This window comes from Pseudomonas sp. GW101-3H06, from assembly GCF_059424605.1.
The window spans coordinates 2,409,658-2,467,328 of the sequence record NZ_JBWKZO010000001.1 but is presented as its reverse complement, the minus strand read 5'-3'; the positions used below and the strand labels follow the sequence as shown (position 1 = coordinate 2,467,328).

Genomic DNA, 57,671 nt, shown 5'->3' with positions numbered 1-57,671 from the left:
GTACAGCCCGAAATAAATCAGGCCGCCGCCCAGGGCCGTGGCCAGCCAGATCAGCACCAGCCCGCGCTCCATGCGACTGATCAGGTCCTTGGGTTCCTTGTAGATCTCGACCATTGCCGTGACGTTCTTGCCATCGGCATCAAACAGGGGAATGTAGTTCTCGATGAAGATGTATTCCGGCGGCGTGATGAACTTCTGTTCCATGCGCGTCTTGTCTACGTCATGGTAACTGGCCGACACCGGGGTCTTTGAAGCGAAGGCCTCATCGAGGTCCTCGTCGGCATGGATCGTGGTGCCCATCAACGCCGGGTTGGTCGACCAGATCACCATGCGGTCGGGAGCATAAATGTTGGCAAGGATCACGTCCGGCAGGTGTTCGATGTGGTCGAGAAATTCGCCACGGGCATTGGCGCGGGCCATCGGGTCGACGTCGGGAAATTCACGATCCTTGCGTGGGTCGAGCAGTTCGCCCATGGTCCGCACATTGGGAATCGCCACATGGCGCACCTCGGCCGAGGCAATCGCCTGAATGAACTGCGAGGTCAGCAATGCATCGCGCTGCACGCTTTCGGTAATCACGAACCTGGTCGACACCGCACCCAGCGCCACTGCCACCGTGCCGATCACCGCCAAACTGATGAGCGAAAACCAGCGCAGCAGATTGAACGGCTGTTTGCGCGTGCTCAGACGAACGTCGCCTTTGTCGGACTCGAGTGTTTTTGCCAGCGTGGTCATGGACGTTATTCTCGGACACCCCCCTATAGGGTTATAGCCCACTGCTGGCAGTTTGCCCGACTCAGGACTGCCTCCTTCCCGCCTTGTCCCGTTATCCCCATCTACCCCCAATCCTGGGGAAATAAGCCCGATGCCATCATTGTGATAACCGCGCCTGGCCGTCTGTAAAACGCCCGTTTAGCGGGCCTCTCAGCGCTGTTTTCACCAATTGGCATGGGAGTTGCCGAAGCCCTCCCAACTGACCCATATCCAAGGGGCAGGTACTCTGATAGAGGGAATACACATGCACCCTTTACTGTCCAAAACCGTGATCGCAGTGGCTGTGACCGCACTGGCTCAAGGCGTTGCCCAGGCCGCGTTGTTTGCCGTAGACCCCGGTCCTTATCAGCCGGCTACAGGTGGTTTCGCTGCCTGGTATCAGGATACCCACGGTCGGACCCTCGACTTGTGCTTATCAAAGGCTGTCAGTTCCAGGGTTCCCGGTGCTCCCGGCGCGCCTTCCTACATGTGCGTTTTGAATCCGGCTCCCGGGGTTTTCGACGACACCCTACCCATCGCTTTCCCGAGCAACTTTCCCGATGAAACGTTCTGGTTCACCGGCGAAGGTTCCATCGTCGATGCGGCCCGGGGCATCGACCTGACATTTGTCAGCGCCATCGAAGCTGCCTTCGCCGCGGAAGAGGTCAAAGAAGGCGATCAGGTCAGTTTTGGCCGTATCCGTATTCGGGTCGACGTGCCCACCGCCGGGGTCTACACCATCACCCACCCCTACGGCGTCGACATCTTTGATGTTCCGGCCGGTGGAAACCGCGCGATCAACATGACGCGCGACATCGGTATCGGTTCGCCGAAAACCTACGACGGCGCACTCAGAAGCGACATTGGCCCGTTTCTGCGCAGCGTCAACGGCCCCTACACCGAGACCAACCCGGACACAGGTCAAGCCGATCAATTCATCGGCGATCCGAACCTGGCCGAGGCCTTCACCGGCAGCCCTTTCAATACCAACTACATCCGCATCGAAGGGCCTAACGGACTGGATTTGCGCACGACGGTGATGACCATTTCCGGCAAGTTGTCGACGGTGGTCCGCCCCACTCCCATGATCACCGAGCGCAGCACTTATTCGCGTAAAGCCGGGGAAAGCGCTGCGGTGGCGCAGCAGGATGTGTTCGTGATGGCGCCACCGCCACCGGCCACCGTGACCCTGGACAGCAATAGCCCGGTGCTGAACCTGACCGAGGCCGACTCCACCGGCCACTGGTACGCCCAATCCGCCACCAACCCGACGTTGCCGAGCAATCTGGTGGTGACGGCCGACAACCACCTGGCCATTCCCACCAGCACGCCCACGACCCTGTCCATGCCATTGACCGATCTGGTGGTGATCTCGCAGGCCCAATACAGCCTCAACAGCGGCCAGATCACCATCGTGGCGTCGACCAGCGATGAAACATCGCCACCGGTCCTCACCGCCACCACCGGTACCGGTGTCGCCATCGGCTCGCTCAGTGGCGATGGCGCGGTGAAGTCCCTGTCGACCGGCATCTCGCCGATTCCACCGGCCAAGGTTCGGGTGACGTCATCCAATGGCGGCAGCGATACCGAAGAAGTGGTCATCGTGCAATGAACGCACATAGGTCCAGATCCTCATCAGGAGGCATCATGAACAAATTGCCACGCCTGGCGCTCAACGCCCTGGGACTGACTCTATCGCTGTCCGGCAGTGCATTCGCGCAACTGGCTGCCGTCGACCCCGGCCCTTACACCTACGCCACGGGGAAATTCCCCATGTGGTATCAGGACAACAATCTGTTGAAGCTGGAGCTGTGCCAGTCGCGGGCGACCAGCTCGCGGTCGCCGGGTGCGCCCGGCGCACCCGCCTACATGTGTATCCTGAACCCGGAACCCGGGGTTTACGATGACACCCAGCCGATGGTGTTCCCGGATAACTGGCCACCGGAAACGTTCTGGTACCTCGCCGAGACCACCATCAACGATGTCGGCGGCTATGGCGTGGATGCCTACGTGGCCGGGATCGAAGCGGCATTCGCCTCCGAAAACCCGATCGACGGAGACCAGGCCAGCTTTGCGCGGATTCGTCTGCGGATAAACATCCCTATCGCCGGGGTTTACACCATCACCCACCCCTACGGCGTGGAAACGGTCAACGTCACCACCCCGGGTCGTCGGGCGATCAACATCACCCGCGACATCGGCATCGGCGCACCGGGTAACTTCTCCGGCGCCCTGAATGGGGAAGTCGGGCCATTCCTGCGCAGCGTCAACGGTCCCTACACCGAAGTGAACCCGGACACCGGCGCCATCGATACTTTCATCGGTGACCCGAACCTTAGCGAAGCGGTCACCGGCAGTCCGTTCAATACCAACTTCCTGCGGGTCCAGGGTCCGGCCGGGACCATCCAGACCAACCTCTTTACCGTGTCTGGCAAAGTCCTCGACAACCGTGCGCAAACCCCGGTGGAAATCGGCCGCGCCACTTACCGTCGTACCTCTTCAGATACCCGGGTGGAGGTCTTCGGCAAATCGGCCAACAGTTCCAGCCTGTGCTTCCGCGAAACCGTGGCCCTGGTCCCCGGACCACCGTTGACGCCGTGCCTGACCAACATGCTCGGCAGCAACGGCCAGTTCTTCGGCCATCGCCTGACGGGCACCACCGTTCCTCCACTGGTGGTGGTCACCGCGACCGACCCGAGTGGTACGACCCGGCCGACGGCGGTGTCGAGCAAAGTCACCGACGTGGTGAAAGTCCAGACCGCGCGCTACAGCTGGGACAATCGCAGCCTGCTGATCGAAGCCACCTCGTCTGACGAAGTGGTGGTACCGGACATGGTTGCCCAGGGATTCGGACGCCTGACGAAATCCGGCACCTTGCAGCGCCTGACCGTCGCCGATCTGCAACAGCCACCGGCCACCGTCACGATCAAATCCGCCTCTGGCGGCAGTGACACCGAGCCAGTCGTTGTCGTCGGCTCGGCACCGGATACCGGTGAAAACCAGGCACCGATCGCCCTCGCGGACAGCGGCAGCACCAGCTTCGGCGTGCCGATCACACTCAACCTGCTGACCAACGACAGCGACCCAGACAACGACACACCGCTGAGCATCACCGCGCTGACCCAACCGGCCACCGGCCAGGGCACCGTGGCGCTCAACGGATCGACCGCCGTCGTCTACACACCGCCAGCGGTGGTCAACGCTCCGCTGACCACGACCTTCACCTACAAGGCGCAAGACGTCAAAGGGCTGGCTTCGACCACTGCGGCGACCGTAACCATCACCGTGGCGCCTAACCAGCCTCCAGTGGTCGTCGCCGACAGCATCGCGACTTTGGGTGTGTCGGTACCGATCAACGTGCTGGGCAACGACAGCGATCCGGAAGGCAACGTGCCGCTCGCCATCGACAGTTTCACTCAACCGCAAGCAGGTCGTGGCAGCGTCACCAGCAACGGCACGGTCCTGACCTACAACCCGCCGGCCACGGTCACCTCGGCTTTCACCACGACCTTTAACTACTTCGCCCGGGACAGCTTCGGTGCTGTGTCGACGTCGCCGGCCACGGTCACGGTGCAAGTCTCGCCACGGCCTGCCGCGGAAACCTTCGCGGTGACCGCAGCCACGGTGACGGCCCGTTCCAACAACCGCTTCAACTGGGACTTCACCGGCACCTCATCGGTGACTACCGGCAACACCATCACCGTCCAGGTGACCACCCCGACCGGACTGGTAACCCTGGGTAGCACTGCGGTGCCGTTGACCGGACGCTGGAGGCTGACAGTGAGCAACAGCACCACGGTGGTTCCGTCGGCGAACCCGACCGCCACCATCACCTCGTCCCAAGGCACCGTGCGCACGGTGCAGGTGATCTCGAACTGAGTCCGGGCCCCATTCACTCGGTGAGTGGATGGGGCCGTTCTCTTCTCAAAAGGACAACACCATGAAAACGCCGACCGCCGCCCTGCTCTGCCTGCTTCTGCTTTGCAGCAGTGCTGGCGTGCACGCCGACGATTTGATGGAGAACGACGACCTGGCGCCCGCCGCCGATCTCGGCGAGCTGCCCCCTCCAGTGGGCCAGCACGCACTGATCGACCAGAACGGCCAGGCCAACATCGCCCTGTTGCAACAGAACGGTCAGTCGCTGCTCGGCCAGATCGTGCAGTCGGGCAGCAATCAGGAAGCTTACATCCTGCAGCAAGGCAGCGACCTGATGGCCTTGATCAACCAGCAAGGTTCCGGCAACGCCGCGTCGATCACCCAGACGGGCAGCCACAACCGCGCGCAGATTTCCCAGAACGGCAACAACAACGACGCCAACATCGTCCAGGCCGGCACGGGGCAGCAAAGCGCTGTGACCCAGGCAGGCAATGGAATGAGCGTATCGGTCACTCAATATCGCTAAAGCACTGCACCACTTGGAGGTTCCATCATGTTCAAACTGACGCCCCTTACCGCCGCCATTCTGGTCATTGTCAGTGCCCAGGCGTTGGCCGACGACAGCGTGTCCACCCAAAACCAGCTCGGCGACGCCAACATTGCTGATGTGAAGCAAAGCAGCGCGCCGTTCAGTACGGCCACCCAACAGCAACTGGGTGCGGGCAACGATGCGGCCGCCGTGCAGGATACGGCCACCAGCACCATTACCCAGACCCAGGTCGGCGACTACAACGCCGGCTACGCCGAGCAACTGTACGAAGACAACAGCACCATCACCCAGGACCAGACCGGCACCTTCAACATCGCCCACGCCAGCCAGTCCATCGGTCTGGGTGCCAGCGAGGCCGTGCAACAGCAAACCGGCAACGGCAACTTCTCCTTCGTGTACCAGGACAGTCAGGACGGCACTTCCGGCCAGACCTACCAGTTCGGTGACGGCAACGAAGCCAACATCGAGCAGATCCAGCCGGGCATGGCCAACAACGCGGTGATCATCCAGTACGGCACCACCAACTACGCCACCGCCGAACAAATCGGCCACATGGCCGGCCAGATCGACATCAACCAGGCCGGCAGCACCAACTATGCCTATGGCGACCAGCGTTATGGCGAGGGTGGCACCCTGACCATCAACCAGTACGGCGACGGCAACGGCACCGAAGTCTGGCAAGACACCCAGCTCAACAGTCAGGCCACCATCAACCAGTACGGCCAGACCAACGAAACCATCGTCGACCAGAGCTTCGGCGAAAACAACGTGGCCAACGTGCTGCAAGTCGGCGACCTGAATGCCGTTTACGCCGACCAGTTCGAGTCCGTCGGCTCCACACTCGGGATTTATCAAGAAGGCACCGGCAACGTGCACTTCACCTACCAGAGCGGCGACAGTCACGTGCTCAACACCAACTCGGTGGGTAACGACAACAAGGTCTACGCCAGCAACTGGAAAGGCCCGCAACTGGGCGGCCAGTTCGGCAGCAGCCAGCGCGCCACCGTCAACCAGACCGGCAACGGCAACATCGCCAGCTTCCAACAGGACGGCATCGGCCACATCATGACAACCAACCAGACCGGCACCGGCAACAAAACCACAGTCAGCCAGGCCAGTGCCTACAACGAGCTGTACTTCGACCAGAACGGCACCGACAACATCCTGATTTCCGACCAGCGCGGCACCACCAACCTGGCCCAGGGCATCACCAACGGCACCGGCAACAGCACCGAGTTCAACCAGGAAGGCACCGGCAACCAGGCGTTCACCACCCAGCTGTACGGCGACGACAACATGATCACCGTCAAACAGGCCGACATCATGAACGTGGCGTATGTGACCCAGGGCGGCACCGGCAACATCGCCAGTGTCGACCAGAGCGGCATGACCCAGACCGCGACCATTCAACAGATGGGTTCGGCCAACCAGGCGACTGTGTTGCAGCAGTAATCGCGGGGCATGAAAAAACCGCGGCCCTTGGGGAGAGGGTCGCGGTTTTTTTTGCAGGTTCGAAATGACATGGCTGCTTGTCCCGCCGCCTTCGCGAGCAGGCTCGCTCCCACAGTTGAATTGGGTGCATCCGCGAAAGCCAGGTCGGCTCGCAGGCCGCCTCGCTGGCAAGCCAGCTCCCACATGGGACCGTGGGCAACTGCCAAAATCAGGTCGGCCCGAAGGCCGCCTCGCTTTGGCTTTTCGCGGTGTCCGCCCCCTCGAGAGGCTTCGTTCCGGTTCTGCGCAGTGGGCAACCCGGCATGGATGCCGGGTTAGCCGCGCACGGCCATGGATGGCCGATCGCGGCGGGCCCACGGAGCAGGACCGGAGCGAGGGCACCCTGAGCCTAGGCGAAGGGCCGAACGACAGGGGCAAGAGCGCTTGGTTACTTGGCGCTTCTCCAAGTGACCCGCCGTAAGGGCGGAACCCATAGTGGCCGTTACCGCAGGAATGGATACGTACTCGGTCAACAGCATTCAGGCCGGTTGTCAGGCCGCCTTCGCGGGCAAGCCTCGCTCCAGGGGAATGAGCACATCTGCCAAAGCCAGGTCGGCTGTCAGGCCGTCTTCGCGAGCAGGCTCGCTCCCACAGTTGAACCGGGTACAACCGTGAAAGTCAGGTCGGCTCGCAGGCCGCCTCGCTTTGGCTTTTCGCGGTGTCCGCCCCCTCGAGAGGCTTCGTTCCGGTTCTGCGCAGTGGGCACCTCGGCATGGATGCCGAGGTAGCCGCGCACGGCCAAGGATGGCCGATCGCGGCGGGCCCCACGGAGCAGGACCGGAGCGAGGGCATGCCGAGCCACAGCGAGGCACCGAACGACAGGGGCAAGAGCGCTTGGTTACTTGGCGCTTCTCCAAGTGACCCGCTGTAAGAGCGGAACCCTAAGTGGCCGTTATCGCAGGAATGGATATGTACTGAGTCAATATCATTTAGGTCGGCTGTCAGGCCGCCTTCGCGAGCAAGCTCAGCTCCTACAGAAAGCACGCGTACCACCCCGATCAGGTCGGCCCGAAGGCCGCCTCGTTCACTGTTCTTCACCCTCCGGCATCACCTTGTTCTGCGTCAGGTACCGATCCAGGGTCGCCGAGCTGTCAGGCGTGTTATCCCCGGCCACCTGCCACAACCGCCGCTCAATCCCCTGAGCCAGAAGATGCCCCACCGCCGCTTCGATCGCCGACAGCACACACAACTGCGCCGGTTCGTTGGTGGTGTAGCCGACCTCGGCCTCAAGCAGTTTCTTGAACTCGATGAACTTGAACACCCCGGCGCTACGGGCCACGGAGTAGATGGTCTTGCTGGTCATCACGTTGGCCAGCACCTGCCCGCTGCGGACATCCACGGCCCGCAGGTTGATCGTGACCTGGTCTACGCGATACTCCCGGGCGATATCGATGCCCAGATAGCGTGCCCCTTCCCCGCCGCTCTTGACGTTGGTGTCGTAGGCGATGATCCCGCCTTCGAGCATCATGTTCGCCGCTTGCAGTGGTGGCAGTTCAGACTGGATGTTCACCGGCGTATTGGGTTTTTTCTGCGAGGCACGGATGATCTTGCGCTCGGTCAGCAGGTTCTGCAGCCCTTCGCGCTCCAGCACCACGAACCAGCCGCTGGCCTGCATGGCGTCCATCAGCATGCTCGCCGCGCCCTGGGTGACACTGGTGGAAAACGAGCTGGCCGGGGTCGGTTTGTACTGTCCGGTCTGGTCACGGAAGCCGTACACCACCGCCATCAACCGGCCCTTGGGTCGTGGCATGTTGAGCAGATCGTAGTAGGTCGAGGCCCTGGGGGTCAGCGTCGGGATTTTGCTGTCCTGCTCCGCCGGCAACGGCTCGCGCAAACTGCACCCTTGTAATGTCGCCAACATCAGCCCTAGCGCAATTATTTTTTTCATGTCCTTAACTCCCCGTTGACCCAATGCCCCTTCAAGGGGCCAGGCCATTCACCTGGATTTCCGAAACTTCGCCGGTCGCTCGGTCGGTCACGACAATCGTCAGTGCCCCCGAGTCATCAACGACGTTGACGATGAACGCGTCGGTGGACAGGCTCCCCGTGTTGCCGGTGGAGATGTTGTCCAGCAATTGCCCCAGCAAGCGTGATTGCAACTGACTGCTGAACCGCTCCAGGGCCGAAGTGCCGGTCAACGAGGCGCGGTCTTTCAGATCAGGGTCGTCGTAGTCGTTCTGCGCCTGGGCGTTGTTGAGCAGCCAGGTGCCGTTCAACGGGTTACCGCCAAACGAGGGATTGATGGGCGTGTAGACCAGTTCCGTCGCGTGGACCAGCCCGCAACCGCCGAGGCCGAGCAAGCAGCATCCGGTGCGCTGTAAAAACGTTTTCGTTTTCATAATTCGTCCCTCTCAAGGTCCGTGGTGTCCTGCAACAAGGCTTCCAGCTTGCGCTGGACAATCTGCCCGCGTACCCAGTCGGCGGCGTCATAGGCCTCGTCCTTGAGCTCCACGGTGTTCGGCGGCAGGAATCGCCGATAAACCAAACGTTGTTGATATTCCACGGTCACCAGGCTGCCCCAGCGAGCCGAAGGTCGTTCGCGTACCACCAGGTTGAAATCCATCGGGCTGGTGGCGCGCAGGCGTTCACTGAATGAGTAGTAAAAGTCGTGGCCGATGTGCGAGATCGTGTCGTCGATGATGAAACCCATCATTTCGTCCTCCTCGGCAGCCGAGGCCACGGAGGTGCTCAACACCAGGATCAATGCCAGGCAGAAACGGTTCATGGCTGCAACGCCTGAGGTGCGGTGGACTGACCTTTCACCGGTCCCGAGGCACCGTCGAGAAAGGCCTTCTCGGCAACAAACTGCCAGTCCTTGTAGCTGGCCATGCCGTTGAAATCCGACCACTGAGTGGGGAAATCCGCCTGCTTCAGCGGCTTGTCCGTGGACGGGCTGCTGATGCCGGTGATGCGTCCGTCGAAGCCACGCATCAGGAACCATTCGCCGCCGCCGATCGGGTCCGGGTACAGCTGGCGGATGTGATGTTTGGCGTTGGGAAAACGCTCGTCCTGCAGCAGGTCAGCGAGCTCTTTCGGGTACTGGGCCAGGCCCGGCGAGCTGCGGTAGTAGCTGCGCAATGCCTGGGCATATTGGGTGCCGACCCACAGCAACTGGCGTTCGCGGTCACGCTTGGCGGCCGTGGCCCACAACTCGCCGGCACTGGCCAGGCCCATGCCCATCACCATGATCAGAAACAGCACACCCAGGTAGGTGAAGCCGTCTTCTGCACCCGGCTTACCACTCGGAATAAAGGCTGCCATCACGCGCCCTCCCTTGGGCACCACTCTTGATATCGGCCACCCCGCCAGCCACGCCTTCGGGCGGTGCCACCAGGACCCAGGTGTCCTTGCGCTCGGCAATCGGGTCCATCGGCGGGTTACGCAGGTAACGCTGCTCGATCAGTTGTTCCAGCGAATCGGGATAGCGCCCGGTGTCGCCGTAGTAGTGATCCAGTGCTTCGCGCATCGCCGACAGGCTCTGGCGCAAGGTGGTCTCTTTGGAGGCCTCCAGGCTGTTGAAATAGCGTGGCAAGGCGATGGTCATCAGGGTGGCGATGATTGCCATGACCACCATCAGTTCCAGCAGGGTAAAACCCTTTTCCCGGCGCATAGCTCACCACTCCCGATAGGCGATGCCGTTGAGACCCTTGCCCCGGGCCTTGGAGTAAACGTCGAAGACGTCCTCGCCATCCCGTGGGTTTTCAGCCGTACTGTCATAGGAGCGCAGGCCCCAGCCGCCTTCGTCGTCACGCTTGACCGGTGCCAGCGGGTCATGGGGCAAGCGCCGCAGGAAGTAGAACTTGGCGCCCTTGGCACTGCGCACGTCACGCACACCATCAACCAGCACTTTCAGGTTCGGCGGGTAGCCGCTGCTGTTCAGCGACTTCTCGATATAGCCCGCGTCGAAAGCACGCTTGTAGGCGTCGATGGCATCGCGGATCTGGTACAGCGCGGTGCGCAGCTGCTGCTCTTTGCCCCGGCGCACCACGGTCTCGGTCAGCGGTGCGGCCATGCCGGCCAGCAGGCCGATCAGGGCCAGCGTCACCACGACTTCGATCAGGGTAAAACCGCGTTGCGAGGCGTTCATGATCAAGGCTTCCCGACGCTGACTTGCACGTGGGTGGCGACTGGCTGACCGATGGACTTGGGCTGTACCGAAGGCTTGGTTTGTACCGAAGGCTTGGTTTGTACCGAAGGCTCAGGTTGTGCCGAAGGCTCCATCCGGCGATCCGGCGCCTGGATGTGCATGCTGGTTTCGGTGCCCGTGGTGAATTCCATGTCCGACGGGCTTTGGTACGGCAGGTTGCGCACCACCCGCGGCGTGATCGACAGCACCAGCTCCGACTTGCCGACCGTGTCCTTGTTGCTGCCGAACAGGCGGCCCAGGCCCGGGATATCACCCAGACCCGGGATCTTGTTGCCGGTGGCGCCATGGTCGTTGCGCATCAGGCCGGCGAGGATCTGGGTTTCGCCATCATGCAGACGCAGGGTGGTCTGGGCGTTGCGGGTGTCGACCTGCACCGGAATCGTGCCCTGGCGGGTCGGCTCCAGCGGCGTGGCGTTGCTGACCTCCAGCGCGACCTTGATCGCCACTTCGTTGTTCAGGTGCACGGTCGGCTGCACTTCCAGTTTCAGACCGACATCCAGGTATGTCACGCTTTCGGTGATCACCGGTCCCTGGGTCGACGGCACCGAGGTGGCGCTGATGATCGGCACGCGCTGACCGATGTGAATCCGTGCCTGTTCGCGGTTGCTGACGCGGATCACCGGGCTGGCCAGGGTGTTGATGTCGTTGTCCTGGGCGTTGATCTTGGCCTGGGGCGATGGCGAGATGGTGATCCGGCTGGAGTTGATGCCCTTGAGTTGATCAAGAAGGGTCACCGCCGAACCGTCGCTGTTGACCACGCCGAAGGTGTTCGGCCATTGCAGGCCCAGGTCGAGAATGCGCTGGGTGGCAACTTCCATCACTTCCACTTCCAGCACCACTTCGGGGTTGGACTGATCTTGCGATTGCAGGAGTTTTTCCGCCATGCGGATGGCGTCACCGGTGTCGCGCATGGTCAGGGTATTGAGGCGCTCATCGACAAACACGTCGCGGGTCTTGAGCATGGTCTTGACCATGTTCAAGGCGGTGTTGGCATCGATGCTGGTCAGGTAGAACGTGCGCATCACCAGCTCTTGATAATCCTTGAGCTTCTGCGGCGAATCCGGGTAGATCAGCAAGGTGTTTTCGTTCACCACTTTCTGGTGCAGCTGATTTTGCTGGAGCAACAGCTCCACGGCGTCCTCGATGCGCACGTCGCGCACGAAGATGGTGGCTTTCATGTCCGGGCGCAGGTCCTTGTCGAAGATGAAGTTCAGACCGGCGACCTGGGACAACACTTCGAAGATGGTCTTCAGGTTGGCGTCGCGAAACTCCAGGGTCACCGGTTTGTCCAGGCGGGTACGCAGTTGCGGGTACGGGACGACATTACGGCTCTGCACCAGGCGAATGCTGCTTTGCAGTTCCAGGGCGCCTTCGTTGTTCGGGTCCAGTTCAAGGATCTGTTTGACCTGGCGGTCGGCACCGTAGATGTCGCCGCGACGCAGGTCGCCACGGGCCAATTCGAGTTTTTCATCGAGGCTGCGCATGTGATCGAGTTGGCGGATGGCGTCCTGGGCGCGACGGTTGTTCGGCTCGATGGTCAGCACCCGACCGTAGGTCAGGCGTGCCGACGCGAAATCGCGCTGGGCACGGTCCATATCGGCCTGGCTCAGCAGCGCCGTCACCGCACGGGCACGTCCGCTGGTCAGCGCCAGGTGCAGTTCGGTGTCGCGAGGGTTCTCCCGCAACCCTTCCTCGATCCGGGCCAGGCCGGCTTCGTACTGACCCGACGCCATCAGGTCAGTGCCTTCTTCCTTGGCCACCTGTGCCGAACTGCAGGCGGCCAGCCCGGCACAGAAGCCAAGGCTGATCAGCAAACGGGAATTGTTCATTGCGCGCTCCCCACAGACAAGGTCTGGGACAAATGCAGAGGCAAATAGACCAGGCTCAGTTCCATGTCGGAAATCCCCTCGATCTTCCATGTTTCGTCGATCACATCCCCTTTACGCACGACGTAGATTTTCTCGCCGTTTTGCAAAAACACTTGCAGGTCGGTGCGGTCATCCATCCTGCCGATGAACTGGAAAGGCATCGGCGGTGCAGTGGGGACCTGCACCACCGGGGCTACATTGACGGGTTGTTCGGTGACGCTGGCCAGGGTCGGCGCCGCTTTCCAGCTGCGGGCGGCAAACAGATCGCCGGCCGGGCTCAGGTCCTTGATTGCCGAGGGCGCACCGGAGGCTTTCGCCGCCGGCAGCGCGCCATGGGCCTTGCCCTTGGCGGGCGCGGCCACGGCGACCGCTTCAACGTCGCTGTCGTCGGCCGGCATGAGGTATTCGGGCAACCAGGTCAGCGCCGCGGCCACGCCGAAGAACGCCACCCAACCCACTGCTCGTTTGCTGTTCATCATGACCTCGACAGGTAAAGGGTCATGCGGATCCGGCCATTGAGGTCGGTGTCGGCGATCTTTTTGCGCTGGAACTCCACGTCTTCCACCACCACCGCCGGCAACTGGCCGAGCAAGGCGTGCAGAAAGCGCCGCAGTTGCGGGTAGCTGCCACGCACCGGCAGCAGAATCTGATAGCGGGCCAGGTGCGTCTTGGGATCGATGCCCAGCGAGTACTCACCGCGAGCCAGGGTGATGCGTTCCTGGGCGGCCAGTGCGTAGATTTTGTCGATGGCCACGGTCGCCTGGGGCTGCGATGGCAACTTGCTGCGAAAATCATCGAGCTGGCGCTGCGGAACCACCGGAGGGGCGACCGTGCCGTCTTCGACCTTGGCCAGGTACTCGTGGGCTTCGCGGGTCTGCTGGCTGATGGTTTGCAGTGACTGCCAATCCGGCAACAGGCCGGCCAGGCCCCAGGTCAGTGCTACAACCAGCAAGGCCAGTCCGGCCAGGCCAGGCACGCCGAGGCGTTGCAGGTATTCGTGGACGATCAATCTAGGGATTTGCATCGCCGATCTCCCAGGTAGCCGACAGGTTGAACCGGACCGGTTGCTCCGGCACGTTGGCGACGATTTCGTGGCTCAGCAGCGACACATCGGAGAGCTCGTCGCTGGCTTCGAGGCGCTTGTGAAAATCGAGCATGGCGTCCAGATCCTTGGCCTCGGCGCTGATCCGCACCTGGCCCTTGCGGGCGTCCGGGGTCAGGGTCAGCAAGGCAACGTTCTGCCGAGGCATGGCTTCGAGGGTGGCGAACAGCTGTTCCCAGGGGCGGCGCAATTGCTGCGAGACCTTGCGCATTTCCGCCAGGTTCTGCGCCTGCTCGCGGGTTTGCGCCGGGGTCAGGCTGACTTTGGTCCCGGTATCGCCCGTGAGCACGCGTTGGGCGGTCTGCAGGTGACCCTGCTGTTGTTCGGCCTCCCCGCTCAGGTGTTGCTGAATCGCGATGCAGCTCAGCGCCAGCACCACGCCCCCGGCCAGCAGGCTCCAGCCCAGGGGCGTCGAGCGGCGGCGTGGCTGAAAGTCGAGCATCAGGGCGCGCATGTCAGGCCACCGCCCGGGACATGACGTACAGGCAATCGTGTACGGCTGTCCGGTCCTCTTCGAGGGTGCGCAGGTGCACACCGGGTACGTCAGGGTGCGAATCGATGCGCGCCGGGGCGTGCAGGTAAATGTTCAGAGGACGTTCGCTGGTGGAGGCCTGCAAGTGGCTTTCGCGACCGATCAGCGCCGTCAGTGCGGCATCGCTGTCGCTGCTGCCCACCGAACGCACCGATGACCAGCGTCCTTCGCGGGCCACCAGCAGCACACTACGCACCGGTTCGGCGACCACGAACAGGAAGTCCCCGGCATCGAAACTTTTATCGAAATGATTGAACGCCGCCATCAGGTACGGCTGCACCGAACGCAGGCGCAGGCCACGACCGCTGACCAGGGTGCGCAGGCGCTCCAGCAGGTCTTGCGGCAACGCGGTGGCGATACGGTCGTAGCCGGCGGGTTCGGCCGAGAGCACCAGGCTCCAGGGTTGGCTCGGCGTCCCGTAGAGATCTTCGAAGCACAGCTGGGCAAAGCCGCGCAGTTCGTCGGGGGTGCTGATCTGATCGCTCCAGGGCACCAGGCAGAAACGGCTGAAGTGCCCGGAGATCACCACGGTCAACTGCGCACCGGCGCGGGCATGTTCGCCCAGCAGACGGTCAAGGGTTTCCAGGGCCACGGCCCAGGCCTGGAAACCTTCATCGATATAGCCGACGCTGCCCAGCCACAGGGTTTGATTGCCCTGCCGCTGGCCGAGGCCGACACTGTTGGCGCCGAGCACGGCGACATAACGCTCACGAGATAAAAGTGACACGATTGATCTCCTCGAGAGTGGTTCGGCCTTGTTGCACCAGTTCCAGCGCCGACTCGCGCAGCAGGCGCAAGCCCCGCTTGCAGGCGTGGGCCTTGATTTTCGAAATGGGTTGGCGCTCGACGATCATTTGCCGCAGCTCGTCGTCCAGGTGCAGCAACTCGGCGATCGCACTGCGTCCGCGGTAGCCGGTGCCACGGCAATGGCCGCAACCCTTGCCATGGACGAAGCGGTAATGGGCGACCTGTTGCGGATCGAGCCCCGAGGCTTGCAGCTCTTCTTCGCCCGGCGTGTACGAGGTGCTGCAACTGGTGCAGACCAGGCGAATCAAGCGTTGGGCCAGCACGGCGTTGAGCGCGCTGACCAGGCTGTAAGGGTCGATTTCCATCTGGGTGAAGCGGCCGATCACATCGAACACGTTGTTGGCGTGGATGGTGGTGAACACCAGGTGCCCGGTGAGCGCCGACTGCACGGCGATTTGCGCGGTATCGGGGTCGCGGATTTCGCCGACCATGATCTTGTCCGGGTCGTGGCGCAGGATCGAACGCAGGCCGCGGGCGAAGGTAAGGCCTTTCTTCTCGTTGACCGGAATTTGCAGCACGCCCGGCAGTTGGTATTCCACCGGATCTTCAATGGTGATGATCTTGTCCACGCCGTGGTTGATCTCGGTGATCATCGCGTACAGCGTGGTGGTCTTGCCGCTGCCGGTGGGGCCGGTGACCAGCACCATGCCGTAGGGTTCGGCGGCCAGCCGGCGCAGTTGGCGCAGGGTTTCCTCTTCGAAGCCCAAGGCCTGCAATTGCACGCCGCATACCTTGTCGGCCAGGTCCTGTTTGTCGAGTACCCGCAGCACCGCGTCTTCGCCAAAAATGCTTGGCATGATCGACACCCGGAAGTCGATCTGCCGGCCGCTGATGCCGATCTTGAAGCGACCGTCCTGGGGTACGCGTTTTTCACCGATGTCCAGTTCGGCCATGACCTTGACCCGGGAAATCACCTGCTCGGCGAACTCGCTACCCTGGATCTTGCTGATGTTGTTCAGTACGCCATCGATGCGGTACTTGATCACCAGGCCGCTGCCGGTGGTGCCCAGGTGAATATCGCTGGCGTGCATTTTCAGCGCGTCGTAAAGCGTCGAGTTGACCAGTTTGACCACCACGCTGGAGTCTTCGCTGATGCTGGTCAGCGACAGGCTTTGCAGGTTATCGATTTCGGCGTTGGCGTCGGCCTGGGCGTTGAGCGATTCCACGGCGTGGAAACTCTCTTCGTGGCGCGCCAGGTAGGCTTTGAGGTCGTCGGCGTGCACCAGATACAGCGGCGCGCCGTGCAGGCAATCGTCGATCCAGGCCAGGCGAGCCGTGTCGAAGGGGTCGGCAAACACGCCGATGACCTGCTCGTCGTGACGCAGCAAGGTGAATTCGCGCTTGAGGCATTGGGCCAGGGTGACCCGGTCGAACACCGGGGTGGCTTGAAACAGGCTGTCGGTGTCGAGCACCGGGTAATGCAGGGTCGCGCCCAGGCACTGGATGAAAGGCATGGGAGCCAGTTCGCACAACGCCCCAAGGGCATCCAGAATCCGCTCGCCGGATGTAGCGGCCAGAGAACGTGCCCGGGCCAATTGCTCACTGGAAAAACGTGGGGGTACACACTCCAGCGACACAGCATCGACGACAAGGGATAGACGGTCCATGACTTGCTCTCCAACGCCCGGGGCTTTGAGCCCTGTCGGCGCGGCGAGCTTTCGCGGCGGCTGCCGGAACGTCTTGTCGCGCCACTACTCCCCGGTGAGCAATTGTTCGTCGTCTGGCGCCTTGGAGGCCGTACTTCGTCGGCGATCCGCAAGCACCCAACTACCGTCGTACAACTGCAGCGGGAAACTTTCGGTCCTGCTCTGGCGTCGTTCGACAAAGCCTTCGCAACTGTTCACACCCGCTTTGGGTTCGCGCTGCATCCCCAGAAGATCAAGCACTGCACGGGCCAATTCCGCCAACGGAAACGGTTTGAACAGGATATGGCTGACTCCCAGTTGCCGGGCCCGCTCGCACACCTCTGCGGTTGGATGCCCTGTGATCAGCACAAAATGACACTTCCTGTTCTGGCGGACGGCATCGAGCACCTGAAAGCCTTCCATATCGGGCAAGCGGTAATCGAACACCATCACATCGGGTGAAAAGCGTTCGGCTTCGCCGACGGCTGATTCACCGCTGTGAGCAATCCGGACTTCCAGCCCTTGCGCCTGCAGGTAACCCTGGAGGTTTTCCGCCAGCAGCTGTTCGTCTTCAACAACCAGTACTTTGTTTAACAAGGTGGACTCCTTGAAACCGCAGGTCCGAATACCGAACCTGGCGGAGTGCGCGCCTTACAAGGTCTAACGCACACTTCATGCCAGGCTGAGCGCCGGTCGTTTTATCGCTTCATGTCCTTGAATTTAAAAACAATGCCTTTTCGTCCACGTACCCCACCCCCCAAAAACGGGGAAAGCCGAACGGGTGTGCATTGATGCTTTTCCCCACTTTTGGGGGACCGCTCAATCGTCGTCAATCCGTTCGATACGATTGCTGGAACGCAGTTGCGCCAGCACCTGTAGACGAGCCTTGACCTGTTTCTGTCGGGCGAGGTAAGCCCGAACCATGTCAAGTCCTTGCTCTTCTGTGACATTGGCTGCCTCCATTCGATTCTGCAAATAGATCAAATGCCAGCCCACCGCCGTGCGCACCGGTGCGCTGACGGCTCCTGGCGCCAGGGCAAAGGCTGCCGTCTCGAACTCGGGTAGCATGCGTCCACGAGGAAAATAGCCCAGATCGCCACCCTGGCTGGCCGATGCATCTTCGGAATCGCTGCGAGCGACGCTGGCGAAGTCTGCCCCTTCATTGATCTTCTTGCGTATTGCCTCCAAGCGTAGTCTCGCCGCTGCAACAGTGGAAGCCTCCGCGCCCTGAGGCACCTTGATCAGGATATGCCTGACCTGTATTTCCTCGGGCCGGTTCATCTGGGCGCGGTGCTCTTCGAAAAACGTCCGGACCTGTTGTTCGTCAGGCGCGTCAACCCTGGTGAGTTCGCTGAACACCTGCTGCGCCGCCAGGTCCCGACGGGTGTACTCGATATAGGCGGCCTCATCGAAACCGGCGTCCTCCAGGCGCCGGGCGAACACCTGCGCGCCCCCCATGGCCTGACGCGTCTGGTCCACCTGGCTTTGCACCGTGGCATCGCTGATCACCACCCCGCGCTTGCGCGCTTCCTGCCAAAGCAGCTCCTTGTCGATCAAGGCGTCCAATGCCGCCTGGCGCAGCTGTTTGTAGGCGCTGGGGCTGCGAATGCTGGCGACCGCCCGGCCCTGATCCTCCAGATACTCGGCGAAATAGCGTTCCAGGCGCAGTTGGGAAATTTCCTCGCCATTGACCCGGGCCGCGACCTGGCCATTGCTGCAAAACGCCACAGGTACCCACAACGTCAACAGGATCAATAGAGTGTTGAGTTTCATGTTCGGCCTCCGGTCAGGGCATGGCGGCAATGGGTTTGTAAGGAGCAACCAGATAGAAGCGCTGGTCAGGCAGATCGACGGTGACGACATGGGCGCCGTTCAGGCCCAGGCGCCGGCCCGGTCCGAAACTGATCAGCGGCGTCAGGCCAGTATCGAAGTCATGCAGGCCCTCCAGGGCACTGACCAGTTTTTCGCGGCTGGCGTCGCGCCCGGCCTGTTTCATGCCTTCGCTGAGCAGCATCATCGAACTGAACGCCCCCACCTGCAGCACCGCGTGCTCACCCCCCAGCTTCTGGCTCTCGCGCAGCTGGGTCAGGGCCAGGCGCCCGGCCATCGTCCAGTCGCTGGGCACGAAGGGATAGGCCAGAAACACTCGCCGGGAAAAGTCGCTGGGCATTTGCAACAGATCCCCCGCTACCTGATTCGACGCGGCGAACAGGTAGGGCACCTGCCCCGCCGTCTGCAAACGTTCGGCCAGGCGACTGAAACCGCTGCTGCTGCCCAGGTAGAACACCGAGCGCGAGCCCAGCGGCAATTCGTCCTGCGCCGACTGCCGGGCTTGCAGCCGCACATTCTGCCAGGCGTTGTCTTGCAGGTACCGGGCAAGCTTTTCTGCAGCCAGCCGTTGGCCGGGCTCGTCCGGGTAGGTGATCATCGTCGGTCCCTGCAGCACCCGCAAACTGGCGGCGGCGTAGTTGGCCAGGGCGATCATCTGCTCACGCAGCCCCGGCAGCGGCTCGAAAATCTGCCGGCTGACCTGGGCCGAGCCCTGCAACGACAGCGGCCCGATCAGCGGCACACCGGCCTGTTCCAGGCGTGGTGCCAGTTCCGCATCAAGGGCCGGTGCCAGCGGTGCGATCAGGGCGAACACCTGTTCCTGTTCGATCAGTTGGTTGAGCGCTTTCTCGGCGCTGGCACGATCGGGACCCGGGTCAAGAATGGTCAGGCGCAGTTGCCGGCCATGAATCCCGCCCGCCTGGTTGATGCGCGCCACGCAGCCCTTGAGCACCGCCGCCACCGTGGCGCCCTCCTCGCTCAACACCCCGGAGCCTGGCAACAAGGTGCCCAGGTGCAGACTGTTGGGGCTCAGGCCCGGATCGCGGTCCTCGGCCAGGCGCTTGAGGTACGCCGTGAGGTTGCGCTGATCGTTCATCGACAGCACGAACCGCGGCATCGCCGGGTCCAGCCGATTGTTGCCCGGATCGCGTCCTTCCTGCACGGCCCTGGCCAATGTGCGGTCGGTGTAGGCCGGGTACGTGCGTCCATTGACCTGTTGTTGGCCATAGGTGCTGCTGAGCCGTGACCAGGTCAATTCCGGCGGTCGTACCCCACCCTCGGGACGCCCCAGGCCATCGGCGCCATGGCAATTGGCGCACGGCAGGCTGGTCGCCGGCAGCAACATGCCCGCCGCCCCGACCCGCGCCATGATCGGCTCGCCACTGGCCGACACGCCCTCGCGGTACAAGCGCTTGCCGGCACTTTCGCTGGGGGTCAGCGGCAGCGCCTGGACGGTCAGACTTATACCAACCTGTATGAGCAGGCCGAGGATCAGGGCGTTTTTCATGGTGCGGACTCAACGACCGGCCACGGGCATTGTCAGCAACTGCAAGCGCTGGGCAATGGCAGCGGCCGGGGCGTCGGGACGGATTTTGCTCCAGCGCTTGTTGGCGACGTCGCCGACGATCAGCTGGGTTGAATGTTGCTCGGGCGTCGGGATGATCTGGCCGATGCGCCCCAGCACCAGATCCATTTGCGCCTTGTCGCCGGTAAGAAAAAACCAGTGGGGCCCATCGACGCCCTGCTTCAAGGTGTAAGCCTTGAGTACCGCCGGCGTGTCACGCAGCGGATCACTGGTAAGGGAAATAAAGGTGATGCCGTCCGCCTTGTCACCCAGCACTTCACGCACTTGCTTGAGCTTTTGGGTGATCAACGGGCAGGCATCGGAGCAACTGGTGAAAATCACATTGAGCAGCACCACGCGGTTCTGCAACGCGTCGCTGTAGAAGCGCAGGGTGTTACCGTTCTGGTCCTGCAACGGCGTGTCGGTGAACCAGGTTTTTGCATCATGGGTCCCGCCCGCCGGTTGCGTTGCAACCGCTTCAGGTGCCGCCGGTTCGGGCGCGGTCGCCGGTTGCCCGTGTCCCTCGTGGGAAAATGCCAGGAAGCTGATGATGCAAAAACACATGGTCAGGAAAATCAAGGCGAGCGCTTTCATGGCTGATGCTCCATGGCAATGGCGGTGTGCTTGGTGTGGGCGTTGCGCTGGCCGCTGAGTTTCTCGACTTCACGGCTGAGCACGGCCGGGTCGGTGAAGCCGTAATAGCGCGTCCAGTGACGGCTGTTGCCGTCACCCACCAGGATCAAGGGTTGATGGCTCTTGAAATCACCACTGAAGCTGCCCAGGCCCTTGAGGGTTTCGTTGACCGACTGCGGCGAACCGGTGAGCCAGCTCCAGCCCGGACCGTTCTGGAAAGTACGGGCATAGTCGTTCAGGCGTTTGGCGTCGTCGCGCTGCGGGTCGATGCTGATCGACACCAACTGCACCTCACTGCCGACCCGGCTACCCAGTTGTTTTTGCACCTTGCCCATGATCGACGACACCACCGGGCAGACCGTGGTGCAACTGGTATAGATGAAGCTCATGACCACGATCTTGTCGTTCACCAGGTCTTTTTCCAGACGCACTGTCTTGCCGTTCTGGTCCACCAGCGCCACGTCGGCGAACTTGACCTGGGCGCGCTCCGGACCGGCATTTTTGGCCGGTGCATGGCCAGCATGTTCATCCGCCGAATGCGCCATGGCCTGACCGACACCGACGGCCAACAGGCAGAGCGTCAGCAGTCCACGATGTGCAAATCGATTCATGTCGATGTCCTCTCAATGAGTGGCGCCGGGCAACACCCGAACACTGGCAAACGTCTGGTCGTCGAAGGTCGCGCCCAGGGATGCCGCACGTACGTGCAGGTACCAGGCGCCTTTCTGATCGAGGGTCACCGGGGCTTCGTAGATGCCGTTGCCGACCTCCCGCGCGGCGACCCGTTGTGGTCGTGAACTGGGCGCCAGAAAGTAGCGTACCTGCACGTCCTTGACCCCACTGCGCTGGACCTTCTGCTTGCCCTCGACGATGCGGAAACGCACCACGTAAGGGCTGCCCTGGGTGGCGGTGGATTTATCGAGCATGAACTCCACTTTTGGCACGCCCGCCTGTTGCGCAGCGTTGTTGTTCGCCTCCACCACTGTGCTGAAACAATGGATGATGTTCGGCTGGTTGAGCAGGAACGCCACGTCGAAACGCCCGGCCGGTGGCAGCTTGATCCGCGCGCTGTACAACCCCGGCTCGATTTCGCGCAGGCTGCGGTCGATGACCAGCGCCGCCCGCGCCACTTGCCCGCGATTGGGGTAACCCGACATTGGCGCGTTCATGCCTTCGGCATAGAAATAGGTGGTGTTGTCCGCCGGGTTGACCACGAACACCGAATTCTCGTCCCGCGACACCCCCAGGCTCGATGCCAGCGGCAGGTCGCCGGCCAACCGTGGCGGCTGGGTACCCGCCTCGAAACCCTGACTGATCGGCTGGCGACCTTCACCCAGCGACGACAGGTTGATCATTGTCACCTTGGGCGAGGCCAGTCCGCGAATGTAGGCATAGGCCTTGGTGAACACCACTTGATAGGGTTCGGCAGACACGTCCAGTTCATGGATCAGTGAATCGGTCGCCGCGTCGATCACCGAGGCCTGGTTTTCCAGGGTGTTGAGCACGATGCCGAACCGGCCGTCGGCGCTGAAACCCATCGGCCCCAGGCCCTGTTTCATCTTGATCACCCGCCGCACCGACTGACTCGCGGCGTCGACCACGGTGACCGTGCCGTCCTTGCCATCGGCCACATACGCGGCACCGGACAATGGCGAGTACACCACCGACAACGGGTGCGAACCGGTCCTGAGCTGTTTGATCAGGGTCAGGCTGGCGATATCGATGATGCTCAGGGTGCCATCGTCGCGATTGGTGACGAAGGCGAAGCGGCTGTCCTTGCTGAAGGCGATTTCATGGTGCCCGGCACCCGTAGCCAGGTGTTTGAGGGTCTTGAGGCTGCCGGTGTCGATCACCGTGACCCCGGAGTGCTCCGTGGATTTGGCATTGTTGCCAACCCACAGCAGGCGTTCATCCGGTTGCAGGGCTACACGCACCGGGTTACTGCCGGCGGCCACCGAGTCAATCAGCTTGAATTGTTCGCTGTCGATCACCGCGACTTCATTGGCGGTCGGCATCGAGACGAAAACACGTTTGTTGTCCTTGGGGGTGACCCAATCCATCGGCGGTTGCTTGATGTCGATCCGTGCCATGGTACTGGTGATGCCGCCCACCGACACCGACGGGTCGACCACCGAGACGCTGGCATCGCGGTTCATCACCAGCAGGAAGTAGCCGTTGAGGTCGAGCAGCGGACGTGCACCGATGCTTGATTTGAGGAAGACGCCAACCCGTGACTTGCAGCTATTTTCGCGGCCCTGGGCCTGGTCGGCGGCAGCGGCTTCCGGGTCCAGCCAGGCACCGGGAGCGACACCCGCCAGCGGTTGACCCGAGGCTTTGTCCGTGACACGAAATTGCACGTCGGCGAATTCGCCTTCACGCAGCACGCCGTCTGCGGCCAGCGGCCGTACTTCGAGCCCCACCGAGACACCATCACGCTCAAGGGTCTGGCCGCTCCAGGTGTTGGGCAACGCCACCTCGCTGAGCATGACCGGAGGCGACGTGCGCGATACTCCCAGCCCGATCAGCGCCACCCCGATAACCAGGGCGAACCCGGCGAATGTGATGGTCCTGTTCATGTCCCTACTCCCCTTCAGATCTTCGTCTGCCTCGTTCCTGCGCAGCCCTTGTGCGGGGGCGGTGTCGCCCCCCCCTCATCTCCACCTACGGTACCGGCGCCGGTTCCGGCTCGTTGGTTACCCGCAACAGTCCCCACATCCCGGCGGCATTACCGAAGGAGGCGTTGTCGCGGTACAGGTAGTCCCCCGGTATCGCATTGCTGCCCCCGGCGCTCGGGTGCATGAAGCTGAAGTGCGCCGCCGGCAACACGCTTTCCCGGGCGCCGATGTACATCGACATCGGGTTGTAGCCGAACCTCACCGAACCCACGCCCGGCGTGCCCATCGGGTAACCACCCGGATCGCTCTTCTCCGACTGGAACGGGTTGACCGACCAGACGTGGCCATCGAGCTGGAAGGTCGAACCGCGGCTGCCACCGGACGGCATCAGGATGTGCGTACGGAACGGTTGCCCCGGCTTGGCGTAGAACACCGGCGTTTGCGGATCGCTGCCCACCAGCGCGTTGCTGTAGGCCATGTGCGCGTTCGGCACATCGCCGAAGGTGCCAGGGCTGCCGGCGTGACCGAACGGCGCATCCGGGGCCAGGCCAAAGCGGAACCACATCGGCTCGACCTTGTAGTTGATCGCCATGCTGGCGTTGTCCTTCGGATCGTTCGGTACACCGTTGCCTTCCGCAGCAATGCCTTCCACCGGCCGCCCATTGGCCCAGCGCGTGTTCAAGGCACGCTGCCAGACCATCGCAAAATCGCGATAGGTGGTCTGACCCGATGCGGTGACCGTGGCCGACGCGCGCTTGGCATCCTCGACCCAGGTGGAACCGATCGGCAGGATGCTCATCGCACCCCCCAGGCCTTTTTGCGGCTGTTTGATGACGTCCGCCGGGGTGACGTTCAACCCGCCGAATTCCACCGCCGTGGCGCTGATGTTGTCGACGTTGCGTCCCAGCTGGGTGATCGGCTTGCCTTCACGCTCCAGGTGCCCGGCGTAGTACTGGTAGGTACGGGTCGGGTACGCGCCGGTCGTGCCGACACGCGGTGGCACGGTCTGGATCGGGTTGGCGCCGACGTTGGCACCGTCGGATTTGGTGATGTCATAGGCCAGCAATTGCGTGTGCAGGCCGACATGACTGGATGGCCGCAACAGGTTGTTGTTGAACGTGGTCGAACCCATGCCATCGTTACGGTCACGCTTGGCCAGGCCTTGCATGATCGCAGTCTGGGCCAGGTCCGGCATCACGCTCGGCAGGCGGTTTTCCAGGGTGATGTTGATGCAGTCACCCGCCGCCGCGCGCAGTATCAGCGGTTCGACAGGCACCCCGGGTTTCAGCTTGCCGGTGGCCGGGTCGAGGTCGGCCTTGCGCACATACAGGATCGCAGTCGGGTCATGCAGCGGCCCGCTTTGCCCGCCGAGGGTGAAGGTCTCGCCGTCTTCAGGATCGGTGATCGTGACCTGAGGAATGCTCATCGGCCGCGAGTTGAGCACCAGGGTGCCCCCCGTCGGCTTCAACGGCCCGCCGACATGCTGCCCGATACCTGCCGGGTCGCCGATGGACAGGCCCAACGGGTTGGTCAGGATGTCGTTGGCCAGCGCCGCGACCACTTCGTAGTTGCGTTGCACGGTAGGTCGGGTGCCGATTCCGTTCGGGTTGGCGCCATACCGTGGGCAGATGCCCTCGAACGCCACGGTGTTGCGCATGCCGGTCGGTTTCGGGTTGCTCGGCAGCGCGAACAGATCGCTGCGTTGCGCGGTGTAGTTACGCATCACGCCCCAGATACCGTTCCAGTAACCCTCGATGGACGCGTCCATGGTGTACAGGTAGTCACCCGTGGTCGCTGCCGCGCTGGAGATCATCGACACCGGCGCATTGAAGCCCATCTGCTCGGAGATCCCGACCATCTGCGACGCGCGCCAGCCGGAGTTGGAGCTGTTGCCATAGCCGGAGCCGCTTTGCAGCCATTTCACGCCGTGCAGGGTGACGTTGTGCTCCTCTTCGTGACCGCCGGCATGCACCCGCAGCCGCACGTTGTCACCGGTGTAGGTACGCAGCATCGGCGTAAACGGGTCACCCGGTTCCGCGCCCCCCTTGTTGATGTGCGGCGGGAACAGTGTGGTGCCGCCGGTCGGGCCGGTGGCCGAGGTGATCAGGTTCGGCGCCAGGTTCATCGCCGGGATCGCACGGTCGGTACGACTTTGCATGGCGTACGCCAGGTCGCCGCCCAGGCCGTCGGCCTGCATGCCGCGCTTGCCGTCCGGGCCGACCTTGTTCGGGTCGTACACACGCAGGGCCAGCGGTTCATTACGGTAGTTGACGACGAACATGCCAGGGTCATCCACCGAGATCGCTTGCGGGCAAGGCCGGCTCGGGCAACCGGGTTTCACGCCGCCACGCAGTTCCACCACCGCTTCGAGCAACTCGCTGGTGTTGTCGCGCACCGGTGGGTTGATCGCGTAGCGGAAGCTGTCAGCCGTGGCCGGGAACGCTTGCGGGTTCGGTACGCCGTCGGGGCCTGCGCCCACGTATACACCTGCTTCATAGGCGTGCTGGAAGTCGCTGTACTCGAGGAAGAACTCGCGGAAGCTGTCGTTCTTGCCGTCGTAGTCCAGGTCACCGGTCGAAATCACCGCCTGCCACGAAGTCGGCCCGCCGTCCTGCCGCGCGCCGCTGTACAACGGCTCGCCGGTTTCGGCGTGGAACCAGGTGGAACCGGCCGGTTCGGCCAGTACGGTGGCATACAGACCAATCTGCTGGTGAGTCGATGGGCCTAAGTGGTCGTGGGTGAAAATAGTGCCCAGGCCACGGTCGATGCCATAGGTATTGATCACCGGATCGGCGAACCAGCGCTGCATGGCCGTGCGCGCCCCGACCCAGTCCGCCCGGCCGAATTGACCGAAGTACGGGTGGTTCTTGGCTTTCGGACAGGCTGGCGTACCGTCACGCGGGTCGGTGCCTTCGCACTGGTTGTACTCGCGGATGGCCAGGATGCGTTCCTGCACGGCACCCGGGGAGAGCACGCCGTCTTCGTAGTTCCAGCCGTTGGAAGAACCGTCCGCCGCGGTCAGGTCCCACTTCGGCAGGTGGATGTGCTGGCCGATCACGTCGGTCGGGGTGCGCACTTGATAGTCGTCCATCTCATAGGTGGCCGGTATCAGGTTGGTCTGCTGGTACTGCACGCAGTCGAAGGTGTTCATGCGCATCACCAGAGGCTCTGGTGGACGCTGCTTGGTGATCACCGGCCAGGCGTCTTCCCACAGCGCCAGGATGCGGGCTTGCGGGAAGTGGTAGCCGACCTTGTTGTACACCGCGTCGAACTGGATGTTCGCGGCTTTGTAGATCCGCGGACGGTCGGCGGTGAAGGTCGAGGAGCCGATGAACGACATGCCGTCGAGACGCTCGCCACTGGTGAACTCACCGGTGCCGGAACTGCTGGTCAGGCGTTTTTGCCGGTCGTCCATGCACGGTTCGAAGTACGGCGCACCGGCCATCGGCAAGGCGCCGTTGGTGCGGAAGTTGCGCGCCACGACCTGGCTGCCCGGCAGCACGGCGAAACTGGGGTGATCTTTTTTCGCGTGGAACGCCATGGCGGCCTGTTCGACTTCGGTGCCTTCTTCGGGCAGGTAAATCGGTTTGGCACGCTTGACGGACTTGGAGAAATCCAGAGACGTGGTAACGGTCTCGGCCTCGCCCCCCTCGGAGACACCGCCCAGGGCATGGCGTGGCAAGCCACCGTCCCAGCCACCGGATTGATTCGGGTCGAGGTTGGCCCACAGGGCTTTGCCGCTGGCCTTCAAGGCTTGCGCGGTGGCAGCGTCGAGCATGTCCAGCGGTGGGGTCGGTGGGCGTTGGCCGACCGAACTTTCCATGCCGCCGATCCAGAATGGATAGCCAGGGTTTTTCAGGGTGCCGTCGGCATTGCGGTTGGCTTCGCTGCGATCGACCAACGCCAGGGAGCCGATGGCCTGGGCGCCACCACCATGGTGCTCGCCGTCATCGTCGCCCGCTTCATCGTCATCATCGTCATTGGCGGCCACCAGGGTTTCGCCAAGTTTCGGTACCACCGCGACTTTGCCCGGCATCGGCGGCATGGCCTTGCCCGGCAACGGCACCACGGCGGGAATCGGCGTACCGGCAACGATTTCACCATCGGGCAAGGCCCGTGCACCCACTGCGGGTTTACCGCTGCGCAGCGCGTACGGCTCGCTGTGGAAGCCATCAGCGCCTTGTTGCGACACTTCCAGTCTGGTGCCTTCTTCGAACACGTCATGCACCCGCCACATGGCCCACATGCCTTGGGCGAAGTGCGGATAGAAGTGGCAGTGATAGATCGCATCGCCCGCTACCCGGTTGCGGTTGCCCGAACCGCCGTTGGCGATTTCATAGGTGTAGCCGGCGCCCGGGCCGATGCCTTGGGCATCCACGTAGTCAGAGTTGTCGTCGTTGGGGTTGAACAGCCACTGATGGCCGTGCAAGTGAAAGATGTGGTGCTCATAGCCGTTGTGGGTATTGCGGAATTTGACGAAGTCGCCGATGTAGCTGTGGGCAACGTTCGACGGCTCCGACGGATAGAGCGCCGTGGTCGCCTTGACGCCGACCTGATCGGCACTCGGCACCTGGCCGGGGGTGATGCCTTCGAGGCCGGCGTTGGCCGGTACGTCTACCAGCATCGCCACGTCACCCACGGTGTGGGCACTGAGGAAGAACTCTTCGTAGGCGCAGGACAGGCAATCGTGCATCGGTCCCACGCCCAGGCGGTTGGCGACCACTTCGGCGCCCATGCCGCCGGAGCCGTAGTTGATCATGAACGAGTCGCGGGTCGGCTCCAGCACGTGAGCCATGACCGGGTCGGCCCAGTAAGCCGGGAAGGCCTGGGTGACGGCGGTTTCATCCTGGAACTGCGCGGAGAAGTCGCGGAACGGCTCCAGCCGGTTGGGGATCGCCGGGTTGCGCTTACCGAGGTTTTCCAGCGGATAGGTCGATGCCGGGAAGCTGCCATCGGCGTTGCTGCCCATGACAATCGCATCGGCTTCGCTGGTGACTATTTCATTACCGTCGACCATGTTGATGATCGGCTTGCCGGCCTTGCCTTCGCGGATCCACGGTTCGCGTTGCGGATAGCGTGCCTGATAATCAACGATCGGATGACCGGCCGGTGTCCGTCCGGTACTGGCCAGGCGCATCTCTTCTTCGGTGAGGGTGTTGCGGTAGCTGCGACCGCCCTTGGGCATGACCGCCACCTGGGCGAACAGGCCATTGGCGTTGTTGCCGGCCGTGCCCTCGCTACCGAACGTGGCGCCGCGGCTGCTCACCGTGAACGCACCTTCGCGTTCGGCGTACAGGGTGTAGGAACGGCTGCCACCAGGGGCGACCAGGGTATTGGCATTGCGCCCGGTATAGGACGAGATGTCATCGATGCTGTTGACTGCCTGCATACCGTTGACCTGGAAACCGACATGGCGATCACGTACTTGCTCGTCGACCTTCCACGGGTCGTGGCCGCCACCGACTTCGATGCCCTCTTCCTCTTCACCCTCCTGCTCTTCCTCTACACCTTCGTCGCTGTGGGAACCGGGGTTGGCCTGGTAGGCCAGCAGGTTTTGCAGGTTGACGATCAGGCAGTCACCGGCGGCTACCCGCAACACCAAAGGACGTGGGCGCTTATCGGGCCGCAACGACACCTTGCCCGGCACAGCGGCGCCACCTTGATCAAGGGAAATCTGACGGTCATCAACTACGTCACGGCGCAGGGCGAACATCATACCGTTAACGTTTTGCGCACCGAGCCGGTTGAACATCAGTGGCTGGTCCAGCGCCACGACGTTGGCTACCAGGTTGCGTTCGCAACGAACAGCGGCTTCGGCGATCTCCATACCGAGCATCGACGCGGCCAACAACAGCCAGGGGAGAATAGATGGAGCGTGGTGAATGCCTGTCATGATCACGGGCCTCGCTGTGGGTGCTCACAGGGAATAATTCTCGACAAGCGTGTTTGAGCAATCCGCATGCCACAATAATTCTTTATATTTATCAGTTAGTTACGATTACAACCTGATTCACCGGGGAAAATCCCCCACCCATTCCCCACTTTTTCGTTGTCGCCCCCATTCCCCAATGTTGGGGAAACCTGCCCCCTTTTTTTGCTCACAGCGGGGCATCCGCCGAGAGTCCCTGCAGACGCCGGTACTGGTTCAATACGCTGGGCACATAACGCTGGGTTTCAGCGAAAGGCGGAACCACTCCGCCACGGCTGAGCACCGCTTGAGGACCTGCGTTGTAGGCGGCCACGGCGAGGGTGATGTCGTTGTCGAACAGCGTCATCAAACGCTTGAGATAGCGCGCGCCCCCCTGGATGTTGGCCTTGGGGTCATAGACGTCGGTCACGCCCATTTCGCGGGCCGTATCGGGCATCAACTGCATCAACCCCCCCGCCCCCTTGGGCGACACGGCGCTGGCGTTGTAGCTGGACTCGGCCTGGATCACTGCGTGCAGCAGCGCCGCCGGCAATTGATGGTCAGTGGCCGCCTTTGATACCAGCTCGGCATAGGGACGCGCCGCGATCATTTGTGGCTGCTGGTCAAGGCTGACCACCGTCGCTTCGGCTTCGCGGATGACTCGCTCATAGTGGCGGCCGGGACGATGGACATTGGACAGGACGAAGTTGCCCTTGGCATCAACGGAAACGAATACGTCGGCCTGCACGGCGCCGGCCAGCAGCGTCAAACCGAGCAATCCAGCGGTGAGAGATTTCATCGTTATACCTCCCCTGCCCGGCCCCGAAAAATGGGGGTAATGCCCCAATGGCCGGACGTTTATCAGCCATACGCAAGCACTGTGCCGAAAGCGAAAAGGGCCGTAGAACGGGGTGCACGCAAGGATGCGCAGAACTTTATCGACCCTTTGCATGGCAATTGCATAAGCCTCCATTACATCAATCAGCTGCGACCCTTCCTGCCGACTGTGTGAGGTCATCAAGATGAAACAGCGACTGTCTTTCGCCCCGCGTGCCTTTTCCCTGCGAGCTCAGCGCGGATTCACCCTGCTGGAACTGTTGGTGGTGCTGGTGGTGCTGGGGCTGTTGGCCGGCATCGTCGCGCCAAAGTATTTCGCGCAACTGGGCCGTTCCGAAGTGAAGGTGGCCAAGGCGCAAATAGAAGGCCTGGCCAAAGCCCTGGACCTGTACCGACTGGAAGTCGGTCATTACCCGTCGACCGAACAGGGCCTGCAGGCACTGGTCACTGCGCCCAGTGACGAAACCCGCTGGACCGGTCCGTACTTGCAGAAAAAACTGCCGCAAGATCCATGGGGGCGTAATTACACCTACCGCTACCCCGGCGAAAACGGCGAGTACGATCTGCTGTCCATGGGCAAGGACGGCCAGCCCGGTGGCGAAGGCGAAAACGCTGAAGTCACCAGTTGGCAGTGACGGGAATGGCGACCATGCGTTTTCACCTCAAAGCGGTAGGCAAGGCTGGTGTGGTGTCCATGACCGTTGAAGCGCCGGGCCACAGCGAAGCCCGGCGGATTGCCGAAGACCAGGGGCTGCGGGTAGTCAGCCTGCACGCCGAGCGGCACTGGCGGGCCTTGCGCCTCAAGCAGCGCGAGACGTTCAACCTGGTGCTGTTCAGCCAGGAACTGACGACGTTGCTCAACGCCGGGCTGCCGTTGATCGATGCGCTGGAAAGCCTGGCGGAAAAGGAAAACGCACCCCAGGCCCGTAAAACCCTGAGCGAGTTGGTACGCCTGCTTTATGAAGGCAAATCGTTTTCCCAGGCACTGGGTCAGTTGTCGGCGGTTTTCCCGCCTTTGTACGTGGCGCTGGTGCAGTCCAGTGAAAAGACCGGTGCCGTGGGCGATGCCCTGGGCCGCTATGTCAGCTATCGCCAGCGCATGGACGAGGTTCGCCAGAAGATCATCAGCGCTTCGATCTACCCCCTGTTGTTGCTCATGGTAGGGGGCGGCGTGGTTTTGTTTTTAATGGGTTACGTGGTGCCGCGCTTCAGCCTGGTGTTCGAAGGGCTGGGGTCCAATCTGCCGTGGCTGTCGCAGATCCTGATGAGCAGCGGCATGTTCCTGCACGCCCATCAGGGCGAATTCTTCGGCGCCTTGCTGGCAATCATCGTCACACTTGCCCTGCTTCAACGACAGCCGTCTTTTCGCCGTGGCCTGGATCGCCTGATCGAAAAACTCCCGGCGGTGCACCAACGCATCTTCATGTACGAACTGGCGCGCTTTTACCGTTCCCTGGGGATTCTGCTGCAAGGTGGCATTCCCCTCGTCACCGCCATGGGCATGGTTCGCAACCTGCTGACGGTGGCCTCCCGCACGCGCCTGGACCAGGCCTGCGAACGGGTGCGCGAGGGGCAATCGTTATCGGCTGCACTGGAACTCAACCATCTGGTGACCCCGGTGTCCCTGCGCCTGCTGCGCGCGGGCGAACAGTCCGGCAACCTCGGACAAATGATGGAGCGCAGCGCCGATTTCTACGACGAAGAAATCAGTCGTTGGATCGAATGGTTCGTACGGCTGTTCGAACCCTTGCTCATGACCTTCATCGGCCTGCTGATCGGGGTGATCGTGATCCTGATGTACATCCCGATTTTCGAATTGGCCTCCAGCATTCACTGACCCTCTGGAACGGGTCCCACGCCACGCTGCAATGTTTTTTCAACGTTCAACTGAATAAGTCGGGACGTTGGCGTGTTCATCGACTGAATACAGCAGCAAGTTGCAATGTTCATCAACGTTCCAGGCTGAACAAGAAGACGGAGAACGACATGCACATCAACAAGCTTTTACTGGCAGTAGCGATTGGCGCGGTCTTGTCGGCGTCTACCGTATTGATTCCAGGCAGTGTGTCCGATATGTCGAGTGCCCATGCGAGAGACGGCGGTAGTGGTGGGGGCGGCGGCGGTCATGGAGGTGGGGGTGGCGGTGGTCACGGGGGCGGCGGTGGTGGCGGTGGTCACGGCGGAGGCGGTGGCGGAGGCGGTCACGGCGGCGGTGGCGGTGGTCACGGCGGAGGCGGTAACGGTGGTGGCCACGGCGGCAGTGGCGGCGGAGGCCACGGCGGCAGTGGCGGCGGAGGCCACGGCGGCAGTGGCGGCGGAGGCCACGGCGGCGATGGTTCTGGCGGTAGCCATGGCGGCAGAAGCAGCAGTGGTCACAGTGGCAGCGACCATGCTGGCAGCACAGCCTCGAATTCCGGTCGCAGCGGCACCCATGCCGAACCGGGTGATGACCACGGGGTTCATCGTTCGGGTGATGACCATGGCGTTCATCGCTCGGGCGACGACCATGGCGTTCATCGCTCGGGCGACGACCATGGTGTTCATCGTTCAGGTGATGATCACGGGATTCACCGTGCCGGCGAAGTGGGCGACGATCGAGGACTGCATGCCGGCGGCGAGCCTGGGGATGACAAACGCGTGAACTGACCTGCACTGGAACCTGTGGGAGCGGGCTTGCTCGCGAATGCGGAGTGTCAGACAACATAATTGTTGAATGATAAAACGCTTTCGCGAGCAAGCCCGCTCCCACAGTGGGTTGTGTGAACCGCAGATTTACAACCCACCCTCGGACCGATCCAGGCGCTCCCGTAAAAACTCGATCAACGCCTGCACCGGCCGCGACGATTGCCGGTGTTGCGGATACACCGCCGACAGTACCAGCGGCGCGGTGCGAAACTCATCCAGCACCGGTACCAGCCTCCCATCCTTCAGCGCCGAACCGACGATAAAGGTCGGCAGGTAGGTAATGCCCATCCCGGCAATCGCCGCGTCCTTGAGCAACTCGCCGTTGTTGACCCGCATCCGTCCGGCAACGTTGACGGCCAGCGGTTTGCCTTGCCCCGCGAAGCGCCATTGCACTTGACGACCGTGGCCGTAAGGCAGGCAGTCGTGGCCAAGCAGATCTTCCGGTTTCAATGGTGTGCCGCGTTCAGCCAGGTAAGCCGGACTCGCGCAATACACCCGCTCGATAGACGCGATGCGGCGGGCAATCAGCGTCGAATCCTCGAGAATGCCGATGCGCAGGGCCAGGTCGTAGCCTTCACCGAGCAAGTCCACCGGACGATCACTCAGGTCCACTTCCACCGTGACCTCACGATAGCGCTGCAAAAACACCGGCAGCAGACAACTCAGGTGCGCCAGCGCAAACGACAGCGGTGCACTGACGCGGATCGTACCCCGTGGTTCGGTGGTTTGCCCGGCGATGCCCTGCTCCACTTGCTCGACTTCACCGAGCAATCGCAGGGCCGATTCGTAATAACTCTGGCCCAGGGGCGTAACGTCGAGGCGACGGGTCGAACGATTGAGCAACCGCACGCCCAGGCGTTCTTCAAGCTGCATCAGTCGACGACTGACGAATTGCTTGGACAGGCCCAGTTGATCGGCTGCCGCCGTGAAGCTGCCGGAGTCCATGACCTGGCAAAAGATACGCATGTCTTCGAAAGGGTTCATTGTCATGCTCTGAGTGACAGTGATGGCACTCTACAACTGTTTTTTCCTTTTTTATCACCCTTGCGAAAAACAATGTGGGAGCGGGCTTGCTCGCGAAGACGGCAGCACATCCAACATAAATGTTGACTGATCCACCGCTTTCGCGGGCAAGCCCGCTCCCACAGGTTTTGCGCCCAGCCAGAGAAGTCTTACTTGGCAGTAAACGTCGTGTAGCTGTTGATCAGGTTGCGGTAGTTCGGCAGGCGTTCGGACAGCAGGTTGGCCAGGCCTTCCATGTCATTGCGCCAGTCGCCTTGCAGCTCACAGGCCACCGAGAACCAGTTCAGCAGGTGTGCACCGGCGGCCGACATGCGCGCCCAGGCCGCTTGTTGCACGGTGGTGTTGAAGGTGCCGGAAGCGTCGGTCACCACGAACACTTCAAAACCTTCGGCAATGGCCGACAGGGTCGGGAATGCCACGCAGACGTCAGTCACCACACCGGCGATAATCAGTTGCTTGCGACCGGTGGCCTTAACGGCTTTGACGAAGTCTTCGTTGTCCCAGGCGTTGATCTGGCCCGGGCGGGCAATGAACGGTGCGTCAGGGAACTGTGCCTTGAGCTCCGGCACGATCGGACCGTTCGGGCCCTTGTCGAAACTGGTGGTGAGGATGGTCGGCAGTTTGAAGAACTTGGCGATGTCGCCCAGGGCCAGCACGTTGTTCTTGAATTCGTTGGGCGAGAAATCCTGCACCAGCGAAATCAGACCGGTCTGGTGGTCGACCAGCAGTACCACTGCATCATCTTTGTTCAGGCGTTTGTACGGAACGTTGCTCATGAAAAACTCCTTGGTGGATGGTTGTTGCTTGCGGCGCCGGACCCGCAGGCCGGCGCTTATTGGTATTCGTCAGAAGGCGAAGCAAGAGCAGCCGAAGGCGCCCCAGAAACCGGCGAAATCGCTCACCGGTGCATTCGACAGGCGTGCCCGTTCATGGCTATGGGAATGCACTGCGCAAGGCCCGCTGCACTGGTGCACCTGCGCCTGCAACGGCGAGTTCGGCCGCCAGTGCCCCGGGACTTTCACCACCGGCGACCAGTCCGGCAGCACCGGCACGCTGGCCGGTCCCAGCTTCTCGAAATCGCCAGCGGCGTACACCACCTTGCCGCCGACAACGGTCAGCACCGACTCGATCCACTTGATCGCCTCTTCGTCGACACTGAAGAAATCGGCGCTCAATGCAGCCAGGTCCGCCAGTTGCCCGACCTTGATCTGTCCTTTCTTGCCCTGTTCGGACGAGAACCAGGCACTGCCGTGGGTGAACAGTTCCAGCGCGGTCTGCCGCGACAGGCCTTCGGCGTGCAACGCCAGGCCGCCGACGGTGCGCCCGCTGACCATCCAGTACAGCGAGGTCCACGGGTTGTAGCTCGACACTCGCGTGGCGTCGGTACCGGCACCTACCGGCACGCCTTCGGCGAGCATGCGCTGGATCGGCGGCGTGGCTTCGGCGGCCTTGGCGCCGTAGCGCTCGACGAAATATTCGCCCTGGAACGCCATGCGATCCTGAATCGCGATGCCGCCGCCTAGCGCCCTCACCCGCTCGATGTTCCGGGGGGTGATGGTTTCGGCGTGATCGAAAAACCACGGCAAGCCATTGAACGGAATGTCGCGGTTGACCTTCTCGAACACATCGAGCATGCGGCTGATGGACTCGTCGTAGGTGGCATGTAAACGGAACGGCCAGCGCTGCTCGACCAGATGGCGCACCACCGGCTCCAGTTCATCTTCCATGCTTTGCGGCAGGTCCGGGCGTGGCTCGAGGAAGTCCTCGAAATCCGCCGCCGAGAACACCAGCATCTCCCCGGCGCCGTTGTGTCGCAGGTAGTCATCGCCCTGATGCAACTTGACGCTGCCGGTCCAGTTCTGGAAATCCGTCAGCTCTTCCTTGGGCTTCTGGGTGAACAGGTTGTAGGCGATGCGAATGGTCAACTGCTGGTCCTTGGCCAACTGCTCGATCACCTGGTAATCGTCCGGATAATTCTGGAAACCACCCCCGGCATCAATGGCGCTGGTCAGCCCCAGGCGATTGAGTTCGCGCATGAACTGGCGGGTCGAGTTGACCTGATACTCCAGCGGCAGCTTCGGCCCCTTGGCCAGGGTCGAGTAGAGAATCATCGCGTTGGGTCGCGCCACCAACATGCCGGTAGGGTTGCCATTGGCATCGCGGACGATTTCGCCACCCGGCGGATTCGGTGTGTCACGGGTATAACCGGCCACGCGCAGGGCGGCACGGTTGAGCAAGGCGCGGTCGTACAAATGCAGGACGAACACCGGGGTATCCGGCGCGGCCTGATTGAGTTCTTCGAGGGTCGGCATGCGCTTTTCGGCGAACTGGAATTCGTTCCAGCCCCCTACCACCCGCACCCATTGCGGCGTCGGCGTGCGATCAGCCTGTTCCTTGAGCATGCGCAGCGCATCGGCCAGCGACGGCACACCTTCCCAACGCAGCTCAAGGTTGTAGTTCAAGCCGCCACGGATCAGGTGCAGGTGCGAGTCGTTGAGGCCGGGAATCACGCAACGGCCCTTGAGGTCGATCACCTGTGTGCCCGAGCCGCGCAACGCCATGGCCTCGGCATCGCTGCCAACGGCGACGAATCGACCATCGCTGATGGCCACGGCAGTGGCGAAGGGCTTTTCACGGTCAACGGTATGAAACTGGCCATTGAACAAAATCAGATCGGCGTTCATCGCGTTTCCTTAAGGCATGTTTGTATAGGGCTAAGCGGAATGGGACTGGCCGGCTTCCAGCCACCGAGCGAACAGGCGCGTGGCGAGCGGCATGCAGACATACACCACCGACAGCACGATGGTCAGAGTGATCAGGAAGGTCGCGACCACATAACTGGAAAGGAAGGCGTTGAGCTGCAACAACGGCCCCCAGAGCAGCGGCACGAGCAAGGTGTGCGGCAGAATCACCAACAGCGTCACCACCGCCTGCTTCCAGCGCGGCGGAGGTGATGCGGCATCGGCCAGCGGGGTAAACCAGAATTCGTTGAGCGGATTGACCTCGGTCTGGTCGCCATCGGCCAGCATCGGCGCGGCTTCGTCGACCAGTGCCTGGCGCTGCGGCGAATCGAGCCAGCGCTGCATGGCTTCGGTGGAGCAGAAGCGCAGCACGCAGGTGAACATCTGTAAGCCGCCGTGCTGGCCGCGAATCACATCGACACCCAAATGCCCTTCACTCTGCCCGGCAATGCCGACGATGCGCCGCAACCAGGTTTCATAAGCGGCTTCATGACCGGCCTTGATCCGATGCTTGACGATCAGCGTGACAATCTCATCGGATCCCGGTGCTGGCTTGCTCTGGGAATGGGCTACAGGCATGACGAACGGGCTCCGGCGAAACTGGGTTGGGAATGGGTGGATCATGCCGGGGCGGGGAAGGAAAAAATTGGATGTACGTGCTCTTTTTGCGAGGGTGCGTGGATCTGAAAATCAACACGAAACCACTGTGGGAGCGAGCCTGCTCGCGAAGGCGGCCTTTCAGGCAAAAAAGAGTTGGATGACAGACCGCTTTCGCGAGCAGGCTCGCTCCCACAGTGGGTTCGGGTACATCTGGGAGGGACAGGTCCGCTGTCAGGCCGCCTTCGCGAGCAGGCTCGCTCCCACAAGAGGATCGGGTACATCCTTAAGAGTCAGGCAATCTCCAACGACGCCGACATGAACTGACTGATCCGCGAACGCAACCAGCGCTCCGCCGGATCATTGTCATGCACCCCGCTCCAGGCCATCGACAATTGCGCCGCCTCAATCTCGAACGGCGGATCTTCGGCACGCAAACCACAGCCCTCCACTAACGCGCACGCCGCATAATCCGGCACGGTGGCAATCATCTCGGTCCCGGCGAGCAAGGCGCGCAAGCCGCTGAACTGCGGCACACCCAGCACCACCTTGCGACACCGTCCGACCTTGGCCAGGTCCAGGTCAATGTTGCCGCTCAGGTCGCCGGAAAACGACACCATCGCATGGGGTCGCTCGCAGTATTCGTCGAGGGTCAGCGGCCCCGGGCGGGTGTCGCCACGCAATACTTTGCAGGGGATGTCGCGCAGTTTCTTGCGCTTGGCATTGGCCGGCAGCTCCTGGGTGTAACTGACGCCCACGGAGATTTCCCCGGAGGCCAGCAATGCCGGCATCAGCAGATAATTGGCGCGGCGCACCACGACGACGATGCCCGGTGCCTCTTCCTGCAATTGGCGCAACAGCGGCGGAAACAGACCGAACTCGGCATCGTCCGACAGCCCGATGCGAAACACGTCGCAACTGGTCGCCGGATCGAACTCCTTGGCCCGGCTGACCGCGCCGGAGATGGTGTCCATCGCCGGTTGCAGCTCCTTGAGGATCGCCAGCGCCCGCCCTGTCGGCTCCATGCCGCGACCGTTGCGCAACAGCAGCGGATCATCGAACAGATCGCGCAACCGGCCGAGGGCGGCACTCACCGCCGGCTGCCCCATGAACAGTTTTTCCGCTACACGGGTCAGGTTCTTTTCGAACATCAGCGCTTCGAAAATCACCAGCAGGTTCATGTCGACGCGACGCAGATCGTTTCGATTCATAGGCACGGATTCCTTGTGTATTGAGCCAGGCACGAGAGTGACGATTGTGTCTGACTTTATGCAAGACTTCCCGCAGGGAATGTGGAATTAACAACGATTAACTCGCGGGCCAGAGCCTTCGGGTTCAAGAATTGAGCCTACCGACTCGGACATTCGCCATGGCTCATTTCCAGCAAAACACTGCCCGCGCGACAGTCACTGACACACAAAGAAAAAGCGCCGGCGGCCTCAGTCCGCAGCGCGAACGGCTGATCAAACAACTGATCCTCGAACGCCTGGGTGAGCCCCTGGAAGTGACCGAACTGGCCCAGGCCTGTTCATTGTCGCGCAGTCATTTCTCCCGCGCGTTCAAATGCAGCACCGGCCACTCACCCCAAGAGTGGATTCGCCGGCAACGCATTGCCCGCGCCAAGCTACTGATTCAGCACACCGACCTTAGCCTTACGCAAATCAGCCTGGAGTGCGGCTTCTGCGATCAGGCGCACTTCTGCCATATGTTTACCCGCAGCGAAGGCATCAATCCGTTTGCCTGGCGTTGCCGGACGGTGCGTTCCGTTCGCCACGCTACCCCGTAGGCCAGGATGGCGAATCCCCTCTGTGGGAGCGAGCCTGCTCGCGAAAGCGATGTATCAGTCGACACATGTATTGACTGGTACTCAGCCTTCGCGAGCAGGCTCGCTCCCACAGGGGATCAAGGTATCCTTGGGATTTGCGTCAGCCCAACGGAACCAACCGCTCCAGTGCCTCGGCCACCCCGCGCCCATACGCCGGATCAGCCCTGGTGCAGTTGTCGATATGCCGCTGGCGGATCAATTGCGGCACACCGTTCATGGCCCGCGCCGTGTTCTCGAACAGCAACTGCTGGCGTGCGGGGTCCATCAGGCGAAACAGGTTGCCAGGTTGCTCCCAGTGATCCTCTTCGAGCCGATGGTCATAGTGCTGGGCGAAACCTTCCAGCGGCAGCGGCGGTTCGGACAATTCCTTCGAATCCTCCCATTCACCCACGCTGTTCGGAAAGTAACTGGCGGTGCCGCCCAGGTTGCCATCGGTGCGCATGGCGCCGTCGCGGTGGTAGCTGTGATGCGGGCAGCGCGGTGCGTTGACCGGGATGTGATTGAAGTTCACCCCCAGGCGATAACGCTGGGCGTCGCCATAGGAAAACAGCCGCGCCTGGAGCATGCGGTCCGGCGAGAAGCTGACGCCGGGCACCACGTTGGCCGGGGAAAACGCCGCTTGTTCGATTTCGGCAAAGTGGTTCTCGGCGTTGCGATTAAGCTCCATGGTGCCGACTTCGATCAGCGGAAACTCGCCGTGCGGCCAGACCTTGGTCAGGTCAAACGGGTTGTGCCGGTAGGTGTTGGCCTGCTCCTCGGTCATCACCTGGATGCACAGCTTCCAGCGCGGAAAATGGCCCTGCTCGATGCTCTCGTACAGATCCCGCAGGTTGCTTTCGCGGTCCTTGCCGACCACCACGGCAGCCTCGGCATCCGACAGGTTCTCAATGCCTTGCTGGCAGACAAAATGAAACTTCACCCACACCCGCTGGTTGTCGCGGTCGATCAGGCTGAAGGTGTGACTGCCGAAACCGTGCATGTGACGGAAACTGGTGGGAATGCCCCGGTCGCTCATCACAATGGTGACCTGATGCAGTGCCTCGGGCAGCAGGGTCCAGAAATCCCAGTTGCTGGTGGCGTTGCGCAAACCAGTGCGCGGGTCGCGCTTGACCACGTGGTTGAGGTCGGAAAAACGCAGCGGATCGCGGAAAAAAAACACCGGGGTGTTATTGCCAACGATGTCCCAGTTGCCTTCCTGGGTATAGAACTTCACCGCGAAACCACGGATGTCACGCTCGGCATCGGCGGCACCGCGTTCACCAGCCACCGACGAGAAACGCACGAACAGCGGCGTCTCTTTTCCCACTGAGCTGAAAATATCGGCTTTTGTGTAACGAGTAATGTCATTGGTTACGGTGAAGGTGCCGTAGGCGCCCGAACCCTTGGCATGCATACGCCGCTCCGGGATCAATTCACGGTCGAAATGGGCGAGTTTCTCCAGCAACCAGATGTCTTGCAGCAACGCGGGGCCACGGGGGCCGGCGGTCTGGATATTGAGGTTGTCGGCCACCGGGGCGCCTGTGGCGTTGGTCAGCTTTTTCATGGGACTTCATCTCGATTGATAGCCGCTCATCAGGAGCTAAATCCGGCGCGGATCTACGCCCGCGCCGGGATCGGTCAACCCTTGAGGAACGCCAGCAGATCGGCGTTGAGCTGATCCTTGTGGGTATCAGTCAAGCCATGGGGCGCACCGGGGTAGATCTTCAGCGTAGAACCTTTCACCAATCCTGCCGAAGCGATGCCCGCCGCTTCGATCGGCACCACCTGATCGGCATCGCCATGCACCACCAGGGTCGGCACGTCGAACTTCTTCAAGTCATCGGTGAAGTCGGTTTCCGAGAACGCCTTGATGCAGTCGTAGGCGTTCTTGTGCCCGGCGGTCATGCCCTGCATCCAGAACCAGTCGATCATGCCCTGGGACGGCTTGGCGCCGGGTTTGTTGAAGCCGAAGAACGGTCCGCTGGCGAGGTCCTTGTACAACTGCGAACGGTCGACCAGCGATGCCTGGCGAATGCCGTCGAACACTTCGATGGGCAGCCCGCCGGGGTTGGCGTCGGTCTTGAGCATCAGCGGTGGCACCGCGGAAATCAGCCCGGCCTTGGCCACGCGATCGGTGCCGTGGCGACCGATGTAGCGCGCCACCTCGCCGCCGCCAGTGGAGAAGCCGAACAGCACGGCATTCTGTAAATCCAGGTGTTCGATCAGTTGCGCAAGGTCGTCGGCATAGGTGTCCATGTCGTTGCCGAACCACGGCTGGCTGGAACGGCCATGACCACGGCGGTCGTGGGCGATTACCCGATAGCCCCGGGAGGCGAGGAAGATCATCTGCGATTCCCAGCTGTCGGCATTCAGCGGCCAGCCGTGGCTGAAGACGATGGGCTGACCGCTGCCCCAGTCCTTGAAATAAATCTCGGTACCGTCGCGGGTGGTAAATGTACTCATGGAACGTGCTCCTTTACGTGAGGGTTGAGGTCATTCAATCAGCCTGACGGCCGATGCGGTCGGCCAGCCGCGCCACCCGCTCGCCCAAGTGCGCGGCGGTGCAACGGTCTTCATCGGGTGGCGCTTGTTCGGGGGATTGTTCGACATTCGATTGGGCCATGGCGCCCAGCGAACTGCCGAGGCGATTGAGTTGCCCGTCGAACACTCCGCGACCGGAACGCGCCGGCAGCAGGTCGAGGCCAACCCAGATCATCGAATGCTGGGCAGCGAATACCGCCATCTGCAGCAGGGTGTTGAGCTTGTCACCGCACAGGCAGCCGGAATTGGTGAAGCCGGCCGCCAGCTTGTCGCGCCAGGGCCGGGCCAGGTAGAACGACGCCGTGGCTTCCATGAAGCCCTTGAAGGCGGCCGAGGCGCTGCCCATGTAGGTCGGGGCGCCAAAAATAATCGCGTCGGCGCGGTGTAGAGCGTCCCAGTATTGGTCCACATCTTCGACGGCCACCAGCCGACAGGTGCTGCCCGGATGTCGCTCCACACCCCGGACCACAGCCTCGGCCATAACGCGGGTATGCCCGTAGCCACTGTGATAGACCACCACCACGTTGCTCATTCCAGTGTCCTTGCGATATGACGAATCCCTGATACCTGCAGGAGCGAAGCTTCGCCCCTGCAGGGCATGAGTTTTGGGCGAAAACCGGACGCAGGACGAGTTAAACGTTGTTAATTTTCCAAGACATGCAAACAGCGTTGCCCAGCCGTTTGTCATTGCAGCGTCCAATAAAGACGGGCGTGCGTTAAGGTCTTTGGAACGCTGCAGTCGCAACAGGCACCCCGCAGTCATCCAAACGGCACATTGCGCGGATCAGAAAACCTGAGAATATGCTCCAGAACCGCGATTCAGACGGATGCAAGCAGGAGTTACCCGTTGTCCCTTTCCCTCGTACAAGCTGTACATTTCGGCCCTTACAGGATCTACCCCGGGCAGCGCCTGATACTGGAGGCCGACCAGCCCCTGCGCCTGGGTCGACGGGCCATGGACATCCTGTTGATCCTGCTCAAACACGCCGGGAACGTGGTCAGCAAACAACAACTGCTCGCCGAAGTCTGGCCCGATACCGTGGTGGAAGAGATCAACCTGCGGGTGCACATGGCGGCCCTGCGCAAGGCCCTCGGCGACGGTCAGGCCGGCCAGCGCTACATCGTCACGGTGGCTCAGCGTGGCTACAGTTTCGTGGCACCCTGCTCGCTTGAGCGTGTCGAGCAGCAGCCAGCCAGCGAAAGTCCGCCTTCGAGCGGACACAACCTGCCCCTGCGCCGCACCCGACTGATTGGTCGTCAGGTATTGGTCGACAACCTGATGACGCAACTGCCGCGCCAGCGCTTCATCACCCTGGTCGGCCCCGGTGGCATCGGCAAGACCACCGTGGCCTTGCGCGTCGCCGAACAGTTGATCGGCCGGTACCGCGACGGCATTCGTCTGCTTGACCTGGCGCCGATCAATGATCCGCTGATGATCGCCGGTCACCTGGCCGCGTTGTTGGGCCTGTCCCTGCACGAGACCGAACCACTGAACAGCCTCGCCCTGTTCCTGCACGAGCGGGAGATGTTGCTGGTCATCGATAACTGCGAGCACCTGATCGACCATGTGGCTCTTCTCTGTGAAAGCCTGCTGCGTGGCGCGCCGCAACTGCAAATTCTCGCCACCAGCCGCGAGGGCCTGCGTGCCGAGGGCGAATTCGTCCAGCGCCTGGAATCCCTGGACTGCCCGCCGCCCATTGCCGTGCTGGACCGTGCCCAGGCGCTGAGCTTTTCCGCGCCGCAATTGTTCGTCGAGCGGGCCATGGCCAGTCACGACAGCTTCGAACTGAGCGATGCCGAGTTGCCGCTGTTGATCGACATCTGCCGACGCCTCGACGGCATACCCCTGGCATTGGAACTGGCGGCCGCGCAAGTCGCCAGCCTCGGCCTCGCTGGCTTGCTGGCGCAACTGCAGGACAGCTTTCGCCTGCTCACCCACAGCAGCAACACGACGCTCGGCCGGCATCAAACCCTGCGCGCCACACTGGACTGGAGCTTCGAACTGCTCAGCACCTGCGAACAGACCTGCTTGCGTCGACTGAGTGTCTTCCGCGGCGGCTTTAACCTTGAGTCGGCCGCGGCGGTGATCGTCGGCGGGCATATCGAACCGCGCGAGGTGTTTGGCTCGATCACGCAACTGGTGGCCAAGTCGCTGCTGAGCGTGGACGTCGGCGACGAAGAGGTGTTCTACCGCCTGCTCGATACCACCCGTAGCTATGCCCTGGAAAAACTCGAGCAGACCAGCGAGCTGTCCGGCACCCGCGAGCGCCATGCCGAACGTTGCCTGGTCTTGATGCAACAGGCGCAGAAAGAGTGGGAGCGGATACCGACAGCGCTGTGGATCGAGCGGTACGCCCGTGGCCTGGAAGATATCCGCGCGGCCCTCGATTGGGGCCTCGATGCCCGGGGCCCGCAGACACTGGCCATCCGGTTGACCGCGGCGTCCGCACCACTGTGGCAAGAGTTGTCGCTGCCCAGGGAGCACGGCGGTCATGTGCGCAAGGCCCTGGCCTTGCTCGATGCGACGCTGGAACCCTGCCCGCACCTGAAAATGGCTCTGAAACTGGCTCTCGGCAGCGCCTGCTACCACGCTCAGGGCGGCACCACTGAAGCCATCGGCGCTTTCGTCACCGCCAGAACCCTCGCCAGGCAGTGCAATGACGTGGTTGGAGAACTGCGCGCCGTTTCCGGGTATCTGGCCGTCAATCTCCTCTGCGGCAACTATCGGATGGCCTTGGAGCAGAGCCGGCAATTTGACCGCTTGGGAGTGTCCGGCGACCCTGTGTTGTCCCTCAGCACCCATCGTTTGCGGGTGTTGGCACTGCACTTTGCCGGGGATCAATCACGGGCGCGGCTCAATGCCGAAGAGGTGCTCCAGCGCATGGCCCACAGCGGCCATCTCAACCGCTTCACCCATGGCTTTGGCGTGCAGTACGACCAGAGCGTCGCCGCCCTCACCATTCTGGCGCGCGTCCTCTGGATACAGGGTCTGCCGGATCAGGCCTGGCGTACGGCACGACAGGCGCTGAACATTGCCCTGCAGATCAACCATGGCACCTCTATCTGCTACACCCTGGCGCTCTCGGGTTGCCTGATCGCCCACTACAATGGCGACACCCGCACTTCCCGCGAACTGTTGGGCCTGCTGCTGGAACAGTCGCGCAAACACTCGGTGCTGCCGTTCTACACCTTTGCGCAACACTATGCGCAGGTCATGGACAGTTCTGACGCCCCCCCGCCGCGACTGGCGGGTGTCGGATTGATCAAGGAAATCATGGTGACCCTGGACACCGGCTTCGTCGATGACGACTTGCTGCAACGCGCCAACAGTGGCGCGGCGGGCTGGAGCACCGCGGAGATTCTGCGGGCCCGCGCCGATGCGCTGCTGGCAGCCGATTGCCCGGTAAAAAACCGTGACGCCGAACCCCTGCTGCTCAAGGCGCTCGACATAGCAAACACTCAAGGCGCCCTGGCCTGGGAACTGCGCAGCGCCACTTCGCTGGCGCGGCTTTGGCAGCGTCAGGGTCGCCACCGGCAGGCACATGAACTGTTAGCGCCGATCTACCAGCGCTTCACCGAAGGGCATGCCACGCCAGACCTGATTGCTGTGCGCCGATTACTCGGCGAGTTGCAGGACCACCTGCCGGCCTGACCGTCGGTGTGACTGACTGATGTAGTCGGCGTAACGCATTTCGAAGGTGCGCAAGGCGCCACTGTGTTCGAGTTTTTCCAGGGCGTAACCGCGGGTGGTGTTGAGAAAGCGGTAGCGGGTTACCCCACTGGCTTGCTCGCGCGATAACAGCGATTTCAGCGCCAGGCTTTCCAGCACCTTGTTCAAGTTGGCGGACAGCAGTGTGGCGCAACTGACCACGCCCATCGCCGCGTCCTGGGTGAACGCCGACTTGAACACCGCCAGGCGCTGCAACACGGTTTGCTCCACCGGGCTCAGCCGTTCGTAACTCCAGTCCAGGGCGGCCTTGAGAGTCTGATGCCGGGGGACTGCCGTGCGCCGGCCTTGGGTCAACAGTTGAAAGCAGTTATCCAGTTGCGCTTGCAAGCCCACCAGCGCCAGCGCATCGATCTGCGCCGCCGCCAGTTCTATCGCCAGGGGCAACCCATCGAGCCGTCGACAGATTTCGCGCACGGCCCTGAGGTCCTGCTCGCGCAGGGAAAATCCTTGCTGACGGGCACGTGCTCGGCTGACGAACAACTGCGCTGCCGAATAGCCCATGACTTCGTCGACACTGTGCAACGCCGATATCGGCGGTACCACCAACGGTGGCAGCGCCAATAGCGTTTCGCCAGTGGCCAGCAGCGGTTCACGGCTGGTGATCAGAATCGACAGGCGCGGCGCCGAGTCCAGCAGCCTTTCGACCAGGACCCGGCAGCGCTCCAGCAAGTGTTCGCAGTTATCGAGGATCAACAGCGCATGCCGTTGCCTCAGCACGTCAAGGGTAGTACCGGTTTCCAGCGCCAGGGCGCGCGTCAGGTGATCTTCCACCTGCGCCGGATCATCGATCATCGCCAGGTCCACACGCCACACGCCATCGCGATAGTGCTGCAACAGCAGTTCGCCGACGCGCAGGGCGACAGTGGTCTTGCCGATACCGCAGGGCCCGACCAGGGTCATGCAGCGCCGTATCGGCAACTGCCGGACCAGACTGCCGACCACCGCATCACGTCCGGTGATCGACGTCAGCCGTGCCGGCAGGTTGTGTTGGGGCTTGTGCGCAGGGGCGCAAGGGATCGGCATGAGCTCCGATGCCTGTTGCACCGGCGCGACGAAGCTGTAGCCGCGCTGGGGAATGTTGACGATGTAGCAGTGACCGCCCTCGCCATCGCGAAAGGCTCGACGCAGCGCGGCAATATGCACCCGCAGATTGATTTCCTCGACCACCGACCTCGGCCAGACCTTGGCGATCAATTCGTCCTTGCTGACCACCGAGCCCGCGTGCTCGACCAGCACCTGGAGGATATCCAGGGCCCGTCCACCCAGGCGCAGCGGCTGATCGCCTTCCAGCACCAATCGCTGATGGAGGTGGAACGCATAGGGACCGAAGCGCAGTACGGTGTCGCTATTTATGTATCCAAGGCTAATCATTGACCTTCACCCGCAGGGAGCCTGCCTGGCACACACCCGGACGGTACCCTCCTTGCTATGAGTTCAAGGCTATCTTGGCAGGCCTCGGCGACCGTACAACCGTCACGGGGGGAGCGTCACGGCCATTACGGTGCGCATCACGGCCAAGAACGTCAGTTGAATTGCTCGCGGTATTGGGTCGGGGTCAGACCAAGCTTCTCACCGAACAGAAACCGCATGTGCCGCACGCTGCCGAAGCCGCTTTTGAAGGCCACGGTCTTGAGCGGCAACTCTGTGGTTTCGAGCAGGTTGCGAGCGCAATCTATGCGCGCACTTTGCAGAAACGCCATGGGCGTCATGCCCACTTCGCGGGCGAACACCCTGGCGAAGTGACGCGGGCTCATGGCGGCCAGGCCGGCCATGCGTTCGATGCTGAAGGCCTCGTCGAGATGCTCGAGCACATGGTTCTGCAACCGGGTGATCGCCGTTTCCTGAGGCGCCACCGCCGCCATCAACGGGCTGAACTGCGCCTGGCCGCCCTGGCGTTTCATCACCACCAGCAACACCTTGGCGACATCCTGTGCGAGTTTCTTGCCATGGTCTTCGGCAACCACTGCCAGCGCCAGGTCAATGCCGGCGGTAACGCCGCCAGACGTCACGAGATTGCGGTCCTGGACGAAAATCCGATCGGTCTCGACGGTGGTCTTGGGGAAAGCCTGAATCAAGCGCTCGGTGTAGTGCCAGTGGGTGGTCACGCGATAGCCGTCGATCAACCCGGCATGGCCCAGCACAAACACCCCGGTGCAGATGGATCCATAATCCTTTGAGCGACTGACGTTGTGCTTGAGCCAGTCGAGCAATCGCGGATGTTTTTCGTTGTAGGCACCGGGGCCTCCGGGCACCAGCAGCAGATCAAATCCGTCACAGGCCTGATCGATAGTCAGATCGGCGAGCACCCTCACGCCATTGGACGCCCGCAACGCACCGGGTTCGGTGCCGATGGTCGTCAGCACGTAGTGGTCGTCGGGTTTGAGGTACCGGTTGGCAATGGAAAACACATCCATGGGCCCGGCCATGTCGAGCAGGAGAAAGTTGGGGAACAGCACCATTGCCACGGTTTTCATGGGTTCAAATCACTGGAGTCATAAGTCATTCCGCCGATGAACACATAACTCTGTGGGAGCGGGCTTGCTCCCACAGGGTTATGCGTTCGGCATTACTGTGCATTATGGCGAACTGCGGATTCAGCGTCGCCAACATTACTGTCAACCTGAACGAGACAGTATTTCAATTTTCACCTGCTTTTTGCACCACTCGGTAAACATTAACCTTCTCCTCACTCGGACGAATCAACGTCCCCACAGGAGATTCCATCATGCTGACCCTTCGCAAAGCTTCTGATCGTGGCATGGCCAACCATGGCTGGTTGAAGTCGTTCCATACCTTCTCTTTCGCCAACTATCGCAACCCGAAAGAACAGGGTTTTTCCGATCTGTTGGTGATCAACGATGACCGCGTCGCCGCCGGCAAAGGCTTCGGCCAGCATCCGCACCGCGACATGGAAATTTTCTCCTACGTACTCGACGGCGCACTGGAACACAAGGACACGCTGGGCACCGGCTCGGTGATCCGCCCTGGCGATGTGCAATTGATGAGCGCCGGCAGTGGCGTGGCGCACAGTGAATACAACCACTCGGACAAGCGTGCGGTGCACTTCCTGCAAATCTGGATCGTGCCGGATGTAAGCGGCGCCAAACCGCGCTACCAGCAAGAACACTTCAGCACGCAGAAGAAACGCGGGCGCCTGCAATTGATCATCTCCCCCGACGGGGACAAGGGTTCGCTGAAGGTGCGTCAGGACGCCCGGGTGTATGCCGGCCTGATCGACGGCCAGGAGAGTGCCACCCTGGAACTGGGCGCCCATCGCTACGCCTACGTGCATGTGGCGCGCGGCAGTGTCGAACTCAACGGCCTGCGCTTGCAGGAAGGCGACGGTGTGCGGGTTCGCGAAGAACAGGTGCTGACCTTGAGCAACGGCGTGGATGCCGAGGTGCTGGTGTTTGATCTGCGGCCGCAGGAATTGCCTGAAATGCCTTGACCATAGGAGCACTCCTACAAACTCTTGTGGGAGCGAGCCTGCTCGCGAAGGCGGTGTATCAGACACATCAATGGTGAATGTGCCAATGTCTTCGCGAGCAGGCTCGCTCCTACAAGGGGGATTGCCCACAGAGCTACAAGGTATGTTCGCTGGAAGATGCAAACTGCTCGACTATCTCATCAATCACCGCCCGCACCCTCGCGGTATGCCTCAAGTCGGCGTGGGTCACCAGCCACACGTCATAGGGCATTGGCCGGGAGCGTTCCGGCCACAGCCTGACCAACCCGTCCTTCTCCCCCACGTACACCGGAATCTCCCCAATCCCGATTCCCGCGGCGATGGATCGACGCACCAGCAGGCTGGAACTCAGGCTCGAAACGATCCGACCACGCCCCAACGGCTCACTGACCAGCGTCATGTCTTTGCTGCCCTGCAAATACGGCTGATACACCACCAGATCATGCCCTTCGAATGCCGATCCCGGCTGCGGAATGCCGTGGGCGTCCACGTAGTCTTGCGAGGCGAACAGGCCCACCGGCCACCGGGCGATTCGCCGGGCGATCAGGTCCGGGTTATCCGGTCGGGTATTGCGCACCGCGATGTCGGCCTCGCGCTTGGCCAGGCTGAGGATTTGCGTCGAGGCGTCCAGTTGCACCCGCACATCAGGGTGGTGTTGATGCAAACGGGCAATGGCCGGAATCAGAAAATCGATCGCCAGGGAGTCCGTCGTGGTGACCCGCACGATACCGGTCAAGCGATCGTCAAGGCCCTGAATCCGCCGCTCCAGCTCCAGTGCTGAATGCTCCATTTTTTCCACGGCACGCATCGCCGCTTCGCCCACGGCGGTCAGCGCATAACCTTCGGAAGTACGCAGAAACAGGGTCGCGCTCAATGATTTTTCCAGCGCAGCGATCCGCCGGCCGACCGTGGCCTGGTCCACCCCCAACACCCGCGCGGCGCCCCGAAGTGTCGATTCGCGGCAGACCGCGAGAAATACCCGTGCGTCATCCCAGTTCATGGAACTCCCCATGCGATGCATTAGTGCATCACTATAAAGTGAAATCGCAGCATTATTGCATCAAATAACCTCGTTATGCTGGACGCCAGAGAACACTCACAGAACAACGCTCATGCCCAGCTCATCAGCTCCCCCCGACACAACACGTAGCGCGATCTGGCTGGCGATCTTCGCCGGCCTCTGCGCCAGCCTGGTCAGTATCGGCCTGGCGCGGTTTGCCTACACACCGCTGATTCCTTCGCTGATCGAAGCCCACTGGTTCTCCGCCAGCGACGTGGTATTCCTCGGTGCCGCCAACCTGGTGGGTTACCTGATTGGTGCGCTGATCGGTCATCCTCTGGCTCGACGTACGTCCAATAAAACCGCACTACGGCTGATGATGCTGGCGGTGACCCTGGCGTTTTTTGCCTGCGCCTTTCCGTTGTCGGTGAGTTGGTTTTTTGGTTGGCGGTTGCTGTCCGGCATCGCCGGTGGCGCGATCATGGTGCTGGTGGCGGCAACGGTGCTGCCCCACGTGCCAGCCGCACGCAAAGGCTTGGCCAGTGGCGCGATCTTTGTCGGTCTTGGCCTGGGTATTGCCGGATCGGGGACAATCGTGCCGCCGCTGCTGAGCCTTGGCTTGCAGCAAACCTGGTTAGGCCTGGGCGTACTGGCGCTGGCTCTGACAGCAGCCAGCTGGTTCGCCTGGCCACCCGCCGCGTCCCATGCAACAGCCGTAATGCCCGCCAAGTCCGCGCCGGCAACGATCAACCCGAGTGTCTACCTGCTGTTTGCCCAATATGCGTTCATGGCGGCCGGGCTGGTACCGGCCATGGTGTTTCTGGTGGATTACGTGGTTCGCGGGCTCGGTGCGGGGCAACACGTCGGCGCCCTGATCTGGGTGATGTACGGCCTGGGCGCGATTGTCGGACCGGTGAGCTACGGTCTTCTGGCCGATCGATTGGGGGCAAAACCAGGCATCCGGCTGGTGCTGGCGGTGCAGGCGATTGCGGTTGGCCTGCTATCGGTTTCCAGCGCTTTCGCGGCGCTGGCCTTGCTGGCGGTGATCATCGGCTCGTTTCCTCCAGGCATCGTGCCACTGGCACTGGCCCGGGTTCACGAACTGATCCCCGACCACCATCAACAACAGATCGCCTGGAGCCGCGCCACCGTGTCGTTCGCCACCTTTCAGGCGATCTCCGGGTTTGCGTACTCGGCGCTGTTCAATGCCAGTGGTGGACGCCATGAATTGATGTTCGTGATTGCGGCGGGGGCGATTGTTGGTGCTCTGCTGCTGGAATTGGTCGTGCACTTGCGGGCCCGACGCGAAGACAAAATCTGTGCCAGCCCAACCACCGCATGAACACCTCAAGCCCGCTCCCACACTGGATCAACAATCGACCCGAATTAACTCGTACTCCTGACAGGTAGCCAAAATGACCCTCCCTCAAACCATGACCTTGATCGACATCACCCAACCCGGCGGCCCCGAAGTCTTGCAACCACGCCAGGTGCCGGTACCCACGGCCGACGCCGGTGAAGTACTGATCCGCGTGCGTGCCGCCGGAGTGAATCGTCCCGACGTGATTCAGCGCGCCGGCAAGTATCCGATGAAACCCGGCATGAACCCGATCCCGGGACTGGAAGTGGCCGGCGAAGTGATCGCTGTCGGCGCTGGCGTCAACGCGTTCAAGGTCGGTGACAAGGTCTGCGCGCTGACTAACGGTGGCGGCTATGCACAGTATTGCGTGGTCCCGGCCAGCCAGACACTGCCAATCCCCGACGGCCTGGACTGGGAACACGCCGCGGCAGTTCCGGAAACGTTTTTCACCGTGTGGGCCAACCTGTTCGAAATGGGCGGCGCCCGCAAGGGTCAACGGGTCTTGATCCATGGCGGCACCAGCGGCATCGGCACCACCGCACTGATGCTCTGCCGCGAGTTCGGCATCGAGGCCTTCGCCACGGCGGGCAGTGAAGAAAAGTGTGCAGTGATTCGCGATCTGGGTGCCGAAGCGATCAATTATCACGATCAGGATTTCGCCCGGGTCATCGCCGAGAAAACCGCTGGCCAGGGCGTCCATGTGGTGCTCGACATCATGGGCGGCTCGTACCTGAACCGTAACGTTGCGGCCCTGGCCCTCGAAGGCCGGCTGGTGATGTTGGGTTTTCTCGGCGGCGCCACTGCCAAGGATGTCGACCTCTTGGCAATCATGGCCAAACGCGCCACGGTCACCGGCTCGCTATTGCGTTCACGCACCCGGGAAGAAAAGGCCGCGATCGCACAGCAATTGCGCGAACATGTATGGCCGGTGCTGGCGGCCGGTCGCTGCCTGCCGATGATCGACAAGGTTTACAGGCTCGACGAAGCGCCGCTGGCTCATGCGCGGATGGAAGCGGGCGATCATGTCGGCAAGATTGTTCTGCGGGTGGAGTGATCCGCAGAAGCAAAACTACCCGCCTGTGGGAGCGAGCCTGCTCGCGAAAGCGGAATGTCTGACAAACCGGTATTGGATGTGTAGACGCGTTCGCGAGCAGGCTCGCTCCCACAGGTCGAAATTTTCCCGCCCTGCGCACGCATCTGTTAAAACGCGGACTTCATGTCTGTGCCAATGGAACACCCGATGTCCACGGCTCCCCTCACTCGCCTGCGCCGACGCTGGCTGCCGCTGCTGTGCATGACTGCGCTGGTCGTCGGCCTGCCGGCGAGCTGCGGCGCGCTCAAGTACAAGGAGCGCGAGTTGCTGTTCCGCATCGAACCGGGCACGGCGAGCTGGTATCGCGGTTTGCCGGGGGATGTTCAGGCGTTCGACATCAAGCCCGCCAATTTCAAGGCCGGGCAAAATCTGCATGCCTGGTGGTGGCCGGCAGCGCGCCGCGATGCGCCGTCGATTCTCTACCTGCACGGTGTGCGCTGGAACCTTACCGGCCAGGCGTTCCGCATCGAGCAACTGCGCGCCATGGGTTTTTCGGTGCTGGCCATCGACTACCGGGGGTTCGGCCAGAGCAAAGGCGATCTGCCGTCGGAAGCCAGCGTCTACGAAGACGCCCGGGCTGCCTGGGAGCGCTTTACGGCAATGCAGCCTGATCCCGGCAAACGCCTGATCTACGGCCATTCCCTTGGCGGTGCGGTGGCTGTCAACCTGGCGGCAGACCTGGCCGCGCAGGCAAAAAAGGAGCACGTCGCGGTGCCGGTGCGCGGTCTGGTGATCGAATCCACCTTCACCACACTGGGCGATGCCGTGGCGCAAGTGGCCGGCAACAACCTGCCCGTCAACTGGCTGCCGGTGCGCTGGCTGCTGTCGCAGAAGTTCGACTCGATCGACAAGATCGTCGATATCGACATGCCGCTGCTGGTGGTTCACGGTCAAGCCGATGCGTTCATGCCCCCGCGCTTCAGCCAGCAATTGTTCAATGCCGCCAATGAACCCAAACGCCTGCTGCTGGTACCCGGCGGTACGCATAACAACAGCATGAGCCTGGGCGGTAGCCAATATCGCCAGGCGCTCGACGGCTTGATGAAAGCCAAATCGCAAATCGCCGGGCCGATGGTTTCAAGGGGTGCGCAGGACTCCTGATCGTTATCGATAACCCCGCGCCTGCAAGTCGAACAACTGCGCATAGCGCCCACCCGCCGCGACCAGACTGTGGTGATCGCCGCGTTCAAGAATCCTGCCCTGGTCGAGCACGATGATGTGATCGGCGTTACGCACACTGGAAAAACGGTGGGAGATCAGCAGGGTCATGCGGTCTTGGGTGTGCCGGCTGAAATGCGCGAATACCGCCGCTTCCGCCGCCGGGTCAAGGGCCGACGTCGGCTCGTCGAGAATCAGGATATCGGCATCGCGACGCATATAGGCACGGGACAAGGCGATCTTCTGCCATTGCCCGCCGGACAGCTCCTGCCCCCCGGCAAACCAGCGCCCCAATTGCGTGGCATAGCCGCGATCCAGACGCTCGATAAAGGGCGCAGCCATGCCTTCGGCGGCGGCGTCGTGCCAGCGCTGCTCATCGTTGAACGCCAGGGTGTCCCCCACGCCGATGTTCTCGCCGACGGAGAACTGGTAGCGGATGTAATCCTGGAAAATCACGCCGACGCGCCGACGCAGCGCGTCTTCTTCCCAGGCCTGCAAGTCGCTGCCGTCCAGCAGAATTCGCCCCTGATCGGGACGGTATAGACGGGTCAGCAGCTTGATCAGCGTGGTCTTGCCCGAACCGTTCTCCCCCACCAGCGCCACACTGTGCCCGGGTACAAGGTGCAGATCGATGCCTTCCAGCGCAGCATGACGGGCGCCCGGATAACGGAAACCGACGTTCTCGAAACGCAAGCCGTCGCCGGGCACTGCACCGACGGTGAGATGCCCGGTATCGACCACCACAGGCTCAGCCAGGTATTCATAAAGGCTGGACAGGTAGAGGCCATCTTCGTAAAGGCCACTGATGGCGCTCAGGCTGCTGCTCACCGCGCTCTGCCCCTGCTTGAACAGGACCAGGTACATGGTCATCTGCCCAAGGCTGATATTGCCGTGAACCGCATCGACCACCACCCAGGCATAGGCCAGATAAAACGCCCCGGTGCCGAGCAGACCCAGCACGAAACCCCAGCCGTCGCGGCGCAGGGTCAGCCGCCGGTCCTCGGCATAGAGCCGGGCGAACGTCTCGCGGTAACGCCGCAACAGCAGCGGCGCGAAACCGAACAGCTTGACCTCCTTGATGTAGGCCTCATGGGACAGCAGCGTCTCTATGTACGTCTGCTGTCGGCTTTCCGGTGCGCGGCGGGTGAACAAGCGAAAGGCATCGCCGGAAAAATGCGCCTCGGCAAAAAACACCGGCAACGCGCCGACCACCAACAGCACCAACGCCCACGGCGAAAAATGCACGAGCAGCACACCGAAGCTGATCAACACGATCAGGTTCTGGATCAGCCCCAGCGACTTCATCACCAGCGCCAACGGTCGGGTCGAGGCTTCACGCCTTACCCGCACGAGCTTGTCGTAGAACTCGGAATTCTCGAATTGCACCAGCGACAGCGTCTGGGCCTTTTCCAGAATCATCGTGTTGACCTTCTGCCCCAACTGCACGCGCAACAGCGACTGCTGTACCGACAGCGCACGCTGAGTGGCAGACAGCAACGCCAGCACCCCGGCTTCCAACAGCACATAGCGAAGCACTGGCCACAACGGCGCACTGCCCTGCTGCGCATGCAACTGCATGGCAAATACCACGGCATCGACAATGCGCTGCCCCAACCACGCTGCCAACGCCGGCAGCACCCCGGCGATCAGCGTCGCCAGCACCAGGCCAAGGAACAGGCCGCGAGAAGTACCCCAGACAAGCAGCAAAGCGCGCCGGGACTGGTCGAGTAGCGAGGTGAAGCGATCGAAGGCAAGACTCACGCCTCAGGCTCCACCGAAGCATCGGTCCGATCCCCTTGAAACCTCGCCCGATACCGCCCAGGACTCTCCCCCGTCCACTTCTTGAACGCGCGATGAAATGCACTCGGCTCCTGAAATCCCAGTTGCTCGGCGATGTCGCTGATGCTTGCCCGGCTCTGGCGCAATTGCTCGAAGGCCACCGCACGGCGCACTTCGTCCTTGATCTCCTGATAGGAACAGCCTTCACGTTCCAGCTTGCGGCGAAAGGTGCTGGGGCTCAGGTGCTGTTCGAGGGCGAAGGCCTGCAGGGTCGGCCAGTGGCTGTAATGGCTGTTGCGCAGGCGCTGATGCACCTGTGACGCCAGGCCGTGCTGGTTGCGGAAGCGAATCACCAGCCATTGCGGCGCAGTGCGCAGGAATACTTTCAGCGAGGCCAGGTCCTGCACCACCGGCAGGCGCAGGTAGTGGCTGGCGAATTCGATTTCGGTGCGTTCGGCGCCAAAAGTCAGGTTGGGTCCCCAGAGCAAGCGATCGTCACTGAGAGACACCCGCTCGTGGCGGAAATCCGCGCGGTCGATGGGAATGCGCCGACCGCCCAGCCAGCACAACAGGCTGATCATCAACACCAGGAACGTCTCTTCGCCGAAACGGCCGACGTCATCGTTTGCCGCCTGGCTGTCCAGGCTGATGAAGGCCCGTTTGCCGCGTACGGTCAGCGTGCCGCGAAAATCCTGGAGGAACAGGGCGAAGTTGGCCAGGCACTGCCGCATGGCCTTGTGCAGGTCGGGCTCCTGAATCAAGGCGCGGCAAATCAGGGCGAAGGCGCCCGGCGGCATGCCATGGGAGTCGAGTCCGAAGAACTCGTCATTCAGTTCGCGGATCTGAATCAGCCACAACGCTGCAAAAGCATTGGCCGGAACCCGCGCCGTCGGCTCTTGCATCAGCGCCGGATCGATGCCGGCTTGTTCCAGCACCGCTCGCACTCGCTGCGGATCGTCCCCCAGCCCGTGGATCATTGCCTGCACGAAGTAGGCGGCCACCGAGTCCTTTTCCCGCATCTGAACGCAACACTCCCCATCATTCGAAATGGCAAAAAACACCAGTGCCGTTGAACAGTTTCGGCATAGGACAACCGCCTTGCCAGCTCTAGACTCGCGCCAATAGTACGCCTTCGGCTGTCACCACGGCCAAGGTATCGCAGGGTTTGAGCGAAAGGACGGCAACATGAATCTGCAACACATTGGCGTGATCGGCGCCGGCACCATGGGCAATGGCATTGCGCAAGTCTGCGCCCTGGCCGGTTTCTATGTGACTTTGCTCGACATCTGCGAAGGTGCATTGCAAAAGGCCGTCGCGACCGTTGGCAAGAATCTCGATCGTCAGGTTGCCAAGGAAACCCTGACGCCGGAGCAAAAACTCGCCGCCCTCGACAAGATCCGCACCAGCACCGACTACAGCAGCCTGCACAATGCGCAACTGGTGATCGAAGCCGCCACGGAAAACCTCGAGCTGAAACTGCGGGTACTGCAACAGATCGCTTCGCAGGTCAGCGCCGAGTGCGTGATTGCCTCCAACACTTCGTCGCTGTCGATTACCCAGCTCGCCGCCAGCGTCAGCCAGCCTGAGCGCTTTATCGGCCTGCACTTCTTCAACCCGGTACCGGTGATGGGCCTGATTGAAGTCATCCGCGGCCTGCAAACCAGCGACGCCACCCACACCCTGGCACTGGACATGGCGACCGCGCTGGGCAAAACCGCGATCACCGCCGGCAACCGCCCAGGGTTCGTGGTCAACCGGATTCTGGTGCCGATGATCAACGAAGCAGTCCTGGTGTTCCAGGAAGGCCTGGCCAGCGCCGAAGATATCGACGCCGGCATGCGCCTGGGTTGCAATCAGCCTATCGGCCCGCTGGCCCTGGCAGACCTGATCGGCCTGGACACCTTGCTGGCGATCATGGAAGCCTTCTACGAGGGCTTCAATGACAGCAAATACCGCCCGGCGCCACTGCTCAAGGAAATGGTCGCCGCCGGTTACCTGGGCCGCAAGACGGGGCGTGGCTTCCATGCCTATGCCTGAGCGTTGCTCGCGGTTTGCCGAGTACCGGGACAAGGTACTGGAGTTGTTTGCCAGCAAAGGTTTCGGTCAGGTCGGCATGCGCGAACTCGCCACGTGCCTGGGGCTGTCTCCGGGCTCGTTGTATCACCATTACCCGAGCAAACAGCACTTGCTGCTCGACCTGATCGAGGAGTTTTACGAAGAGCTGTTGGCCACCCTTGGACGCATCGAACAAAAGGCCCCGGCCAAACGCGACCGGCTCAACAGCCTGATCCGCGCGCACCTGAACCTGCACCGCGATATGCCGTGGCACTTTCGACTGGTGGAGCGTGACAGCGGCTGCCTGAATGAAGAGCAACAGGCGCGGGTTCGCCAGTTGCGCGAACAGTACGAACGCCGGTTGTTGGTGATGCTCGGCGCCCGCTCCCGATTCAGCGAATCAGGTCTGCTGGCAGCTGGGCATGCCATTGCCGCCTTGCTTAACAGCGCCCCGAGTTGGCTCTCACCCCATGCTCTGGACGAAGGCGAGCAGGACGAACT

The 57,671-nt window shown here is 62.1% G+C and carries 49 protein-coding genes (2 of these 49 only partly in view); 15 read left to right on the top strand and 34 right to left on the bottom strand.

The features are described from left to right. Positions 1–735, bottom strand: partial view of an ATP-binding protein gene (locus AC07ZE_RS11290; protein ID WP_207264385.1) — the 5' portion only. 714 nt of this gene lie to the left of the window's left edge; the window shows 735 of its 1,449 coding nt (coding positions 1–735); its start codon is at positions 733–735; its stop codon lies beyond the left edge, outside the window. 283 nt (positions 736–1,018) lie between these two features. Here AC07ZE_RS11290 and AC07ZE_RS11285 point away from each other — a divergent pair, with 283 nt between their 5' ends. The 4 genes from AC07ZE_RS11285 to AC07ZE_RS11270 all read left to right on the top strand — a co-directional run bounded on the left by AC07ZE_RS11285 (position 1,019) and on the right by AC07ZE_RS11270 (position 6,631). Next, the gene (locus tag AC07ZE_RS11285) at positions 1,019–2,365 is read left to right on the top strand and encodes a hypothetical protein (protein ID WP_207264383.1); all 1,347 of its coding nucleotides are present in this window, start codon (positions 1,019–1,021) and stop codon (positions 2,363–2,365) included. 35 nt (positions 2,366–2,400) lie between these two features. Then, the gene (locus AC07ZE_RS11280) at positions 2,401–4,632 is read left to right on the top strand and encodes an Ig-like domain-containing protein (RefSeq protein ID WP_207264381.1); all 2,232 of its coding nucleotides are present in this window, start codon (positions 2,401–2,403) and stop codon (positions 4,630–4,632) included. A gap of 61 nt (positions 4,633–4,693) precedes the next feature. Continuing rightward, positions 4,694–5,155: a curlin gene (locus AC07ZE_RS11275; RefSeq protein ID WP_207264379.1), complete on the top strand. Its 462-nt coding sequence runs from the start codon at positions 4,694–4,696 to the stop codon at positions 5,153–5,155. A 27-nt stretch (positions 5,156–5,182) separates the two neighbouring features. Continuing rightward, entirely contained in the window at positions 5,183–6,631 is a 1,449-nt protein-coding gene (locus tag AC07ZE_RS11270; RefSeq protein ID WP_207264377.1) for a curlin, read from the top strand. A 1,063-nt stretch (positions 6,632–7,694) separates the two neighbouring features. On the opposite strand, the gene AC07ZE_RS11265 is transcribed toward AC07ZE_RS11270, so the two are convergent. The 20 genes from AC07ZE_RS11265 to AC07ZE_RS11170 all read right to left on the bottom strand — a co-directional run bounded on the left by AC07ZE_RS11265 (position 7,695) and on the right by AC07ZE_RS11170 (position 30,100). Further along, a complete protein-coding gene (locus AC07ZE_RS11265; protein ID WP_207264375.1) occupies positions 7,695–8,558 on the bottom strand; it encodes a CsgG/HfaB family protein in 864 nt (287 codons plus the stop codon). Between the two features lie 31 nt (positions 8,559–8,589). Then, positions 8,590–9,009: a curli assembly protein CsgF gene (locus AC07ZE_RS11260; protein WP_207264373.1), complete on the bottom strand. Its 420-nt coding sequence runs from the start codon at positions 9,007–9,009 to the stop codon at positions 8,590–8,592. Further along, positions 9,006–9,395, bottom strand: a complete 390-nt coding sequence (gene csgE, locus AC07ZE_RS11255) for a curli production assembly/transport protein CsgE (protein WP_095193436.1) — start codon at positions 9,393–9,395, stop codon at positions 9,006–9,008. The genes AC07ZE_RS11260 and csgE overlap by 4 nt, the downstream gene beginning before the upstream one ends. Continuing rightward, on the bottom strand, positions 9,392–9,931 hold the full coding sequence (locus AC07ZE_RS11250; RefSeq protein WP_137808156.1) for a type II secretion system protein: 540 nt from the start codon (positions 9,929–9,931) through the stop codon (positions 9,392–9,394). Before AC07ZE_RS11250 ends, csgE begins: the two co-directional genes overlap by 4 nt. Next, a complete protein-coding gene (locus AC07ZE_RS11245; protein WP_095193434.1) occupies positions 9,906–10,280 on the bottom strand; it encodes a type II secretion system protein in 375 nt (124 codons plus the stop codon). Before AC07ZE_RS11245 ends, AC07ZE_RS11250 begins: the two co-directional genes overlap by 26 nt. A 3-nt stretch (positions 10,281–10,283) precedes the next feature. Beyond that, positions 10,284–10,757, bottom strand: coding sequence for a type II secretion system protein (locus tag AC07ZE_RS11240; protein ID WP_207264371.1), 474 nt, complete (start codon positions 10,755–10,757; stop codon positions 10,284–10,286). A 2-nt stretch (positions 10,758–10,759) separates the two neighbouring features. Continuing rightward, positions 10,760–12,646, bottom strand: coding sequence for a secretin GspD/PilQ domain-containing protein (locus AC07ZE_RS11235; protein WP_207264369.1), 1,887 nt, complete (start codon positions 12,644–12,646; stop codon positions 10,760–10,762). Then, positions 12,643–13,161 (bottom strand): hypothetical protein, encoded by a 519-nt coding sequence (locus tag AC07ZE_RS11230; RefSeq protein ID WP_207264367.1) that lies wholly within the window; start codon positions 13,159–13,161, stop codon positions 12,643–12,645. The genes AC07ZE_RS11235 and AC07ZE_RS11230 overlap by 4 nt, the downstream gene beginning before the upstream one ends. Then, positions 13,161–13,709 (bottom strand): GspMb/PilO family protein, encoded by a 549-nt coding sequence (locus AC07ZE_RS11225; protein WP_095193430.1) that lies wholly within the window; start codon positions 13,707–13,709, stop codon positions 13,161–13,163. The genes AC07ZE_RS11230 and AC07ZE_RS11225 overlap by 1 nt, the downstream gene beginning before the upstream one ends. Continuing rightward, the gene (locus tag AC07ZE_RS11220; protein ID WP_207264365.1) at positions 13,696–14,241 is read right to left on the bottom strand and encodes a PilN domain-containing protein; all 546 of its coding nucleotides are present in this window, start codon (positions 14,239–14,241) and stop codon (positions 13,696–13,698) included. The genes AC07ZE_RS11225 and AC07ZE_RS11220 overlap by 14 nt, the downstream gene beginning before the upstream one ends. Position 14,242: 1 nt before the next feature. Beyond that, complete coding sequence (locus AC07ZE_RS11215) at positions 14,243–15,046, bottom strand: hypothetical protein (RefSeq protein ID WP_207264363.1); 804 nt, start codon at positions 15,044–15,046, stop codon at positions 14,243–14,245. Next, positions 15,027–16,733, bottom strand: coding sequence for a GspE/PulE family protein (locus AC07ZE_RS11210; RefSeq protein ID WP_207264361.1), 1,707 nt, complete (start codon positions 16,731–16,733; stop codon positions 15,027–15,029). The genes AC07ZE_RS11215 and AC07ZE_RS11210 overlap by 20 nt, the downstream gene beginning before the upstream one ends. Before the next feature lie 84 nt (positions 16,734–16,817). Continuing rightward, positions 16,818–17,348, bottom strand: a complete 531-nt coding sequence (locus AC07ZE_RS11205) for a response regulator (protein ID WP_207264359.1) — start codon at positions 17,346–17,348, stop codon at positions 16,818–16,820. A 222-nt stretch (positions 17,349–17,570) separates the two neighbouring features. Further along, positions 17,571–18,524: a peptidylprolyl isomerase gene (locus tag AC07ZE_RS11200; protein WP_207264348.1), complete on the bottom strand. Its 954-nt coding sequence runs from the start codon at positions 18,522–18,524 to the stop codon at positions 17,571–17,573. Positions 18,525–18,537: 13 nt separating this feature from the next. Then, positions 18,538–20,088, bottom strand: a complete 1,551-nt coding sequence (locus tag AC07ZE_RS11195; protein ID WP_207264340.1) for a cytochrome c/ABC transporter substrate-binding protein — start codon at positions 20,086–20,088, stop codon at positions 18,538–18,540. 9 nt (positions 20,089–20,097) lie between these two features. Continuing rightward, a complete protein-coding gene (locus AC07ZE_RS11190) occupies positions 20,098–20,739 on the bottom strand; it encodes an SCO family protein (RefSeq protein WP_207264338.1) in 642 nt (213 codons plus the stop codon). After that, positions 20,736–21,389: an SCO family protein gene (locus AC07ZE_RS11185; protein WP_207264335.1), complete on the bottom strand. Its 654-nt coding sequence runs from the start codon at positions 21,387–21,389 to the stop codon at positions 20,736–20,738. Before AC07ZE_RS11185 ends, AC07ZE_RS11190 begins: the two co-directional genes overlap by 4 nt. Positions 21,390–21,401: 12 nt before the next feature. Further along, the gene (locus tag AC07ZE_RS11180) at positions 21,402–23,354 is read right to left on the bottom strand and encodes a YncE family protein (protein WP_207264333.1); all 1,953 of its coding nucleotides are present in this window, start codon (positions 23,352–23,354) and stop codon (positions 21,402–21,404) included. 85 nt (positions 23,355–23,439) lie between these two features. Then, positions 23,440–29,286, bottom strand: a complete 5,847-nt coding sequence (gene mnxG / locus AC07ZE_RS11175; protein WP_207264331.1) for a manganese-oxidizing multicopper oxidase MnxG — start codon at positions 29,284–29,286, stop codon at positions 23,440–23,442. 205 nt (positions 29,287–29,491) lie between these two features. Then, the gene (locus AC07ZE_RS11170; RefSeq protein ID WP_207264329.1) at positions 29,492–30,100 is read right to left on the bottom strand and encodes a lytic transglycosylase domain-containing protein; all 609 of its coding nucleotides are present in this window, start codon (positions 30,098–30,100) and stop codon (positions 29,492–29,494) included. 223 nt (positions 30,101–30,323) lie between these two features. Between AC07ZE_RS11170 and gspG the strand changes: the two genes are divergently transcribed. The 3 genes from gspG (at position 30,324) to AC07ZE_RS11155 (ending at position 32,784) form a co-directional block, all read left to right on the top strand. Next, the gene (gspG, locus tag AC07ZE_RS11165; RefSeq protein ID WP_207264327.1) at positions 30,324–30,773 is read left to right on the top strand and encodes a type II secretion system major pseudopilin GspG; all 450 of its coding nucleotides are present in this window, start codon (positions 30,324–30,326) and stop codon (positions 30,771–30,773) included. Between the two features lie 14 nt (positions 30,774–30,787). Further along, a complete protein-coding gene (locus tag AC07ZE_RS11160) occupies positions 30,788–31,975 on the top strand; it encodes a type II secretion system F family protein (RefSeq protein ID WP_207264325.1) in 1,188 nt (395 codons plus the stop codon). A 149-nt stretch (positions 31,976–32,124) separates the two neighbouring features. Next, entirely contained in the window at positions 32,125–32,784 is a 660-nt protein-coding gene (locus AC07ZE_RS11155; protein ID WP_259331946.1) for a hypothetical protein, read from the top strand. 126 nt (positions 32,785–32,910) lie between these two features. Here AC07ZE_RS11155 and AC07ZE_RS11150 read toward each other — a convergent pair whose 3' ends face one another. From AC07ZE_RS11150 to AC07ZE_RS11130, 5 genes are all read right to left on the bottom strand, one after another. Further along, positions 32,911–33,807 carry a LysR family transcriptional regulator gene (locus tag AC07ZE_RS11150; RefSeq protein ID WP_207264321.1) on the bottom strand — a complete coding sequence of 299 codons (897 nt, stop codon included), beginning with the start codon at positions 33,805–33,807 and terminating at the stop codon, positions 32,911–32,913. 188 nt (positions 33,808–33,995) lie between these two features. Next, positions 33,996–34,622: an isochorismate family cysteine hydrolase YcaC gene (gene ycaC, locus AC07ZE_RS11145; RefSeq protein WP_207264318.1), complete on the bottom strand. Its 627-nt coding sequence runs from the start codon at positions 34,620–34,622 to the stop codon at positions 33,996–33,998. A gap of 69 nt (positions 34,623–34,691) precedes the next feature. Further along, positions 34,692–36,530, bottom strand: a complete 1,839-nt coding sequence (locus tag AC07ZE_RS11140) for an amidohydrolase (RefSeq protein WP_207264316.1) — start codon at positions 36,528–36,530, stop codon at positions 34,692–34,694. A gap of 30 nt (positions 36,531–36,560) precedes the next feature. After that, positions 36,561–37,166 carry an antibiotic biosynthesis monooxygenase gene (locus tag AC07ZE_RS11135; protein WP_207264314.1) on the bottom strand — a complete coding sequence of 202 codons (606 nt, stop codon included), beginning with the start codon at positions 37,164–37,166 and terminating at the stop codon, positions 36,561–36,563. 311 nt (positions 37,167–37,477) lie between these two features. Continuing rightward, positions 37,478–38,395, bottom strand: a complete 918-nt coding sequence (locus AC07ZE_RS11130; RefSeq protein ID WP_207264312.1) for a LysR family transcriptional regulator — start codon at positions 38,393–38,395, stop codon at positions 37,478–37,480. 158 nt (positions 38,396–38,553) lie between these two features. Here AC07ZE_RS11130 and AC07ZE_RS11125 point away from each other — a divergent pair, with 158 nt between their 5' ends. Next, positions 38,554–38,970 carry a helix-turn-helix domain-containing protein gene (locus AC07ZE_RS11125; protein ID WP_207264310.1) on the top strand — a complete coding sequence of 139 codons (417 nt, stop codon included), beginning with the start codon at positions 38,554–38,556 and terminating at the stop codon, positions 38,968–38,970. Between the two features lie 139 nt (positions 38,971–39,109). Here AC07ZE_RS11125 and AC07ZE_RS11120 read toward each other — a convergent pair whose 3' ends face one another. The 3 genes from AC07ZE_RS11120 to AC07ZE_RS11110 form a co-directional block, all read right to left on the bottom strand. Then, positions 39,110–40,552, bottom strand: coding sequence for a catalase (locus AC07ZE_RS11120; RefSeq protein WP_207264308.1), 1,443 nt, complete (start codon positions 40,550–40,552; stop codon positions 39,110–39,112). Positions 40,553–40,626: 74 nt separating this feature from the next. Further along, the gene (locus tag AC07ZE_RS11115) at positions 40,627–41,451 is read right to left on the bottom strand and encodes an alpha/beta fold hydrolase (RefSeq protein ID WP_207264306.1); all 825 of its coding nucleotides are present in this window, start codon (positions 41,449–41,451) and stop codon (positions 40,627–40,629) included. A 34-nt stretch (positions 41,452–41,485) separates the two neighbouring features. After that, positions 41,486–42,061 carry a flavodoxin family protein gene (locus AC07ZE_RS11110; protein WP_207264304.1) on the bottom strand — a complete coding sequence of 192 codons (576 nt, stop codon included), beginning with the start codon at positions 42,059–42,061 and terminating at the stop codon, positions 41,486–41,488. 315 nt (positions 42,062–42,376) lie between these two features. Here AC07ZE_RS11110 and AC07ZE_RS11105 point away from each other — a divergent pair, with 315 nt between their 5' ends. Further along, positions 42,377–45,181 carry an ATP-binding protein gene (locus AC07ZE_RS11105; RefSeq protein ID WP_207264301.1) on the top strand — a complete coding sequence of 935 codons (2,805 nt, stop codon included), beginning with the start codon at positions 42,377–42,379 and terminating at the stop codon, positions 45,179–45,181. Here AC07ZE_RS11105 and AC07ZE_RS11100 read toward each other — a convergent pair. Continuing rightward, positions 45,146–46,630, bottom strand: a complete 1,485-nt coding sequence (locus AC07ZE_RS11100) for an ATP-binding protein (RefSeq protein WP_207264299.1) — start codon at positions 46,628–46,630, stop codon at positions 45,146–45,148. The two genes, AC07ZE_RS11105 and AC07ZE_RS11100, sit on opposite strands and share 36 nt — an antisense overlap. Before the next feature lie 152 nt (positions 46,631–46,782). Next, positions 46,783–47,733, bottom strand: a complete 951-nt coding sequence (locus tag AC07ZE_RS11095) for a GlxA family transcriptional regulator (protein ID WP_207264297.1) — start codon at positions 47,731–47,733, stop codon at positions 46,783–46,785. A gap of 251 nt (positions 47,734–47,984) precedes the next feature. Here AC07ZE_RS11095 and AC07ZE_RS11090 point away from each other — a divergent pair, with 251 nt between their 5' ends. Continuing rightward, entirely contained in the window at positions 47,985–48,707 is a 723-nt protein-coding gene (locus AC07ZE_RS11090) for a pirin family protein (RefSeq protein ID WP_207264295.1), read from the top strand. Positions 48,708–48,840: 133 nt separating this feature from the next. On the opposite strand, the gene AC07ZE_RS11085 is transcribed toward AC07ZE_RS11090, so the two are convergent. Next, positions 48,841–49,725: a LysR family transcriptional regulator gene (locus tag AC07ZE_RS11085; protein ID WP_207264293.1), complete on the bottom strand. Its 885-nt coding sequence runs from the start codon at positions 49,723–49,725 to the stop codon at positions 48,841–48,843. 112 nt (positions 49,726–49,837) lie between these two features. Here AC07ZE_RS11085 and AC07ZE_RS11080 point away from each other — a divergent pair, with 112 nt between their 5' ends. The 3 genes from AC07ZE_RS11080 (at position 49,838) to AC07ZE_RS11070 (ending at position 53,279) form a co-directional block, all read left to right on the top strand. Beyond that, complete coding sequence (locus AC07ZE_RS11080) at positions 49,838–51,067, top strand: YbfB/YjiJ family MFS transporter (RefSeq protein WP_207264291.1); 1,230 nt, start codon at positions 49,838–49,840, stop codon at positions 51,065–51,067. A gap of 73 nt (positions 51,068–51,140) precedes the next feature. Further along, positions 51,141–52,139: an NAD(P)H-quinone oxidoreductase gene (locus AC07ZE_RS11075; protein WP_207264289.1), complete on the top strand. Its 999-nt coding sequence runs from the start codon at positions 51,141–51,143 to the stop codon at positions 52,137–52,139. Between the two features lie 186 nt (positions 52,140–52,325). Further along, positions 52,326–53,279 carry an alpha/beta hydrolase gene (locus tag AC07ZE_RS11070; protein WP_207264287.1) on the top strand — a complete coding sequence of 318 codons (954 nt, stop codon included), beginning with the start codon at positions 52,326–52,328 and terminating at the stop codon, positions 53,277–53,279. 3 nt (positions 53,280–53,282) lie between these two features. Here the strand turns inward: AC07ZE_RS11070 and AC07ZE_RS11065 are convergent, their stop codons facing one another. Then, positions 53,283–55,097, bottom strand: a complete 1,815-nt coding sequence (locus AC07ZE_RS11065; protein ID WP_207264285.1) for an ABC transporter ATP-binding protein — start codon at positions 55,095–55,097, stop codon at positions 53,283–53,285. Then, positions 55,094–56,134, bottom strand: a complete 1,041-nt coding sequence (locus tag AC07ZE_RS11060; RefSeq protein WP_207264283.1) for an AraC family transcriptional regulator — start codon at positions 56,132–56,134, stop codon at positions 55,094–55,096. Before AC07ZE_RS11060 ends, AC07ZE_RS11065 begins: the two co-directional genes overlap by 4 nt. Positions 56,135–56,300: 166 nt before the next feature. Here AC07ZE_RS11060 and AC07ZE_RS11055 point away from each other — a divergent pair, with 166 nt between their 5' ends. Then, positions 56,301–57,152 (top strand): 3-hydroxybutyryl-CoA dehydrogenase, encoded by an 852-nt coding sequence (locus tag AC07ZE_RS11055; RefSeq protein ID WP_207264281.1) that lies wholly within the window; start codon positions 56,301–56,303, stop codon positions 57,150–57,152. Then, a protein-coding gene (locus tag AC07ZE_RS11050) for a TetR/AcrR family transcriptional regulator (protein ID WP_207264278.1) crosses the window boundary here: on the top strand, positions 57,139–57,671 show its 5' portion. 127 nt of this gene lie beyond the right edge of the window; only the first 533 of its 660 coding nucleotides appear in the window; the start codon lies at positions 57,139–57,141; its stop codon lies off the right edge, out of view. Before AC07ZE_RS11055 ends, AC07ZE_RS11050 begins: the two co-directional genes overlap by 14 nt.

Coding starts and splice junctions, on each gene's coding strand:
- AC07ZE_RS11190 (WP_207264338.1), bottom strand. CDS start 20,739: ATGAAAGCGCTCGCCTTGATTTTCCTGACCATGTGTTTTTGCATCATC.
- AC07ZE_RS11060 (WP_207264283.1), bottom strand. CDS start 56,134: ATGCGGGAAAAGGACTCGGTGGCCGCCTACTTCGTGCAGGCAATGATC.
- AC07ZE_RS11115 (WP_207264306.1), bottom strand. CDS start 41,451: ATGAGTACATTTACCACCCGCGACGGTACCGAGATTTATTTCAAGGAC.
- AC07ZE_RS11080 (WP_207264291.1), top strand. CDS start 49,838: ATGCCCAGCTCATCAGCTCCCCCCGACACAACACGTAGCGCGATCTGG.
- AC07ZE_RS11085 (WP_207264293.1), bottom strand. CDS start 49,725: ATGAACTGGGATGACGCACGGGTATTTCTCGCGGTCTGCCGCGAATCG.
- AC07ZE_RS11135 (WP_207264314.1), bottom strand. CDS start 37,166: ATGCCTGTAGCCCATTCCCAGAGCAAGCCAGCACCGGGATCCGATGAG.
- AC07ZE_RS11055 (WP_207264281.1), top strand. CDS start 56,301: ATGAATCTGCAACACATTGGCGTGATCGGCGCCGGCACCATGGGCAAT.
- AC07ZE_RS11120 (WP_207264308.1), bottom strand. CDS start 40,552: ATGAAAAAGCTGACCAACGCCACAGGCGCCCCGGTGGCCGACAACCTC.
- AC07ZE_RS11130 (WP_207264312.1), bottom strand. CDS start 38,395: ATGAATCGAAACGATCTGCGTCGCGTCGACATGAACCTGCTGGTGATT.
- AC07ZE_RS11110 (WP_207264304.1), bottom strand. CDS start 42,061: ATGAGCAACGTGGTGGTGGTCTATCACAGTGGCTACGGGCATACCCGC.
- AC07ZE_RS11245 (WP_095193434.1), bottom strand. CDS start 10,280: ATGCGCCGGGAAAAGGGTTTTACCCTGCTGGAACTGATGGTGGTCATG.
- mnxG (WP_207264331.1), bottom strand. CDS start 29,286: ATGACAGGCATTCACCACGCTCCATCTATTCTCCCCTGGCTGTTGTTG.
- AC07ZE_RS11280 (WP_207264381.1), top strand. CDS start 2,401: ATGAACAAATTGCCACGCCTGGCGCTCAACGCCCTGGGACTGACTCTA.
- AC07ZE_RS11210 (WP_207264361.1), bottom strand. CDS start 16,733: ATGGACCGTCTATCCCTTGTCGTCGATGCTGTGTCGCTGGAGTGTGTA.
- AC07ZE_RS11195 (WP_207264340.1), bottom strand. CDS start 20,088: ATGAAAAACGCCCTGATCCTCGGCCTGCTCATACAGGTTGGTATAAGT.
- AC07ZE_RS11150 (WP_207264321.1), bottom strand. CDS start 33,807: ATGAACCCTTTCGAAGACATGCGTATCTTTTGCCAGGTCATGGACTCC.
- AC07ZE_RS11260 (WP_207264373.1), bottom strand. CDS start 9,009: ATGAAAACGAAAACGTTTTTACAGCGCACCGGATGCTGCTTGCTCGGC.
- AC07ZE_RS11155 (WP_259331946.1), top strand. CDS start 32,125: ATGCACATCAACAAGCTTTTACTGGCAGTAGCGATTGGCGCGGTCTTG.
- AC07ZE_RS11100 (WP_207264299.1), bottom strand. CDS start 46,630: ATGATTAGCCTTGGATACATAAATAGCGACACCGTACTGCGCTTCGGT.
- AC07ZE_RS11075 (WP_207264289.1), top strand. CDS start 51,141: ATGACCCTCCCTCAAACCATGACCTTGATCGACATCACCCAACCCGGC.
- AC07ZE_RS11235 (WP_207264369.1), bottom strand. CDS start 12,646: ATGAACAATTCCCGTTTGCTGATCAGCCTTGGCTTCTGTGCCGGGCTG.
- AC07ZE_RS11220 (WP_207264365.1), bottom strand. CDS start 14,241: ATGCGCGCCCTGATGCTCGACTTTCAGCCACGCCGCCGCTCGACGCCC.
- csgE (WP_095193436.1), bottom strand. CDS start 9,395: ATGAACCGTTTCTGCCTGGCATTGATCCTGGTGTTGAGCACCTCCGTG.
- AC07ZE_RS11140 (WP_207264316.1), bottom strand. CDS start 36,530: ATGAACGCCGATCTGATTTTGTTCAATGGCCAGTTTCATACCGTTGAC.
- ycaC (WP_207264318.1), bottom strand. CDS start 34,622: ATGAGCAACGTTCCGTACAAACGCCTGAACAAAGATGATGCAGTGGTA.
- AC07ZE_RS11225 (WP_095193430.1), bottom strand. CDS start 13,709: ATGCAAATCCCTAGATTGATCGTCCACGAATACCTGCAACGCCTCGGC.
- AC07ZE_RS11170 (WP_207264329.1), bottom strand. CDS start 30,100: ATGAAATCTCTCACCGCTGGATTGCTCGGTTTGACGCTGCTGGCCGGC.
- gspG (WP_207264327.1), top strand. CDS start 30,324: ATGAAACAGCGACTGTCTTTCGCCCCGCGTGCCTTTTCCCTGCGAGCT.
- AC07ZE_RS11275 (WP_207264379.1), top strand. CDS start 4,694: ATGAAAACGCCGACCGCCGCCCTGCTCTGCCTGCTTCTGCTTTGCAGC.
- AC07ZE_RS11230 (WP_207264367.1), bottom strand. CDS start 13,161: ATGAACAGCAAACGAGCAGTGGGTTGGGTGGCGTTCTTCGGCGTGGCC.
- AC07ZE_RS11180 (WP_207264333.1), bottom strand. CDS start 23,354: ATGAACAGGACCATCACATTCGCCGGGTTCGCCCTGGTTATCGGGGTG.
- AC07ZE_RS11240 (WP_207264371.1), bottom strand. CDS start 10,757: ATGAACGCCTCGCAACGCGGTTTTACCCTGATCGAAGTCGTGGTGACG.
- AC07ZE_RS11185 (WP_207264335.1), bottom strand. CDS start 21,389: ATGAATCGATTTGCACATCGTGGACTGCTGACGCTCTGCCTGTTGGCC.
- AC07ZE_RS11270 (WP_207264377.1), top strand. CDS start 5,183: ATGTTCAAACTGACGCCCCTTACCGCCGCCATTCTGGTCATTGTCAGT.
- AC07ZE_RS11285 (WP_207264383.1), top strand. CDS start 1,019: ATGCACCCTTTACTGTCCAAAACCGTGATCGCAGTGGCTGTGACCGCA.
- AC07ZE_RS11095 (WP_207264297.1), bottom strand. CDS start 47,733: ATGAAAACCGTGGCAATGGTGCTGTTCCCCAACTTTCTCCTGCTCGAC.
- AC07ZE_RS11070 (WP_207264287.1), top strand. CDS start 52,326: ATGTCCACGGCTCCCCTCACTCGCCTGCGCCGACGCTGGCTGCCGCTG.
- AC07ZE_RS11200 (WP_207264348.1), bottom strand. CDS start 18,524: ATGAAACTCAACACTCTATTGATCCTGTTGACGTTGTGGGTACCTGTG.
- AC07ZE_RS11250 (WP_137808156.1), bottom strand. CDS start 9,931: ATGGCAGCCTTTATTCCGAGTGGTAAGCCGGGTGCAGAAGACGGCTTC.
- AC07ZE_RS11125 (WP_207264310.1), top strand. CDS start 38,554: ATGGCTCATTTCCAGCAAAACACTGCCCGCGCGACAGTCACTGACACA.
- AC07ZE_RS11160 (WP_207264325.1), top strand. CDS start 30,788: ATGCGTTTTCACCTCAAAGCGGTAGGCAAGGCTGGTGTGGTGTCCATG.
- AC07ZE_RS11090 (WP_207264295.1), top strand. CDS start 47,985: ATGCTGACCCTTCGCAAAGCTTCTGATCGTGGCATGGCCAACCATGGC.
- AC07ZE_RS11265 (WP_207264375.1), bottom strand. CDS start 8,558: ATGAAAAAAATAATTGCGCTAGGGCTGATGTTGGCGACATTACAAGGG.